A 55492-nucleotide genomic window follows, 5' to 3' on the forward strand; every position below is an offset into this window, starting at 1 on the left:
GGCCTTCGGCTCGTACGGCTTCTGCAAGGCGCACGCCGTCGCCTTCGCGGTGCCGACCTACCAGTCGGCCTGGCTCAAGGCGCACCACCCGGCCGCCTTCTACGCCGGGCTGCTCACCCACGACCCCGGTATGTACCCGAAGCGGCTGCTGCTCGCGGACGCCCGGCGGCGCGGGGTGCCGATCCTGCCGGTGGACGTGAACCGGTCGTCGGTCGCCCACACAATCGAACTGGTGTCCGGTACGTGGGGGGTGCGGCTCGCGCTCTGCGACGTCCACGGCATCAGCGAGGCCGAGAGCGCCCGCATCGAGGCCGGCCGCCCCTACGCCTCACTGCGCGACTTCTGGCAGCGGGCCAGGCCCGGCCGCCCCGTCGCCGAACGGCTCGCCCGGATCGGCGCGCTCGACGCGTTCGGCGGCAACCGGCGCGACCTGCTGCTCCACCTCGCCGAACTCCACGGCACGCGCCACGCCGCGGGTGGCCAACTCCCGCTGGACGGAGGCACCTTGACGGCCGGAGCCGGCCTGCCCGACCTGGACGAGGCGGAACGGCTCAGCGCCGAACTGGGCGTCCTCGGCATGGACACCTCCCGCCATCTGATGGAGGACCACACCGCCTTCCTGCGCGAACTCGGCGTCGTCTCCGCCAAGCGGCTGCGCGCCGCCGAACACGGGCAGACCGTCCTGGTCGCGGGCGCCAAGGCCGCCACCCAGACCCCGCCGATCCGCTCCGGCAAGCGCGTCGTCTTCAGCACCCTCGACGACGGCACCGGCCTGGTCGACCTGGCCTTCTTCGACGACAGCCACGACGCCTGCGCCTACACCGTCTTCCACTCCTGGCTCCTGCTCGTGCGCGGCGTGGTGCAGCGCCGCGGCCCGCGCAGCCTCAGCGTGGTGGGCGCCCGCGCCTGGAACCTCGCCGAACTCGCCGAGCTGCGCCGCGAGGGCGGCCTCGACGCGGTCGCCGCCCGCCTCGCGGCCCCACCCGAACAGACCGACACCTCCGAACGGGCCGACACCTCCGAACAGGCCGGCCCCTCCGAACCGGCTGCCGCGACGGCAGCCGGGCCGTCCACCGACAACGGCCGCCGCATCCACCTGGCCAACGGCTACGAACTGAACCCCTGGGCCGATCTGCGTCCCGCGGGCGAACCGGCCGCCACCGGGCGCAAGTTGTGGCACTCCAGCCCAGGGAGCGCGGGATGATCCTCTGTGCACGGTTCGCCCTCGCGGACGCGGGAGCGGCGCTCCCCCCGCTGATCGCGCTGACCGAGAACCTCACCCCGGTCGTCCAGGCGCTGCCGCCCGACGGGCTCCTCGCCGACCTGGGCGGCGCCGAGAAGTACTTCCGCCAGGACGCGGGACAGCTCGCCGCGGTCCTGCGGGTGCGCGCCCTCGCCCACTTCGGCCTGGAGTGCGCCATCGGGCTCGCGCCCAACCCGATGCTGGCCAGGATGGCGGCCCGGGACGCAGGACCCGGCACGACCCGGACGGTGCGCCCCGACGAGGTGGAGCGCTACCTGGCCACGCTGCCGGTCCGCGCCCTCGACGGCGTAGGCCGCTCGACCGCCCGCACCCTCTGCGCGTACGGACTCGACACGGCGGGGCGCCTCGCCGACGCCCCGCCGGGCACCGTCCAGCGGATCCTCGGCGCGAAGCAGGGCCGCGACCTCCAGGAACGCGCCCGCGGCATCGACCGCGCCCCCGTCGTCCCGAACGCCTCCGCCCGCTCCCTCGCCGCCGAACGGACCTTCCCCCGCGACGAGTTGGACCCGGTACGCCACCGCAGGGCGCTGCTCTCCCTCGCGGAGGAGCTGGGGGTCCGGCTGCGCGGCGCCGACCAGGTGTGCCGCTCCCTCAGCCTCACCGTGCGCTACGCCGACCGGTCCACCACGACCCGCACCCGGAGCCTGCGCGAGCCGTCGGCCCACTCGCCGGCCCTGGCAGGCCTGGCCTACGCCCTCCACACGGCGCTGGGCCTGCAGCGCGCCAGGGTGCGCGGCATCGCGCTGCGGGCCGAGGGGCTCGCGACGGCCGAACTCGCCGCGCACCAGCTCACGTTCGACCCCCGGGACGAACGGGCGCGCCGCATCGAGGCGGTGGCCGACCGCGCCCGCGCCAAGTTCGGCCCCCGCGCCATCGTCCCGGGCTCGCTGTCGGACGCGGCCTGAGCGGCGCCGGCCGCCGCGTCAGGGGGCCAGCCGCTTCCTGACGTCCGCGACCTGCGGCCCGGAGTCGACGGCCGGGACCTTCCAACGGCTCTCGGTCCCCGTGGCGTCCGTGTAGACGAGCGTGCCGCCCGCCCCCGCCTGCGCCGGGGTCAGGTCGAAGGTCTCGGAGCGCAGCTGGGAGGTGCCGGGCCCGATCGCGCCCGCCCCGTCGTATCCGCGGACCGAGACCTTGGACGCCGCGCCGTTGCCCGCGGCGAGGCTCTGCCCGTCGGGGGCGGCCCAACGCCAGCCTCCCTTCGTGCCGTTGGCGGGCTCCTCGTCCGCGGCGTTCGCGGTCAGCGAGGCGTCCTTGGTGGTGATGACGGCGAAGGTGCCGAACCGCGCGGCGATGCCGCCCGCCCGCTCGGCGTAGACGACGGTCGTGGGCGTGATCTCCAGGATGCCGACGAGCTTGGTCCCCACGGTCCGCGACGGCACGCCGAGCGCCAGGGCGCTGTGGTCGTCCCCGGCCCCCGCGCCCGGTGCGGCCGAGCCGTCCCCCGCGGTGTCGGCGGGCGTCGGCGTGGCTGACGCGGCGGACGGCAGGGCCCCCGTGGGCCGGGTCGCGGACGGCTTGTCGCCGGAGCCGCCGCCGGGCCCGCAGGCGGTCAGGGCGAGGCAGGCGGTGGCGGCGGTCGCGGCAGCGGTGAGCAGGATCTTGCGCATGGTTCCCCCCCAAGGCAGGTGACACTCGCCGTGAACGTACCGCGAGGGGGAGGGCACCCAGGGTGAAGTGACCGGACTGCGACGAACGGCGCCCCGCCGTGACACGCCGCGTCGCACGCGCCCCTGCGTACACCGCGCCCTCGGCGTGTCCGGGGCCGACACGACAAGTTTTACTGACGCGTAACTTCACTCCTACGCTACCCGTGCGTAATTTGGCGTGAGCACGCCCCGTACGCACCCCGTACGGCACCTCACTTGTGGTCCGGGCCGCAGGGCGAATCCCCCATCGCAACTCCCTTGAGCCGCAAGGAGATCACCCGATGCTGCCCTGGAACCGTGTGCTCAGACCCCTGTCCGCGCTGCTGCTCGCCGCCGCGGCCGCGCTCGCCCCCGCGACCGCGGCGCACGCCCAGTCCGCGCCGAGCAGTGGCTGGAACAACTACTCGTGCAAGCCGTCCGCCGCCCACCCCCGGCCCGTCGTCCTGGTGCACGGAACCTTCGGCAACGGCACCGACAACTGGCTGGCCCTCGCCCCGTACCTGGTCAACCGCGGGTACTGCGTCTTCTCCCTCGACTACGGCCAGCTTCCCGGCGTGCCGCTGTTCGACGGGCTCGGCCCCATCGACAAGTCCGCGGCCCAACTCGCCACCTTCGTCGACAAGGTGCTCGCCGCCACCGGCACCCCCAAGGCCGATGTGGTCGGCCACTCCCAGGGCGGCATGATGCCGCGCTGGTACCTGAAGTTCCTCGGCGGCGCCGCCAAGGTCAACGCCCTCGTCGGGATCGCCCCCGACAACCACGGCACCACCCTCGACGGCCTCGCCCAGCTGCTGCCGTACTTCCCCGGCGCCGAGGACCTGCTGACGCTCGCCACCCCGGGGCTCGCCGACCAGATCGCCGGCTCGCCCTTCGTCACCCAGCTGAACCAGGGCGGCGACACCGTCCCCGGCGTTCACTACACGGTCATCGCGAGCAAGTACGACGAGGTGGTCACCCCCTACCGCTCGCAGTTCCTGAACGGCCCCGACGTGCACAACGTCCTCATCCAGGACAAGTGCGCGCTCGACCTCTCCGAACACGTGGCGATCGGCCTCACCGACCGCGTCGCCTACCACGAGGTGGCCAACGCGCTCGACCCGGCGCACGCCACCCCCACCACCTGCGCCAGCGTCATCGGCTGACCCGCCGCCGCCCCGCCGCACCCCACGCGAACCGCCCCCTCCCGGCAGCCGGGAGGGGGCGGTTCGGCTGTGCCCTACGGTCAGCGGCCGTGCCGGCCCGCCGTCGCCCTGCGGCGCAGCGTTCCGAACAGTGCCGCCGCACCGACCGCGATCGCGCCCGCGCCGCCGACGGCGAGGTACGGGGTGGTGCTGTCGCCGCCCGTCTCCGCGAGGTTCTGGGTGCCGGTGGTGCCGGTGGTGCCGGTGGTGCCGGTCGTGGCGACCGGAGCGGCCGCCGCGACGCCGTCCGGCTGGGGCTGGTTGGCCGGGGTCTCGGCCCCGCCGGCCGGGGCCGCGCCCGGCTGCGCGCTCGCGGCGTCGGAGCCGTGGTGGTGCTGGACCGTCGACTTGCCGGCGCCGTCCGCGATCTCCTGCTCGGTGGGCGCGGAGGCCGTCGGAGCGGGGGCGCCCGCCGAGCCGCCGCTGTCCTTGCCGAACACCACGTCGGAGCAGGTGTAGAAGGCCTCCGGGCTGTCCGAACGCTGCCAGATCGAGTAGATCAGGTGGCGGCCGGACCGGGCCGGGATCTTCCCGTCGAAGACGTAGTCCCCGCCCTGCATCGGCGGGTCGGTGACCTTCACGAACGGAGTCGCCTCCAGGTCCGACCACTTCAGCGGCTTCGACGGGTCGTAGCCGTCCTTGGTGATGTACAGCTCGAACGAGCCCTTGTGCGGGGCCGTTCCCTTGTAGTGGAAGGTGTGGTTGCCCGCCGACAGCTTGGTGCTCGGCCAGTCCGCGCGCGGCAGATCGAGCCCCTTGTACTTCTCGTTGCCGCCGCTGCACAGCCGGCCGTTCGGGATGAGCTGCTTCGACTTGCCCGCGGCGTTGGCCATGTTCACCGCGGCCCAGTCGTAGAAGGCCTGCGCGCCACTGGCAGCCACGGCCGCCTTGCACGCCGCCGACTTGGGGCTCTCCGGCCCCTCCGCGTAACAGGCCGAGACCCGGCTGACCGGATCCGTCATGGAACCGTGCGCGGCGGCGGGCCCGGCCGCCAGCCCCGTCAGGGCGAGCGGCACGAAGCCGGCCGCGGCGACGAAGGCGGCCCTGCGCCGACGGGGTCCCCGCTGCTCGGACGCGGTGGAGAGCTGGGGGAAGGTCATCGTGACGTACTCCTTCGATGGTGCACGGGCAAGTGGGGGCGTGGGGGTGGTGAACGGCCGGATGTCCCGTCCGGCGATCAGCACGCTAGCCCCAGGAAAACGCGAAATCCCCTGCTGGGAGCGGGGGATGGAGATCCTTATGGTCGAGTTAAGGAGCCACTCAGCACCGATTAAGACCGAGCCCAGCACACCCGTCGCCGCGTCCGGGCGAAGGCCGGTTGTCAGTGGCGTCCGGCACCATCGGGACCATGAACCTGGACATCGACTGGGACGAGGCCGCCGCCACCTTCGACGAGGATCCCGACCACGGGCTGCTCGATCCCCTCGTGCGCGCCGCCTGGGACGAACACCTCGCGGGCTGGCTGCCGGACCGCGCGGGCGACCTCCTCGACCTCGGCTGCGGCACCGGAAGCCTCTCGCTGCTCGCCGCCGGGCGCGGCCACCGCGTCACGGCCGTCGACCTGTCGCCGCGGATGACGGAGCTGGCCCGCGCCAAGCTGGCGGGCACCGGCGCCGAGGTGCTGACCGGTGACGCGGCGAAGCCGCCCGTCGAGGGGCGCGCCTTCGACGTGGTCCTCGCCCGTCACGTGGTGTGGACCCTGCCCGACCCCGAGGCCGCGCTGCGCCACTGGTGGTCACTGCTGCGGCCGGCCGGCCGGCTCGTCCTGGTCGAAGGGGTGTGGGGCGGAGCCGGCATACCCGCCGAGCGCCTCCTGTCCGCGCTCGCCCCGCTGACCGCCGCGGCGCGCTACGAACGGCTCTCCGGTGACCCGCGCCTGTGGGGGCGCGCGGTGGACGACGAGCGGTACGTGGTGGTCGCCGCGGCCGTCGCCGGGTGACGCCTCAGTCGACGAGCGCCGTGAACCGCCCCAGTTTCGCGAGGAGTTCGAGCTCGTCGAGGGCGGCCACGGCGCGCGCCGCCGCCCCGGGGTCGCGCTCGGCGAGACCGCTCGCGGCGAACTCGTCCTCGTCCAGGCGCAGCACGGCCGCCCCGTCGGCCGAGACCCACAGGTCGAGGTCCAGGTCCGTCGAGACCACCTCGCCGTCCCGGACCACCGCGGGCCGGGCGATGTCGCAGTACCAGCCCTTGAGCGCCGCGTCCGCGCCGCGCACCTCCTTCACCGCGTACCACCGGTCGCGCCAGTAGTGCTCGGTGAACACATCGCCCGGCTCGAACCGTACGAAGCCGAAGTCACGCGTGGTCCCGGTCGCCCACGGCGCGCGCACGGTCAGCCGGGTCCCGTCGTCGGACACCACCGACGCCGGGTAACGCAGCTTCGTGCGCCCCGCCTTGACGAGGACGACGTGGAGGGGGGTGCCGGGTTCGGCCGGGCTCGTCGACATGACGGTCACGGTATGCGGGGCCCGCGCGCCGGCGCCTCCCGTTTTCGCGGGCCCCGGCGCGGGGGAGAATCGGGCTGTGACCCTCAAGATCGTGATTGACCAGGGCGCGCCCGACGCGCCGTACGAGCAACTGCGTGCCCAGATCGCCGGGCGGGCCCGTTCCGGAAGGCTGCCGGTCGGCTACAAACTGCCCACGGTCCGCGGCCTAGCCGAGGAACTCGGGCTCGCCACGAACACGGTGGCCAAGGCGTACCGGGCCCTGGAGGCGGACGGAGTCATCGAGACCCGGGGCCGCAACGGGACGTTCGTCGCGGCGGCGGGGGACGCGTCGGCGCGGCTCGCGGCGACCGCCGCGGCCACCTACGCCAGGGAGGCCCACCGCCTCGGCCTCGCCCGGGACGCCGCCCGCGCCACGGTCGAGGACGCGCTGCGGGCGACGTACGGCAAGTAGCCGGGGCTGCCCCGGATCCGGCACTCCGGCCGGGGGCCGGGCGGATCCGGTCCGCAGCCGGAGTGCCGGCTACAGGTAGAGGCCCGCGTCCGACCCGGGGCGCTGGTCCGGCAGGGACGCCGGGGACGTGCCGCGCCGCAGGGCGTACAGCTCGGCCAGGGTGGCGCCCTCGCGCGGCACGCCCTCCTCCGTGCCCAGCCAGCCGACCGCCTCCGTCCGGGTCAGCGCGCCGACCTCGATCCGCGCGAGGCAGCGACCCGGGCGCACCACCGCCGGGTGCAGACGCTCCAGGTCCTCGTTGGTGGTGACGCCCACCAGGACGTTGCGGCCCTGGCCCAGCAGACCGTCGGTCAGATTGAGCAGCCGCGAAAGGGCCTGCCCCGCCGTGTGTTTGGCCTCGCCGCGGATCAGCTCGTCGCAGTCCTCCAGGAGGAGCAGCCGCCAGCGGCCCTTCGTGCTGCCGTCGTCCTCGCCGATCGCGATGTCCATCAGATAGCCGACGTCGTTGAAGAGCCGCTCCGGGTCGAGCACACAGTCCACCTGGCACCAGTCGCGCCAGGACCGGGCCAGGGTGCGCAGCGCCGACGTCTTGCCGGTGCCCGGCGGGCCGTGCAGCAGCAGGAGCCGGCCCGCGATGTCGTCCGGGGTCACCTTCATCAGGCGGTCCAGCGCATCGGCCACCGGCGCCGTGTAGTTGGGCCGCACCTCGTCCCAGGTGCCGGCCGCGATCTGCCGTGTCGTGCGGTGCGGGCCGCGCCGCGGCGACACGTACCAGAAGCCCATCGTGACGTTCTCCGGCTGCGGCTCCGGTTCGTCCTCGGCGCCCTCGGTGGCCTGTTTGAGCACCTGCTCGGCCAGTTCCTCGGTGGTCGCGGTGACCGTCACGTCCGCGCCCCGGTTCCAGCGCGAGACCAGCAGCGTCCAGCCCGCGCCCTCGGCGAGCGTCGCGCTGCGGTCGTCGTCGCGGGCGGACCGCAGCACCTTCGCGGCGGGCGGCAGCAGGCTGACACCCTTTTTGACCCGGTCGATGGACGAGCTGTACGCGTACGGCTGCTCGCCCGTGGCGAAGCGGCCGAGGAACAGTGCGTCGACGACGTCGGACGGCGAGTCGCTGTCGTCCATGGTCAGCCGGATCGGCAGGGCGGCCTCTGGGTTCGGGGACATGCCGCCCATGATCCGGCACCCGGGCCCTCCCCGCACGCGCTTTGTCCCGTTGACGCCCCCTGAGCGTTCCGTACCCGTTCCGGCGAAACCGGCTGGAACGCCAACTACCGCGGATACGCTCGCCGTTGATGGAACGTCACCGTGAAGTCACCGTACGGGGCGACGGCGCATCCGCCCGCCGACCCGGGCACGGCTCCCGGGGCGCATCCGGCCGCCGGCCCGTCGGCGCGCCCCGGCGCCGGCTCTCCCTGGTCCTCGCCGCCCTGGTCCTCGCCGCACTCGCCCTCGCCGGATGCGACAGCGGCGGCCGCACCACCCAGGGGCCCGGCCCCGGTCCCGGCCCGACCGGCCCGAGCAACACCGACCCGGCGCTCGGCTGGGGCTTCACCCACACCCAGTACAGCGCCGACACCGGAGACGACGACGCCGTGGCGCGCGCCCGCGAGCTGCTCTCGGGACGCGGCCTGCCGCAGGACCAGGCGATCATGGGCTGGGGCGCCGGCAACCCCGAACCCTCGCCCGGCACCTACGACTTCTCCGACCTCGACCGGCGCGTCGCCTACATCCGCTCCACCGGCGCCACCCCCGTCATCACCCTGTGCTGCGCGCCCGACTGGATGAAGGGCGGCAAGGCCGGGGCGAGCAGAACGGACTGGAGCGTACGGTCGTTGGAGTCGGCGCCGCTGCCCTCCCACTACAAGGACTTCGCCGAGCTGGCCGCCGCGGTCGCCGAACGCTATCCGGACGTGCGCCACTTCATCGTCTGGAACGAGTTCAAGGGCTTCTTCGACGACACCCGCCGACGCTGGAACTACGAGGGCTACACCCAGCTGTACAACGAGGTCTACGCCGCCCTGAAGAAGGCCGACCCGGCCAACCTCGTCGGCGGGCCCTATCTGACGATGGACAGCTACGGCCCCCAGGACCAGTCGTACGCGTCGTCCCTCAAGGGCCCCTGGGGCTCCGTCGACCAGCGGGTCCTCGACGCCTTCACGTACTGGAACAAGCACAGGAAGGGCGCCGACTTCGTGGTCGTCGACGGCGCCAGCTTCACCCGCACCGACCAGATGCTCCCCGACGCGTTCGCCGCCACCGACAAGCTGACGGCCGTCAGCGACTGGGTGCGCGAGCAGAGCGGGCTGCCCCTGTGGTGGGCGGAGTACTACGTCGAGCCCGACGCGTCGGGGTGGAGCGAGCAGCGGCGCGTCGCGACCCAGGCCGCCGCCCTGGCCGCCCTGGCCCGCGGCGGAACCGGCACCGCCTTCTACTGGAGCCCCGAGCAGCAGGGCGGGCCGTGCCCCGGCTGCCTGTGGAGCCCCACCCAACGCGACGACGGGGGAGCGGAGTTGCCGATGTACGCGCTCATCGCCAGGTTCGCCGCCGCCTTCCCGCCGGGCACCCGGTTCACCACCGTCTCCGTCGCCGCCGACGATGTGCCGAACGTCCGGGTGCTCGCGAACGCCACGACCGTGCTCGTCGTCAACACCCTCGACCGGGAGATCGACGCGAAGGTCGACGGCAGGTCGTTCCCGATGGCGGCCTACGAGGTGCGCTGGCTGACCCGCTGAGGCCCGGGGGAGCGCAGCACCCCGAACAGCTTCACCGCCGCGACCGCCGCGATCACCGACAGGCTCGCGACCTCCGCGATGCCCACGCCGGCCAGGCCGAGCGGGCCCAGCAGCACCGGCGTCGAGCCCAGCACCAGCACGCACAACGCGCCCTGGAGCAGGGCGAGTCCGGCCGTCCGGCTCTGTGCGCGGAGCACCGCGAAGTACAGCTCGATCACCACCCGCAGCAGCGCGGCCGCCACCAGCCAGCGCAGCAGCGCCGTGGCATGGCGGGCGTACCCCGCGCCGAACACCTGGAGGACGTACGGCGCGCAGACGAACAGGAAGGCGCAGATCGGCAGCACGATGGTGACCATCCGGACCAGCGCGGCCCGCGCGTTGCGCCCCAGCCGCCCGGGGTCGTGCGCGCCCTCGACGGTCAGCGATGCGCCCATGTTGATGGCGAGCAGCTCCACGGTGCCGCCGATGGTCGCGGTGATGTAGAAGTACGCGTTGTCGGCCGAGCTGATCTGCGAGGCCACGATCACCGGCACCAGATAGACCACGGCCAGCGCGAAGAGCGACCCCGTGCAGTCCCCGGCGAGGAACCGCCCCATCTGCCGGTAGCCCGGGGGACGGGCGGTGTGCGCGGTCAGCTCCACATGGCGCGGGACCAGCCGCCGGAACACCAGCCACCCCAGCGGCAGCACCGACACCGTGATCGCCGCGACCCACGACACGAACACCCCGCTGGTCGGCAGGGACGCCGCGATCGCCACCAGGAGCAGCAGCTTCACCGCGGAGAACGCGGTGTTGCCGACCGGCACCCAGAACGCGCTGCGCAGCCCCGTGAGCACCCCGTCCTGCAGGGTGAGGAGCGACCAGGCGACCACCGCCCCGATGAACCCGAGCCCGTTGAGGGGCCCGTGCAGAAAGCGGTACGAGGGCCCCCAGAAGTCCAGCGTCTCCACGAAGACCAGCGCGGCCACCGCGACCGCGCACGCGCTCACCGCGTACGTGCGAAGGACGAGACGGCCGGTGGCGGCGCCCGAGACCGGGATGAACCGGGCCATCGCCCCGGTCAGGGTGAGCGCGGTCAGCCCCGCGAGGAACTTCATGGCGGCGATCGCCGCCGAGCCCTGGCCGACCGCGTCGTCGGTGTAGTACCGGGCGGCGACCAGCCAGAACCCGAGGCCGAGCACCGCGCTGATCCCGGTGTTGAGCATCAGGGCGTAGGCGTTGCGGAAGAGGGGGGCGCCCCGGCGCTCGGCGGGGGCCCCTGCGGCGGTGCCGCCCCGGGCGGTGCTCACGTCACTCACGGGTTCCGCTCACCTTCTGGCTCCGGCCTTCTCGTTCCGGTGGTTCGCGTCGCGGACGTCGGTCAGGGGCCGCCGAGTCCGCGCCCGGCCCGGCGGGCGCCGCGGACCAGGGCGTAGCCCTTCGTCAGGACGCGGTCACCGATGAAGGTGCGCGCGATGTCGCGGTCGGTGCCGACGACGAGCCGCTCGAACTCGTCGAGGCCGGTCTCCCGCCGGACCGTCACCCGCTCCAGCGCGTAGGGACCCTGGCGGCGCCGGGCGAGCGCGTTGCCCACGGCGAGCGCCTGGCCGAACCCGGCCGACCGCACGGTGCGCCGCACCCGACGGGTGGAGTAGCCGTACGGGTAGGCGAAGGAGGACGGCGGGCGGCCCAGCTGCTCGGTGAGGATCTCCCTGCACCGCACCGTCTCGGACCAGAGCCGCTCGTCGGGGAGCTGGTCCAGCTGCGGGTGGCTGTGGCTGTGCCCGCCGATCTCGGCCCCGGCCGCGGCGAGCCGGCGCACCTGGTCCCAGTCGAGCATGGTGTCCAGGGCGCCGCCCTCGTCATGGGCGCCCCGCAGCCAGCCCGTCGTGACGAAGAGCGTGGAGGCGAAGCCGTACCGGGCGAGGACCGGCAGGGCGTGGCGGTGCACCCCCTCGTAACCGTCGTCGAAGGTGATCAGGACGGGCCGGCGCGGCAGTGCGCCCGCGGTGCGCCAGGCGTGCGCCAGCTGGGCGGTGGTGACCGGGGTGCGGCCGAGTTCGGCGAGCAGCTCCATCTGGTCCGCGAAGGCATCCGGCGCGACGGAGAGCCCGTACGCGGCCCGCGCGGGGGAGTGCGCCACGGCGTGGTACATGAGGATGGGCACCGGCCCGTTCCGCGTGCTCGTCATGGCGTCCCGCCGTCCTGGGCCGGTCTCGGCCGCCACGTCCGCTCGATGGGGGTGACGGCGAAGGCCGTCCCGCCCCTGCGGGCCCGCAGCGTGCCGAGCACGTAGCCGCCGGCCGCCGCCGCGACGCCGGTCACGATCGCGCCCGCGCGCCCCGCGCCGCCGGCCCGGCCGAGCACCGCGTCCCGTACGCCGCGTGCCACGCCGGCCGGAAGGACCCGGCTGGTGTAGCGCCGCTCCGACTCAAGTCCCTTGCCGGATCCCACACTTCGGGCGACCAGCGCCTTGGAGAGCCCCTCCGCGTACGCCCTGGTTCGGAAGTATCCGAAGCGTTCGCGGGCCTCGGGCACCCGGTGGTGGATCACGGCGCGGTCGTCGATGAGCAGCACGGCGCCGGGCAGCGCCCTGCTCAGACGGATGCACAGCTCGGTCTCCTCGCAGCCGAGCGGGCGCTTGTCGCCGTCGCGGCCGATGCCGGTGGCGAAGCCGCCCGCCGCCTCGAACGCCGCGGTGCGGAAGGACGCGTTGCCACCCAGCACGTTGCGCACCGCGACGCGGCCCGGCGGAAGTCCGCGGTAGGTGCAGCCGACGACCCAGTCGAACTCCTCGGGGAACCAGGCGGGCCGGCGTCCCGAGGCCCAGGCCGGCATCGTGCGCCCGCCGACCGCCATCACCCGCGGGTCGTCGTACCCCTCGGCGAAGCGGCGCAGCCAGTCGCGCTCGGCCACCGCGTCGTCGTCGAGGAACGCCACGAACTCGCCCCGGGCCACGGCGATCGCGGTGTTGCGGCCCGCCGAGAGGCCGCGGGGCCCCGCGTTGGCGAGCACCCGTACCTCTTCCGAGGCCGTGAGCGCCTCGTACTCCCGGGCGAGCCGGTCGCGGAGGCGCTCGTTGTGGTCCACCACGAGGAGGGTCTCCCGGGCGGGCAGGGACTGCGCGCGCACCGAGGAGACCGCCGCGAGGATGTCCTCCCAGCGGTCCTCGGTGTACACGCAGATCACCACGGAGAATTGACGCTCCGTCAAGTCACCTCTCCTCGCCGTGCGTTGAGGAAGACGGCCTGGGTGCGCCGGTGTGCGCGGGGCACGGCCTTCTCCTTGAGGATCACCTTGAGCACGCGGATGCCGTCGTGCACGGCGCTGAGGTTGGAGACGCCGTGGATCCGGTTGTACTCGTAACTCGGCACCTCCTGGACGCGCAGCCCCGCCTTGACGATCCGGATGTTGATCAGGGTCTCGATCTCGAACCCGGAGCAGTCGAGCACGATCGTGTCCAGGCAGCGCTTCCAGAAGGCGTTGTAGCCGTAGCAGAGGTCGGTGTAGCGGGCGCCGAACTTGCGGTTGACGATGCCGCACAGCACCGCGTTGCCGAGCTTGCGGATCGGTGTCATGTCGTCGGTGCCGCCGCCGTTGGCGAAGCGGGAGCCCTTGGCGAAGTCCGCGCCGCCGACCAGGGCCGAGACGTAGCTGACGATCTCCTCGCCGTCGGCCGAGCCGTCCGCGTCGACCATGACGATGATGTCCCCGGTGCAGGCGGCGAAGCCGCTGATCAGGGCGTCTCCCTTGCCCTTGCCGACCTGCTTGACGACCTTGACGTCCGGCCACAGCTCGCGGGCGACGCGCACCGTGTCGTCGGTGGAATTGCCGTCGACCAGGACGACTTCGTGGATCCAATGGGGAAGTGTCCTGAAGACATGAGGAAGATTCTCGGCCTCATTCATCGCCGGGATCACGACGCTCACGGGCGGCGCAATGGCGAGATTCGCCGAAACCGGTCGGTAGGCACTGGATATTCGGCTGTCACTCGCGACGGCCGGTTCGCGGTCCGGAGATTCCGCGATTAATTGATCTTGGCCCGGGACGGCCGGGCGCACGGAAGGAGTCATGATGATTCTCTGTCCCTCTCGTCCGGTGGACCGCCCGCCCCCGGGCGGTCCGGATCAGTTTCCGGTTACGAAAGGGGGGCTCTCACGCCGATCATGACGGCATGGCACACCGCATTATTCGGGTGAGCTGGCTTGCTGGCCGCGCGGCCCGCGCTCCGGTCCGCGCAAGGCGAAGACCGGCCACGGCACCCCCCTACCGCGCCCCGTTCCGATATCCATCGCGACGCTTGAGCCCTCCCCCAGTGCCGTTTTGCTCGATGGACCGGTGCGGGTGGATGTAGACGGTATTGATGTCTGGGACTGTAGGGCAAGGCCTGAAGCCGAGCCTTACTTTTCTGTGATTTGCGCCGGACTTTCCCGATCGGGTTCCGCGCGATTCACCCCCGTTCCCCGCGGGGTGCCGACCAGGAACCCGTGCAGGAAAAGGAGAAGGCTGATCACGCCCACGGCCGTGACGCCGTTGCGCACCGACCACAGGTGCAGACCCGCCATGCTTTCGGCGGTCAGGAGATCAATGACGACCGCCCCCGACAAGGACGCCGCCGTTCGCGCGAGCGGTTCCAGCCGGCGCAGCAGGAACGCGCCGGCCTCGGCGGGCGCGGCCAGCAGGTAGAAGAGCGCGAGCGGGGCGCGCAGCGCGGAGTCCGGATCGAAGAGGACCAGGACCGCGCCGGTGGCCGAAACGGCGAGCGCCGCTCCCGCGAGGACGGGCAGCAGGTCGGCGCCGAAGGGCGCACTCCCTGCCGATCTGTCACTGATGGTCTGCATTGGCGACGGTTCCCCCCGATGCGCCGGATGCGAGGCTTCAATGTGGCGCAGTCCGGTCGGTCCCGTCAAGACGACGATTGGCGCCCGGTGAACGGAGGTTGACGGACCGTCAGTGGAGTGTGGTGCTCCGGTGAAGGATTACTCGCGAGTTGCTGACGGATCGCCGGATAAGCGCAGATGTCCGCTCGACGTTCTTGGCATGGACACTTCCCGCGACACGTACCGGCTGGTACCACTGCCGTGGCGGAAAACCCGCTACAAGGAGGTTCCATGAAACTGTCCCGAATCGCGGCATATGCATGGGCGCTCGTGCTGGCTGTCGCGCTTTCCCTCACCGGGGCCGGCGTGGCGGCCGCGGCAACCCAGGCGGCCGGATCCCACTACGTGGCCCTCGGCGACTCGTACTCATCCGGTGTCGGCTCCGGGAGTTACGACAGTTCGAGCGGCAGCTGCAAGCGCTCCACCAAGGCCTACCCGGCCCTGTGGGCGGCGGCGCATTCACCCGCCTCGTTCAACTTCACCGCTTGCTCGGGCGCTCGTACGGGTGATGTGACGGCGAGCCAGCTCGGCCCGCTCAGCTCCACCACGGACCTCGTCTCGATCACCATCGGAGGCAACGACGCCGGCTTCTCGGACGTCATGACCAACTGCGTCCTGTACTCGGAGTCCACCTGTCTCGGCAAGGTGGCGGCGGCCCGCGCCTACGTCGACTCGACCCTGCCGGGCCTGCTCGACTCGGTCTACTCGGCGATCAGATCCAAGGCCCCCAACGCCCACGTCGTCGTCATCGGCTACCCGCACTTCTACAAGATCGGCGGCAGTTGCATCGCCGGTCTCAGTGAGAACTCCCGCTCGGCGATCAACGGGGCCGCCGACGAGCTCAACTCGGTGACCGCCAAGCGCGCCGCCGACCACGGCTTCAGCTTCGGCGACGTCGTGGGGGGCTTCACCAACCACGAGATCTGCTCCAGCAGCCCCTGGCTCAACAGCGTCGTGTGGACCAACATCGGCGAGTCCTACCACCCCACCGCGGCCGGCCAGTCGGGCGCGTACCTGCCCGCCTTCACCCGCGCGGCCTGATCCCGCACCCCACCCGGGGCGCGCGGGGTTCCGCGCGCCCCGGACACGCTCAGTCGACGGGCGGGGACGAAGCGCCCGTCGGCGTCGGCGACGAGGAGGGCCCGCCCGTCGGGGTCTCCTCGTCGCACGTCACGGAGTACGCCACCGCGTCGGACGAGCCCTTCGCCGGTGCGCGCACCTCCACATGGACCTCGTTGGAACCGCTGTGCGCCGGCGACTCGGTGTGCGCCACCTGACGGGTACGCGGCCCGTCCGCGGCGAAGGAGAGCGTCTTCCACTCCGGGTCGGACGAGCGGCCGTCCCGGGTGACCCAGCGGTACTCCACCCGCGCCGGTGTGCGCCCCACGGTGAACGCCACGACCATCTCGGGCGCCGACACCACGGGCGCCGGGCACGCGCCCCGGTAACTCCCGCGCACCACCTGGATGGTGAGCTCCACCGACTGGGTGGGCGGCGAGGAGGCGGAGGGACTGCCCGTCACGCCGCTCGCGGAAGGCGAGGGGGTGGGCAGGCCGCTCCTCGCGGTGCTGGGGGCCGCCCCGGGCGCCGAGGAGGAGTGCGGCACCGACGGCGCGGGCGACACCGAAGCCGAACTTCCCTTGACCGCGCCGGAGTTGCCGCGCAGCAGGAGCCAGACCAGCAGGCCCAGCACGAGCAGCAGCACCAGGGCCCCGGCCAGCAGGACCGCCCCGGTGTGCCGCGCTCCCTCACCGTCCCGGTCCGTCGCGCCGGTGGCACCGGCCGGCGGCGGCGCGGAGTGCGGTAGCACCGACGTCGGGGGCAGGGGGCCGGCCGCCCCGGCCACCACCGTTGTCGCCTCGGACCGGCCCGTCGGTGTGCCGCCCGAGGCCACGAGCCGCAACTGGTGCTCGGCCTCCTCGGACGGCAGCCGCTCCGCCGGCTCCTTGCGCAGCAGCCCCTCGATCACCGGCGCCAGGGCCCCGGCCCGCAGGGGCGGCGGCAACGCGTCGTCGACCACCGCCCGCAGCGTCGACAGCGGGGTGTCCTGGCGGAACGGGGAGTGGTCCTCCACCGCCGCGTACAGCAGCACCCCGAGCGACCAGAGGTCCGAGGCGGGACCGGGCGTCCGCCCCAACGCCCTTTCCGGCGCGAGGAATTCGGGCGACCCGACGACCTCGCCCGTCATCGTGAGCGTCTGGCTGCCCGCCACCGTCGCGATGCCGAAGTCGGTCAGGACCACCCGGCCGTCGTTGGCGAGCAGCACGTTCGCGGGCTTCACGTCGCGGTGCACCACCCCGACGTCGTGCGCGGCCCGCAGCGCGGCGAGCACCTCGGCGCCGATGCGCGCGGCGCGCTGCGGGGTCAGCGGTCCCTCGGCATCCAGCACGTCGGACAGGGCGAGTCCGCGCACCAGCTCCATGACGATCCACGGCCGGCCGTCCTCGTTCGCCACGTCGTACACCGTCACCACGTTGCGGTGCGAGATCCGCGCCGCGGCCCAGGCCTCGCGTTCGAGCCGCGCGTACAGCCGCCGCACCTCGGGGGTGTCGAGGCCGGCCGGCGGCGCCCTGACCTCCTTGACGGCGACCTCGCGCTCCAGGACCTCGTCGCGCGCCCGCCACACCTCGCCCATGCCGCCCCGGCCGAGCGGGGAGAGGAGCCGGTAGCGTCCCGCGATCAACCGCCGCTCACTGCCCGGCACTTCGCTCACTGGCGAGCCCCCCATCCCCGGCGGAGAAACCCTTTCACGTTAACCGAGGGCCGCACGGTTGCCGCCCCCTTGAACGGCATTGCACACTCAGTACGAACACGGGCCGCGACGGAGCGTGAAGGGCAGTCGGCGAACTGTCCAACTCGCCCTGGAATCAGATGTATTCGGAGCGTCATCGTCAACCCGCACCCCCTCCAGGTGAATCGCGCCACCGGGATACACGCGTGTGAACCCGGGGCGATAGGGTTACCCTGCCCGGGGCCGGGTGCCCTCGTACGGGTGGGGAGTGACATGGAACAGATAACAGTGCGCAGCAGGGCGCGAGTGCCTGCGATCACCTGCGGAAGCGGCGCGACCAGCTCGCGGCTCGACCGCCACCTCTCGGTGCTCGGCGGTCCGGCCGTCCCGCAGCGCGAGGCGGCCGAGGCGACCTTGCTGATGCGGGAGCTGACCTCGCGTGACATTGCGCACACCCGCAGGAGCAAGACCGCTCGCGTCTCGCTCTTCGCGCCACTGCGGCGGCTGCGCCGCTCGCTCTTCGGCAGCCGCGGCTGAACCCACCCCCGACACCAGGCGCACCGCGTTCAGACGATCACGCCGTCCCGCCGCAACCCGGCCATCTGCCCGTCCGTCATTCCCAGGGCCCGCAGGGTTGCACGGGTGTGCTCGCCGAGCGCGGGAACCGCACCCATCCGAGCCTCCTGACTGCCGCCCAGATTGATGGGCGGCAGCAGCGCCCGCAACGGCCCCACCGATGAATCGACCTCCCGCCAGCGGCCGCGCGCCGCGAGCTGCGGATGCGCGGCGACCTCGGCGACCGTGTTGAGCTTCGCGCACGCGATCCCGGCGGCCTCCAGCCGCTCCACCGCCTCGGCCGCCGTCAGGCCGGCCAGCGCCCCCGCCACGACCTCGTCCGTCCTGGCCCGGTGCGCGACCCGCGCCGCATTGGTCGCGAAGGCCTCGTCCTGCGCCAACTCGACGCGGTCAAGCACCAGTTCGGCGAGGCGCCGCCACTCGCGGTCGTTCTGGACCGAGAGCAGCACCTGTCCGCCGTCGGCCGTGGCATAGGCGTCGTACGGCGCGATCACGGCGTGCGCGAGCCCGGTGCGCGCCGGTTCGGTGCCCCCGTGCATCACATGGTGCAGGGGATGGCCGAGCCACTCGGCGAGCGCCTCCAGCATCGAGATCTCCACCGGCCCGCCGCGCCCCGTGGTGCCACGCCGCACCAGGGCCGCGAGGACGCCCGAGAAGGCGTACATGGCGGCCGCGATGTCGGCGGCCGGGATTCCGGCCTTGACGGGCCGCTCGGGCGTCCCGGTGACCGACACCAGGCCCGCCTCGCACTGCACCAGCATGTCGTAGGCCCGCTTGTGCGCGTACGGGCCCTCGGCGCCGTACCCCGAGATGTCGACCGCCACGAGCCGCGGATGGGCGGCGCACAGGGTGGCCGCGTCCAGGCCGAGCCGGGTGGCCGCGCCCTGTGCCAGGTTCTGCACGAACACATCGGCGTCCGCGACGAGTTGGCGCAGAATGTCCAGCCCGCGCGGGTCCTTGAGGTCGAGGGCCACCGACTCCTTGCCGCGGTTGCACCACACGAAGTGCGAGGCGAGGCCGCGGGCCGCGGTGTCGTAGCCGCGGGCGAAGTCGCCGCCGTCGGTCCGCTCGATCTTGATGACGCGCGCGCCGAGATCGGCGAGCTGCCGCGTCGCGAACGGCGCGGACACGGCCTGTTCGACGGCGACGACGGTGATGCCTTCGAGGGGCAGCGGTTGAGTGCTCATGACAGCCGTACCTATCGCGCGGGGGCGGCTCCTGTCACCCCGTGGCCATCGGTCGGAGCGGCCGGAACACCCGGGAAATCTCACGATGTGAGACGTCGGGAGGGTGTGGCCATGAGGTGTCATGGCCACTGACCGCCAGCCCGGAGCGTTGATCACCCCCTGCCCGGCCGACACCATGGGGGCGTACCTCGCATCCGCACACCGCCCACACGTTCGGGGGAACATCATGGAGAAGGCACTGCGCGTACGGATATGCACCGCCGCCGCAACCCTGGCGCTGGCCGCGGGAGTCGTCGCCGCCGGCCACGCCGTCGCCGCCCCGCCGTCGTCGCCCACCGCGCAGCACGCGGTGGCCGACGGGCCGTCCGCCGCAGTGGTCATCGGCGGGGACGACAACGGGTGGTGGTAGCCGCTCCCGACGCGGCACCGGACGTCAACGTCGGCCTCGTCGGCTTCGGCGTGGCGGGCCGTCAGCACGCCGAGGCCCTGGCCGGCGCGAGCGGCTTCCGGGTCGCCGCCGTGGTCGAGGCCAACGCGGGCCTGACGACCGGCGCGCTGCGGCGGCTCCCCTCGTGGGAGGTGCTGCTCGCCGATCCGGGCATCAACCTGGTGGGCCTCTGCCTGCCGCCCGGCGGCAGGGCGGACCTCGCCCTGGAGGCACTGAAGGCCGGCAAGGCCGTCCTCCTGGAGGCGCCTCCCGCCCTCTGCGAGCGGGAGGTCGACCTGATGGTGGCCACGGCCGAGCAGGTCGGCAGACCCATCGGCGTCATGCTCCAGCACCGGCACCGGCTGCCCGAAGCCGTCCGCGCTGCCGACTGGTCCGCGCCCTCGGTGACCGCGACGCTCGAAGTGTCCCGCTTCCGGCCGCCGGCCCACTTCCACCGGACCGGCTGGCGCTCGGACCCGACGTCCGCCCTGGGCGGCGCCGCGGCCCACCTCGCCGTGCACTACGTGGACCTCGCCTGCCAACTCCTCGGCGACCCCTCGGGGGTGTGGACCGCCCCGCTGCGCGAAGTGCGCCGGGGCATCGACACCCGCGTCACCGGCGTCGTCGAGTTCGCCAGCGGAGCCACCCTCTCGTTCACCGCGACCTCCGAGGCCGCGGCCTCCTCCGAACGCCTGCGGGTGCTCGGCCCCGACCACAGTCTGGCGGTCGACAACGGAACCGTCAGCGCGCGGATCGGTGACGCCGAGGACGTCTGGCCCACCCTGCGCGGCCCCTCGCTGCGGCGGCTCGTCTACCAGGACATGGCCGAGGCCATGAGGTCGGGAGGCAGGCCGCGCCACAGCGATCTGGACGGCGCGCGCGCGGTGACCCGGATCCTGCGGACCCTGCGCGCGTGAACCCGTACGTGCCCGGCACCCCGAACAGTTCACCCTGCGAGGTTTCGTTGTTCGAGATCGGTCTCATCCACAACCACCCGCTCATCGAGTGGGCCGTCGGCCAAGCCCTCGCGGGGGCACCGGACATGCGCGTCCACGTCCTGGGCGCCGCCGGTACCGGGCCCGACGGGCCGGGCGCGCTCCCCGACCACCTGGACGTCCTGGTCATGGACCGGCCGCCCGGCCGGTCGCCGCTCACCGAAGCCGCCGCCGACCGTGCGGTGTGCGTCCTGCTCATGTCCGCCACCGGCGCCGACGCCGGGCACCCCGGCGTCAGCGGCTGCCTGTCCGAGCGGTCCGACCCGGTGGCCCTGGCCGCCGCCGTCCGGGCCGCGGCCGTCCGCTCACGAGCGGCGGCCGACCGCTCGCGCCGGGCCCGGACACGGCCCGCGCGCCCCGCCGACGACATGACGCTGCTGTCCGCCCGCGAACACCAGGTGCTGCGCCTGCTGGCCCGGGGCCTCACGCACGACCAGACCGCGCGCCGGCTCGGCATCAGCTGTCACACCGTGGACACCTACGTCAAACGGGTGCGCGGCAAACTCGGCGTCGGCACCAAGGCGGAGCTGGTCAGAGCCGCGATGGCGTACGGCTGCGACTGACACCGGCCGGGGCCGTCACGGCGGCCGGGGCCCGCGCCGTCCGGCCGGGGCCCGCCGTCACGCTGCCCCGGCCGCCGAACGCAGCCGCTCCGCGCGGTCGGTGCGCTCCCAGGTGAAGTCGGGGAGCTCACGGCCGAAGTGGCCGTACGCGGCGGTCTGGGCGTAGATCGGCCGCAGCAGGTCCAGGTCCCTGATGAGGGCGGCGGGCCGCAGGTCGAACACCTCCGTCACCGCGTCCTGGATCCGTGCGACGGGCACGCTCTGCGTGCCGAAGGTCTCCACGAACAGACCGACCGGCTCCGCCGCGCCGATCGCGTAGGCGACCTGCACCTCGGCCCGCCGCGCCAGGCCCGCCGCCACGATGTTCTTCGCCACCCAGCGCATCGCGTAGGCGGCCGAACGGTCCACCTTCGAGGGGTCCTTGCCGGAGAACGCGCCGCCGCCGTGCCGGGCCATGCCGCCGTACGTGTCAATGATGATCTTGCGTCCGGTGAGGCCGGCATCGCCCATCGGGCCGCCGATCTCGAAGCGTCCCGTCGGGTTCACGAGCAGCCGGTAGCCCTCGGTGTCGAGGGAGAGCGAGGCCAGCTCGGGCTCCACCACACACGCGTGGATGTCCGGGACGAGCACCGAGTCGAGGTCGACCTCGGGGGCGTGTTGCGCGGACACCACCACGGTGTCGAGGCGGACCGGCCGGTCGCCGTCGTACTCGATCGTCACCTGGGTCTTGCCGTCCGGACGCAGGTAGGGGAGCGTGCCGTCCTTGCGCACGGCGGCAAGGCGCCGGGCCAGCCGGTGCGCCAGCATGATCGGCAGCGGCATCAGCTCCGGCGTCTCGTCGCAGGCGTAGCCGAACATCAACCCCTGGTCGCCCGCGCCCTGTCGGCCCAGATCGTCCACGGCCGCGGCGCCCGGGTCCGCCCCGGCCGCGGTGCGCGACTCGTAGGCGCTGTCGACCCCCTGGGCGATGTCCGACGACTGCGCCCCGATGGACACGGTCACCCCGCAGGAGGCACCGTCGAACCCCTGGAGGGAGCTGTCGTAACCGATCTCCAGGATCCGGTCCCGGACGAGGGAGGCGATCGGCGCGAAGGCGGCGGTCGTCACCTCGCCCGCGACATGCACGAGGCCGGTGGTGACGAGGGTCTCCACGGCGACGCGCGAGGACGGGTCCTCCTTGAGCAGGGCGTCGAGAATGGTGTCGCTGATCTGGTCGGCCACCTTGTCGGGGTGCCCTTCGGTGACGGATTCCGAAGTGAACAGGCGTCTGGACACGGATCTCCTCTGGAGGCGCGGTCGATGGGTCGGCGTACGGGGCGGCCGGCGGCGCCCCGGGTCAGGAGCCGGCGCGGGCGGCGGGCGGCGGGTCGCCCTGCCACACGTCGCCACGGACGAGGAGTTCGCCGGGAACGGCCCGGCGTACCACGAGGTAGACCTCGTCGGCCGGTACGGACAGGAGCGCGCTCAACTCGTCCCGCAGCAACCGGAGCAGCCCCTCCACGGCCTCGCGCGGGTACGTCTCCTTGCAGGTGACGTAGCCGATGGGCGCGTGCGGTCCGGCGGATCCGGGCTGCCACTCGGGGCGGTGCGCCGCGTCGGCGTCGAGCCGCTGCCACAGCAGCCAGCAGTGCTCCGCCGGGATGGACAGCAGTCCGGTGACCGCCTCGGCGAGCCGGGCCAGGGCCGGGCGGCCGGGGCTGGGATCGGGCGACATGAGGGTGATGACGGGCATGGGCGGGAGACCTCTCGGTGACGGATGTCGGGGGAGGGCGGCCGTACTCAGCCGGCGAGCGCGGCCAGGAGCAGCGAGCGGTCGATCTTGCCGTTGGCGGTGACGGGCAGCCGCTCCATCCGCTGGACCACGTCGGGCACGGCGTGCGGAGGCAGTACGCGCCCGAGCGAGCGGCGCACCGCCTCGGGCGGGCCGGGCTCCTCGCCGTCGGCGGTGTAGAAGAGCGCGAGCCGGTCGTAGGTGCCCAGTTCGCCGGGGACCGGCACGGCCGCACAGCCCGCGATGCCGGGCAGCGCGGAGGCGTGCGCCTCGATCTCCTCCGGCTCGATGCGGTGCCCGCGGATCTTGACCTGCCGGTCGGTGCGTCCGGTGAAGTGCAGGACCCCGTCGGCGTCCCGGAACCCGCGGTCCCCGGTCCGGTAGTAGCGCAACTGCCGTCCCTCTACGGGGTGTTCGGGGAAGCGGGCCGCCGTCAGGTCGGGGTCGCCGAGATATCCGTGGGCCAGGCCGGTCCCGGCGAGGCACAGTTCGCCGGCCGTGCCCGGCGCGCAGGCGAAGCCGTCGGGGTCGAGGACATGCACCTCGGTCCCGGGGACCTCGCGCCCGATGGGGACCCCGTACGGCCGCTCGCAGTCCCCGGGTGTGATCGGGTGGACGGTGGCGAAGACACAACTCTCCACCGGGCCGTAGCCGTTGAGCAGCCGTATGTCCGGGTGCCGGGTGAGGAACCGGGCGACGTGCGCGGTGGAGAGCCGCTCGCCGCCGATGAACAGCCGCCGCAGACCCGCGAAGCACTCCACGTCGATCTCGGTGAACAGGTTGAACAGGGAGGCGGTGAGCCAAGCCGTGTCCACCCGGTCGGCGTCGATCAGGCGCCGCAGGGTGTCGGGGAGCAGATAGTCCTCGGGCGCGGTGACGCAGGTGCCGCCGGTGGTGAGCATGCCCCACAGCTCCAGCGAGAACGCGTCCCAGGGCGCGGGGGCCGCCTGCATCATGGCGGTGCCCGGTCCGAAGGCGAGCGGGCCGTCCGGCGCGAAGAGGCGCGTGGTGGCCGCGTGCGGGGACACCACGCCCTTGGGGGCGCCGCTGGTGCCCGAGGTGAAGAAGACGGCGGCGGGAGTGGAGTCCGGCCCGTCGTACGCCGTGAAGGCGCCCGGCCGCCCGGCTGCCCGCCCGCCGGCCGGGGCCGCGCCGGCCGCCGCGTCGAGGGCCGGGGGATGCCACACCGGACCGGCGCCGGGCGGCCGCGGCGCATCGGTCACCAGGACCGGGGCGGCCAGCTGCCGCAGCACCCCCTCGATCCGGGCGCCGGGCCAGCGCGGGTCCAGGGCCGCGTACCCGGCACCGCACTTGAGGACCGCGAGCAGTGACACGTACAGGCCGGCCGAGCGCGGCAGCAGCACCGGCACCAGGGTGCCCGGACCCACCCCCGTACGGGACAACTCTTCGGCCCAGGCGTCGGCGAGGGCGTCGAGGGCCCCGTACGAGAGGCGCGTGGCGCCGTCCACCACCGCGACCGCGTCGGGCGTCAGGCGCGCCTGGCGTTCGACGGCCCGATGAATGAGCCCAATTCCCACGGAACATCCCTCCGATGCGTCGGGATGATTAACCTAGGCCTCCGGGAGGCCCCTCACACCTGTCGCCGTGTCCCCGGTTCTGGGGACAGCGGACGACATTGACGCCCGACCTCCCGGCGGGGAAATTGGTGGAGGCCCGGCGAAGGACGCCCCTTCGGGATGCGCAACGCCGGGCCGTCGTACCGCATTCGGCCTTCCGGCCGCTTCCCCTGGGGGTTTATTCGATGAGCGCTCTCGATCCGGCGGCGGGCCCGCTGCCCGAGCCGGCCCTCGCGGCGGCCTCCGTCGGTGTCGAACTCCTCGACCACGACGCCGTGCCGGGCCGCACGGGAGCGGGCGGAGCACCGGGCGACCTGCTCCTGCTGCACGGATTCGGCGGTGACAAGACGCAGTTGCGTCCGGTCGGTGACGCGCTGTGCGGCGCGGGCTCCGTCGCCGTCTACCCCTCGCTGCGGGCCCACGGCGACAGCCCCAAGCCCGCGTGGGGCTACTCGGCCCTGGACTTCTCGGCCGACCTGCACCGGTTCGCGGACGTCCTGCCGGACGAGCTCCACCTGGTCGGATACTCCTACGGCGGTCTCGTGGCGGCGGTCTCCGCGATCACCTGGGGCGCGTCCCGGGTGCGCAGCCTGGTCGTCGTCGACCAGTCCTTCGACCCCCACCCCGACTGGCACGTGGCGGACGAGTGGGCCGAGGGGAGCCTGCTGCGCTGGCACTACGACTTCAGCCACCTCCCGGATCTGCTCGAACGGCTCGGCATCCCCGTGCTCGTCCTCGCCGCCGAGGGGAGCCCCAACATCCCGGCCGGCGAACGCGAGCGCCTCTCCCGTCGCGACAGCGCCCACTTCTCCCTCGCATTCATCGAGGGCACGCACGCCGACTGCCATCGCAATACCGACGAGATCACCTCCGCCATGCGTGCTTTCTATCTGCATCATTTCGGCGGGACGAACGAAAAGGAAAGCGCCGCATGAAAGCCGGATTCATCGAGCGGGGGCCCGGTCGCACCCTGCTCCTGGGAACACTTGCCAATTCGCTCGGAAACGGCGTGTTCCTGACGGTTTCGGCGCTCTATTTCACCCGGATCGCGGGCTTCTCGGCCGCCGAACTCGGCCTCGGGCTGAGCATCGCGGGCGTCGCCGGACTCTTCGCGGGTGTCCCGTTCGGGCACCTCGCGGACCGCAGGGGCGCCCGCGGCACCTCCGCGCTGCTCCTCGTGCTCGCGGGCCTCGCCACCGCCGCGTACCTCACCACCGACTCGTTCCCGCTGTTCGTCGTGATCGCCTTCTTCTACGCGATGTTCGAGCGCGGCGCCCACGCCGCACGGCAGGCGCTGATACCGGCGGTGCTCAGCGGCGAGAGCCTGGTCCGCGTCCGCGCCAAGATCCGCGTGGTCACCAACGTCGGTGTGTCGGCGGGTGCGGGTCTCGGCGGCCTCGCCCTCCTGTGGGACACGAGCACGGCGTACCACCTCACCTTCGCGCTCAACGCGGTCAGCTTCGTGGTGTGCGGGCTGCTCTTCCTGCGGCTGCCCGCCGTTCCCCCCGCCGCGGAGCGCGCCCCCGGCGAGCCCCGGCTCGCGGTGCTCCACGACCGCCCGTACGCGCTGCTCGCCCTGATCAACATGGTGATGCTGCTGCACATCCCCATCCTTGAAGTCGTGCTGCCGCTCTGGATCTCCCTGCACACCGGCGCGCCCCGCTCGCTGACCGCGGCCCTGCTGCTGCTCAACACCCTTGCCGTGGTGGGGCTCCAGGTGCGGCTCACCAAGAAGATCGACGCCCTGGAACCGGCGGTCCGCGCCTTCCGCACGGCGGGTGTGGTGCTCCTCGCCTCCTGCACGGCCTTCGCCGTGTCGGCCGGGCGCGGCGCCGTGACGGCGACGGCGGTCCTGGTCGTGGCCGCCGCCCTGCACGTGTACGGCGAGATGGTGCAGTCCGCGGGCTCGTGGCTGATCGGCTACGAACTCGCCCCCAAGGACCGACAGGGCCAGTACCAGGGCCTGTTCAACACGGGGATCGCGGCGGTCCAGATGTTCGGCCCCGTCTCGCTGACCCTGCTCCTGATCGACTGGGGCACCCCCGGGTGGCTGGTGCTCGGCGCGGTGTTCCTCGCCGGCGGGCTGCTGATGGCCCCCGCCGTCCGCTGGGCGCAGCGACGCGGCGCCGCCGCGGCCGAAGGCACCGACCCGACCGCACTCACCGCCACCGCCTGACCCGCCGAAGCCGCCCGCCCCCTACGCACCGAGCCGCCACCACGCACCACCGAGCCACGCCCGAGCACCGAGCCGCCACCACGCACCACCGAGCCACGCCCGAGCACCGAGCCGCCACCCACGCACCACCCGCCCTCGCGCCCGGCCGCCACCCACGACCCGGGCCGCCACCCGCACGGAGCCCCACCCACGCGAAGTACCGCCACCCATGCCCAGAGCCGCCACCTACGAACAGCGCCGCACGGTCGTTCCGGCCCGCGCGGTGCATGGGGGAAATCCATGGTCCACAGCGATGTCGCCACCACCACGCCGGTGCCAGCGGGCACCGGGAGAGACGGCGTGGAGCTCCAACTGTGCGACGTATGGCGCAAGTTGCTCGGCCGCGCCGACGTCGGGATCCACGACGACTTCTTCTCGCTGGGCGGCCACTCGCTGCTCGCGATCCGCCTCACCGTGGAGGTGCGCCGGCTCTTCCACGTCGACCTCACCGCCGCGGACCTGCTCGCCGCGGCCACCGTGGCGGAGCTCGCCGAGATCATCCGCCGCGGCTCGGCGGGCGGCACCGGCCAGCTGGTGCGGATCCAGGCCGGTTCCGGCGGCAGCCCCGTCTACGCCCTGCCGCCGGTCTCCGGCACCGTGCTCCTCTACCCGCCCATCGCCCGCGCGATGGGGACCGACCAGCCCTTCTGGGCCGTGCAGTCGGTCGGCCTGCTGCCCGGCGAGACGCCCCTCGCCTCGCTGGAGGAGATCTCCGAGGCCTTCATCGAGCAGCTGCGCGCAGTCCACCCCGAGGGCGCCGAGTGGAACCTGATCGGATACTCGATGGGCGGTCTCCTCGCCTACGAGACCGCGCGCCGGCTGAAGGAGCGCGGCGAGCGGGTCGGGCTCGTCGGGCTGCTCGACACCCGGATCGTCGTGGAGGCGGGCGCCGACCCCGACTTCGCCCTGCGCGCCCTGCTCTGGCGCGGGCTCAAGCTGGAGGTGGACGTCGACTGGCTCCGCTCGCTCACCCCGCAGGAGCGGGCGAAGGAGCTGGTCGAGCGGGCCGTCGCCGCCGGGACCATGCCGGCCGACTTCGACGCGGACCGGCTGCGCCGCATGATCGACATGTACCAGTTCAATCTGGACGCCCTCGCCTCGTACCGGATCAAGCCCTATGACGGCACCGTCACCGTCTTCCGTGTGATGGACCGCTCCCTTGAGGACGGCACGCTCCCGGAGGACCTGGGCTGGGGCGAGGTCGCCGCCCGCGCCGTCGTGTGCGACGTGCCCGGCGACCACTTCACGATGGTCGAACCCGGCCAGGTCGAGGTCCTCGGCCGGCGCCTCAGGGACCACATCGCCCTCGGCGACGCGCCCGGCGCACCGCTCGTCTGACGCCCCCACAGGAGGAAACCGCCCCATGCCGCAGGAGCAGAAGGCCGACGCGATCCCCGACTCCTACCTCGTCCGCCCCATCGGTACCGTCTGCTCGCCCCGCAGCGTGCCGAGCCACGACCACTGGGGCGCGGTGAGCGCGCTCATCGAGCTGGACCCCACCCAGCTGGAGCCCGACGCGGTGGCCGGCCTCGACCTCTTCTCCCACCTGGAAGTCGTCTTCCGCTTCCACCTGGTGCCCGAATCGGCCACCGTCACCGGATCGTGCCACCCGCGGGGCCGGACCGACCTGCCGCGCCTGGGCATCCTCGCCCAGCGCCTCAAGGAGCGTCCCAACCGGCTCGGTGTGTCCCGCTGCGAACTGGCCGGTGTCGACGGCCTCACCCTCCACGTACGGGGCCTCGACGCGCTGGACGGCACCCCCGTCCTCGACGTCAAGCCCTACCAGCAGATCTTCCAGCCGGAACCGGAAGCAGTGCGCGAGCCGACCTGGCTCCGGGCGGCGATGTCCGCCTACTACTTCTGACCGCTTCCGCCCCTGCCAGGCCACGAGCCGCCCGCGGACGTCCACAGCAAGGAGTACTCCCTTGTCCAGCCTGTCCAGCCTGCCCAGCCTCTCCAGCCAGTCGAGTCCCGCCACCGCCACCGGCGCCGCCCCCGTCGACCTCGAACTGAACCTCGGACGCCTGCTCGACCGCAATCCGCAGCTCCAGATCCCCCGCGACGAGTACAACATCAACGTCACCTCGAACGAGGGCGACCGGCTCGACAGCGACGAACTCGCCGCGCAGTACGGCACGTTCCCCGGCGCGGACCATCCGGCCCACCTCTACTTCCACCTGCCGCTGTGCAACTACATCTGCCACTTCTGCAACTACGTCAAGCGGCTGGTGCCCCGGGGCAAGGAGGACCCGTCGCTGCGTCTGTGGTCCGACCTCCTCATCGAGGAGTCGCGCCGCTACCTGGAGCGCTTCGACTGGATACCCCGGGCCCGCATCGAGTCGTTCTACATCGGCGGAGGCACCGCCGCGCTGCTCCTGAACAGCCCCGAGTACATCGAGCCGCTGGTGCGCCACGTCCGGGAGAACTACGACCTGGCCGCGGGCGTCGAGTTCAACATCGAGGGCAACCCCGAGAACTTCCAGCGCCACCACCTGGAGACCGCGCAGGAGCTGGGCTTCAACCGGTTCAGCCTCGGCGTCCAGTCGCTCCAGGACGAGGTCAACGACTTCACCAAGCGCCGCCACTCCGCGGCCCAGTCCATCGAGGCCGTCGAGAACCTGCTGGCCACCGGGCGCCCCTTCAACGTCGACATGATGTTCGGGCTGCCCTACCAGACCCCGGAATCCGTACGCCACGACATGACGGTCCTCACCGACCTCGGCGTACCGACCATCACCATCTACCGGCTGCGCAACGCGGACCGCGAGGAGATGGGCATCGGCAACCGGGCGGTCTGGAACAACCCCGCGGTACGCGAACGCCTCATCAGCGAGGGCCGCTTCCCCGACCTCGACTCGACGTACGCGATGCGCCAGGAAGCCGTCGAGGTCCTGCTCGACAAGGGCTACTACCCGAGCCCGTGCGGCTGGTGGAGCCGCCCCGGCACCTACGAGGGCGGAAACATCCCGCAGACCTCGAAGAACAAGTGGGAGCACTACAACACCATGATCGCGTACGGTCCCGGCGCCTACGGCTGGCTCACCGGCGACCAGGAGGAGTTCCTCCAGACGCACAACATCACCGACATCGGCAAGTACGTCTCCTTCATGCAGAAGAACGAGGGGCTGCCCCTCAACTTCGGCCGCCGGCTCTCCGGGCACAAGGCCATCGGCACCGCGCTCGGCTTCAACTTCAAGGCCAACCAGCCCATCGTCCTCGACCGCTACCGCGACCGGTTCGGCGCCGACCTGATGGAGATGGAGCCCTTCGCCTCCGCGTTCACGGAGCTCATCGAGCGCGGCCTGGTCGAGATGGTCGGCGGTGGCACCGCCCTGAAGCCCACGCTGGACGGCGAAGCCCTGCACGAGGAGATCATCTTCCACTACTTCCACCAGCGCATCGGCCTGTCCGACGCCCCCGTCTGTCGGCGGTGACCGTGCACTACGCAACCACCCCGGCCGCCCCCGCGCCCGTGTCCCTCACGTCGGCCCGGCGGGCCGAGGCCGCCTTCGCCCGGCTGCACGGCGCGGACGCCGCGCTGCTGCTCCCCAGCAACGTCACGGCCACCACGGCCGTCCTGCTGGCCCTGAGCAATCCGGGCGGCCACATCGTCGTCTCCGACCAGACCTGCGATCCGCTGCGCGCGGCCCTGACCGCCGAACTCACCGGATCCAGACGCACGGTCACCTTCGTCGACTGCACCGAGCCGGACGCGGTCGTCGCGGCCGTGCGGCCCGCCACCCAGGTGGTGTACACCCCGTCCCTGAGCGATCCGCTGATGCGCCTGGCCCCGCTCGGCGAACTCGCCACCTACGCGCAGATGAACGACCTGCTGCTCGTCGTGGACAACACCGCGTTGTCGCCCGCCGAGGTGCGGCCCCTGGAGAGCGGCGCGGTCGTCGTCATCGAGGACGCCTCGCCCTGCCTCGACGAGTGGGGCGACGTCAGCGCCGCGTTCGTCACCGGCGCCGGCCGCCATCTGGCGCCCGTCCGCGAACAGGCCGCGCGCTTCGGCGGCCAGGTGGACCCCTGGGCGGCCCACCTCCTGGAACGGTCCCTGTCCACGCTGGGCCTGCGCCTCGCGGCCCGCCGGCACCACGCGGAGCGGGTCGCCGACGCACTCCGCGGACACCGTGCCGTACGCACCGTGCACCGGCCGACGTTCGACGAAGCCCCCTGGGCCCTGGAGACCCACGACGGTTTCGGCGGACTGCTCGCCTTCGAGGTCGCGCCCGACGTCCGCGACCTCGGGGCCGTGCTCGACGCGTGCGCCGCCGACGACGCGGCGACGGGCAGCACGCTGGCTCTGCCCGCCCTCACCACCCACGCCCACCTGAGCGAGCGGGTGCGCCAAGAGGCCGGAATATCACGGCAGTTGGTGCGCGTGTCGGTGGGCACCCAGGACCCGGGTCCGCTGATCCGCGGTCTGCTCAGGGCCCTCGACACGGCCGCCGGGCCCCGGCCCCCGAGTGGAGGAGAGCGATGCTGAACGGGGTCGACCTCGCCGCCCGCGAGGCGCTGGCCGAGCAGATCCGGGAGGACTCCTGGGAGGCTCAGCTGAGCATCGGCGTACAGGCCCGCCCCGGGCCCGGCGGACGGTGCCGGGTGGACACCGAGCCCATGCGCCTGGGATCGAGCCGCGTCGCCCGGTCCTTCACCCTCCACCAGGGGCAGGACACCGGCAACGGATCAAAACCAGCTCCCTCCGGGGCGGGGGAGTGCCTCGACCCGGTCGGCTCGGTCCTCGTCGGCCTCGGCGCCTGCGTCGCCGACAACGTCGTGGCCCGGCTGACCGCGGAGGGCTGCCATCTCACCTTCCTCGAGGTGGTGCCGGCCGTGGAGCCCGCCGACGCGGGGGACGGCACCCGGCTGTCCTACGGCGTACGCATCGAGGGCGAGGTCTCCGCCGAGCAGGCCCGCCGCGCGGTGCTGGCGGCGGGCGAGCGGGGCAGCGGCCACCGCACCCTTGAGGACCCCAACGAGATCCGCGTCGTGGTCCAGACCGAGCAGGACGTGCACCTCACGGCCCGACCGGCCGCACCCCGTGCGACGACGGCCCGGCGCCGCGCCGCGCGGGTGGCCTGGGAGGTGGGCGCCCATGTGATCGCCGAAGTGGACGGCGTACGGGCCGAGTCGGACCAGCCCAAGCAGCTGTTCGGCGCCGACATCGCGCCCAGCGCACAGGAGTACTTCCTGTCCGCGCTGGCGGGCGAGGCGCTGCGGTTCGCGGCCGGTGCGGACGGCGCCGGGCCGCCTCCCGCCGCCGACGACGCCGGGGGCCCCGGGCCCCAGGACGCCGTCCACGCATCGGGCCGCATCGACCTGCGCGGCCCGTACTCCACCCAGGACGCGCCGGCCGGTCTGCGCAACATCCTCGTCCAGCTGCTGCCCGCCGACCCGTCCGCCAAGGACGACGACGGCGGCCCGGCCGAGGCCGTGCGCGGCTGGCTCGCCGAGGGGGAGGCCCTCCGTCTGATCAGGGACGCGCACCCGATCCGGGTGGACGTGGTCCTGAACGGAACACCGATCGCGACCGGCCCCGAAGGGGCCGTCGCCGCTACCGCACCGCACGACACGAAGGAGCAGCACAGTGCCCCGTGAATGGGACGCCAAAACGTACGACTCGCTTCCCCTGCCGCACCAGCAGTGGGGCAAGCGCACCCTGGGCCGTCTCAACCTGCGGGGGACCGAGACCGTCCTGGACGCCGGGTGCGGCACGGGACGGGACACCGCGTCGCTGCTCGACCTGGTGCCCGAGGGCCGGGTGATCGGCGTCGACGGCTCCAGCCGGATGCTGGACCAGCTACGGACCAAGCTCGCCGGCCGGCTCGACCGCCTCGACGTCATCGAGGCCGACCTCACCAGGCCGCTGGAGCTCGGCACCCAGGTCGACGCCGTCTCCAGCGTGGCCACGTTCCACTGGATCACCGACCACGCGGCGCTCTTCGCCAACCTGGCCCGGTCCCTGCGCTCCGGCGGCCAGTTCGTGGCGGAGTGCGGCGGCGAGGGCAACGTCGCGCGGATCAACGCGGCCGTCGACGAGGTGCTCGGAGCGACCCAGGGCGAGAAGGTCTGGTACTTCGCCGGAGTGGACGAGACCACCGAGCGGCTGGAGGCGGCCGGCTTCACCGACATCGAGGTCACCCTGCTGCCCGACCCGGCCCGGCTGGAACCCGGCGAGCAGCTGTGGAGCTACCTCGCGACGGTGGTGCTCGGCTCGCACCTGGACCGGCTGCCCGACTCCGACCACGAGGACTTCGTCCACGCCGTCGCCGACCGGCTCCCGGAGCCGGTCGTGGACTACGTCCGGCTCAACATCACCGCCCGCCGGGCCTGAGCCACGGAGCAGCCCCGGGCGCGGCCGTCCCCGCGCCCGGGGCCCCGCCCGAGCCCGCCCCCTTCCGTGCGCTTCGACCGGAGGCCGACCCATGGGCCAGGACCAATCACGCCGGGTGCTGCCCGGAACCGCCGCGACGCCCCTGCTCCTGCTCGTCCACGACCGGGGCTCCGCCGCGCCCCTGCGGGTCCTCGCGGCGGCCCGCGGCCTGTGCCGGGTCGTGCTGCTCTGCGAGCCGGACGACCCGGAGCTGGCGGCCGGGCTGCGCATGGTGGCGGGGCACGCCGAGATCGTGGACATCACCGGCCTCGACGACGCGGCGGTGTGCCGTCTCGCCGCCGGTCTCACCCCGGCCGGTGTGGTCACCTTCAGCGAACGGCGGCTGCACCTGACGGCGTCGGTGGCCGCCGCGTGCCGCCTGCCGTTCCACCGCCCCGACACCGTGGAAGCCCTCACCGACAAGTTCCGGCAGCGACAGGTCCTCGCGGACAGCGGGGTGCAGCACACCCGCTGCGCGCTGGTACGCGACCCGGCCGGCCTGGCCGGCGCGCTCGCCCTCGTCGGCCTGCCGGCCGTGCTCAAGCCGAGGTCCGGAGCGGGCAGCGTCGACACCTGCCTGGTCAGGTCGGAGGGCGAGTGCCGGACCCGGCTCGCCGAGTTCACCGAAGGCCACGGCCCGGCCGGGCGCCGGGACTTCGTCCTGGAGGAGTACCTGCCCGGCGACCCCGCACCGGCGGGACCCGGCGTCGGCGACTACGTGTCCGTGGAGTCCGTGCTGATCGACGGCGCCCCGCGGACCGTCGCCGTCACCGGCAAACCCCCGCTCGTGCCGCCGTTCCGCGAGACCGGGCACATCCTGCCCGCCCCGCTGGCCCCCGCCCTCGCGGCGGACGTCGTCGCCCTGGAGCAGCGGGCGGTCCGCGCGCTCGGGGTGCGGCACGGGGTGACCCACACCGAGATCAAGCTGACCCCCCACGGGCCGAGGATCATCGAGGTCAACGGACGCCTCGGCGGTCACGTGGCCGAGATCGTGCAGCGCGCCCTCGGCTACGACCTGGTGGCGGCGGCCCTGCGGTGCGCGCTGGGCCTGCCCGTCGCCGAGCCACCGGGCGGGACCGGCGGACCGGAGCCGGGCCGGCCCGGCCGGGTCGCCTTCCAGTACATGCTGGTCCCGCCGGCCGGCGCCCTGGGCTCGGTCCGCCCCGCGGCGCTCGTCGAGGAGCTGGCCGGGCTCCCCGGCGTGGACCTCGTCGACGTGCCGGGGGCCGACGGACGGCCCGCCCACTGGCGCGCGGGCACGGCGGGGGCGCTGGGCGTCGTGTACGGGTCCGCCGACGACCACACCGCGCTGCGGGCCCTGCTGGCTCAACTCCGGCTCACACTGGCCGACTTCTGGCCGAAAGCCTCCGCCGGATCCGTATGACAACCCCGCCGGGCACCTCCGCACCCGGCGTACGGTGGACCATGATCGCTCCCTCCTTGTGAAAGGCGCAGCACATGTCAGAGAGCAGCACCCGGGCCGAGGTCGTATCCGACCCGGTCGGTCAGGTGGTCGGCGGCCGGGCCGAGGTCCGCGACGACGAGTGGGGCGAGGTGTCCGCCGTCATCCGCCTCGACGAGAAGCAGTTCGGCCCCGAAGCCCTCGCCGGCCTCGACTCCTTCTCCCACGTCGAGATCGTCTACCACTTCGACCGTGTGCCCCTCGCGAAGGTGGAGACCGGGGCGCGGCACCCGCGCGGCAACACCGACTGGCCGCTGGTCGGCATCTTCGCCCAGCGCGGCAAGAACCGGCCCAACCGGCTCGGGGTCTCCCGCTGCCGCCTCGTGCGCGTCGACGGCCTCGATGTCCACGTCCAGGGTCTGGACGCGGTCGACGGGACGCCCGTCCTCGACATCAAGCCCTACATGGCGGAGTTCGGCCCCCGCGAGGCCACCACGCAGCCGGACTGGGCGACCGAGATCATGCGCGAGTACTACTGACAAGGCGACCGACGGCCGGCCTGCGGCCTGGGCCTTCGTCCGCAACGACGCAGGCCCGGCCGCGCGCCGGGCCGTACGGTCTTCACGAAATTCTCGCTCGCGCAGCCGAATGGCCCCTGCGTAGGATTGCGGACATCCCGCTGGAGGGCGACCCCCACAAGGCCGGGACGAGGGGGATCCGCATGCGCGCCAACGTTGACCGAAGCCGGCTGGACCGCACGGTGTACGGGCTGATCCACCGCAATCCCGGCTGGGGCACGGAAGAGGTCTCCTCCGGTGCGGACTGCTCGCCCGCCGAGGTGGAAGAGGCCTGCGACCGGCTGCTCGCCACCGGCCTCCTCAGCCCCGCGCCCACCGCCCGGTGCGGATTCGCGACCGTCGAGCCGGAAGCCGCCCTCACCCGCCTGTTCACCTCCGAGGAACGACAGGCCGCCGCCCACGCCGAACGGATGGCGCGGATCAGATCCGACATAGCCGCCCTCACCGTGCACTTCGCGGACCTGCGCAACGAACGGCGCGCCCCGGTCGAGGTGGAGACCCTGGCCACGCCCGCCCTGGTCAATTCCTTCCTGGAGGACGCGGGCAGCATGGTGCGCAGCCGCATGAGGTCGATGCACCCGGGCGGGCCGCCGCCCGAGGACGTCATCGACGAGATGCTGCTCCGCGACAAGGAGATGGCGGGCCGCAACATCGAGGTCGAGGTCCTCTACCAGCGCCGCGCCGCCGAAGTCCCGTACGTGGCCGCCTACTTGATGGACGCGGCCCGCCGGGGCCGGGAGGCCCGCACCGCGGAGTTCCTGCCCATCCGCATGATCCTCTTCGACGACGACCTCGCGGTCCTCCCGATCAACCCCGCCGACAGCAGCGAGGGCGCGCTCGCCGTCCACGGCCGCGCCCTGATGGCCACGCTGCACGCCTTCTACGACCACTGCTGGCACAACGCCACGCTCCCGCGCCGGCCCCAGGAGGGCCGGGCCAGCCGGCCGGCCCTCGACAGCCAGGAGCTGATCGTGGTGCGCCTGCTGGCCGACGGCGTCAAGGACGAGGTGATCGCCCGCCATCTGGGCGTCTCCTCGCGCACCCTCAGCCGTCTCATCTCGGGCCTCCTGGAGCGCCTCGGTGTCCAGACCCGCTTCCAGGCCGCGCTGCGGATCGCGGAGCTCGACCTTCTGGCGTGACCTCGGCGGGCCGGTGGGGGGGAACGGATTTCCGGCTCGGGCCCCGGGCCGTGCAGGATGGCCCCATGACCGAGATCCGCACCCCCCGCCTCCTGCTGCGCCGCTGGACCGACGACGACCTCGTCCCCATGGCGGAGATCAACGCCGACCCGGAGGTCATGCGCTGGATCGGCGACGGTTCGGTCCGTGACCTGGAGCAGACCGCCGAGAACATCGAGCGGTGGGAGGAGGAGTGGGACGACGAAGGCTTCGGGCTCTTCGCCGTCGAGCTCCTCGGCTCCGGCGAGATGATCGGCTTCACCGGTCTCTCCGTGCCGCACTTCCTGCCCGAGGCCGAGCACGAGGTGGAGATCGGCTGGCGGCTCGGCCGCCCGTTCTGGGGCCAGGGCTACGCCTCCGAGGCGGCCCACGCCGCGCTGGAGTTCGCGCTCCAGGACCGTGGCCTCGGACGCGTCATCAGCATCTCCCGGGTGGGCAACGACGCTTCCGAGAACGTGATGCGCAAGCTCGGCATGAAGCAGGAGCGCGAGACGGTCCACCCGGCGTTCGGGCACGCCCTGAACATCCACTCCATCGACCTGAGCGAGTACGCGGCCTGACCGGGCGGGGGGCCGCGCGCCGGGTCAGATGAGGGCGAACTGACCCCCGGGCCCCTCCTCGTGGTGATCCAGTACGGACGCCGGGCGCCGCGCGCCGTCCGGCACGGGCAGGACACCGGCGGCCCGGAGCTCGCCGCGCGTCGTCGGCGCGGTGACGGCGTCGGCCAACTCCGCGCGCTGTGCGTCGAGTTCGCCGAGCAGGGCGAGCACGGTGATCAGTTCGAGCAGGTCCGACGTCCACTCCTGGGGCCACCCCGCCGGGCCGACCGCGGCGAGCGTGCCCGCTCGGGCGGGCTCGGTGCGCCGCTGGAACCACCATGCGAGGACCCGCACCCCGCCGGCCCGGAACTCCCAGGCCGTGGCCGGGACCGGCGAGATCCGGCCCTCCTCGCCCACGTGCAGGACCTCCTCCGCCGCGTCGTACCGCAGCTCCCGCGGCCGGGCCGGCAGCGCGGCCCGTACATACGGCCGGCGCCCTCCGGGCAGCCGCGGCCTGTCGCCCCCGCGCGCCCCGCGCGTCATGAGTGCGGTCATCCGCCGGCCCAGCGCGACCCCGGTGGACCAGAGGCCGGGGTCGCGCGGCAACGGCACCGCGCACCCCTGGGGGCCGGGCCGGGCAGCCGCCACCGTCCAGGCGAGCACATCGGGCGCGGTGACATCGCTCCCGTACGCCGTGGAGAGGAAGGCGGCCAGACCGGGCGCGAGGTTCGGTTCGAGACCGCCGGGGCGGCGGTACAGCGGGCGGATGCGGCCGGGGCGCCCGGCGGGGGAGCGGCCGTCGGGCAGCACCGCCGAGACGGACGGCGCGTCCTTCGCCCCGGCCGGCACGTACGCCTGCTCCACCACGAAGAGCTGCCGCTCGTCCGCCACCCGCCACAGCTCCGGCCGCGCGGCGTCGATGAGGCGCTGGTCCGGTATCAGCCACTGCTCGTCGAAGGGACCGCACCGGACGCGCACCGGGTCGGGGCAGGCGCCGTGCTCGCGCGCGAGCGGCCCGGTGGCGCCCGCGCGGCCGGGCAGCGCCGCGACCGAGGAGGAGAGCACCCGGGAGCGGGACGGCTCGAACAGCCGCTCCCGCTCGGCCCCTTCGGATCGTACGAGCCGGTCCCAGCGGGCGCGCAGGGTCCGCTCGTCCGGCGCCACCACCCAGTCGCGGCCCAGCCGGAGCGGGGCCACCGACCAGGGCATCAGGTCGTCGAGGAGAGGCAGGTCATCGCTCACGCCCAGCATGCTAGTGAGAACCGTCAGCGGGCCTCGACCGTCATCGAGAACGAGAAGCGGTCGCCGCGGTAGTGGATCCGGGCGACATCGACGACCCGGCCCTTCCCGTCGTAGGTGACCCCCGTGTAGTGCAGGATCGGTGAGAGCAGCGGGACTTGGAGCAGCTCGGCGGTGACCGGGTCGGCGAGGCGGGCCTCCACGGTGTCCGTGATGCGCGCGATGTCCACCCCGACCGCGTCCCGCAGCACCTTGGTCATCGGCCAGCGCGTGAGGTCGGCGAGGTCGATCGCGGCGGCCACCTCCGGGCGGACCGCGTTCCAGGCCCAGTTGGTCGGTTCGCCGCTCTCCTCGTCGCAGCGCAGCCGACGGTAGGTGACGACCTCCGCGCACCCGGGGAAGTGCTCCGCGAGGTCGCCCGGCACCGGTTCCGTGCCGTGGCCGAGGATCGTGGTGCGCTCGCCCGACTGCTGGGCCACGATCGCGTCGATCGAGCCGAGCAGCCGGACCGGGGAGGCCCGGCGGGCGGCCGGCTCGATGAACGTGCCCCGCCGCCGGTGCCTGCTGATCAGGCCCTCCTCCTCCAGCTCCTTGAGCGCCTGGCGCATCGTGAGCACGCTCACCCCGTAGTGCGCCGCCAGCTGCTCCTCGGTGGGCAGGCGCAGCGATGCGTCGGGGGAGCGCCCCAGTATCGAGGCGCGCAGCGACTGGGACACCTGGTACCAGAGCGGGAGCTTCCGGTTCAGGAGCAGCGAGTCGGGCGCGAAGGAGGAGGTCACAGGGACTCCGTATCAGGTGGTGCTCAGGAGCGGAAGTGGCGCTGAAGACCCTGCCACACGTCGTCGTAGCCCTGCTGGAGGTGGTCGGCGGCGGCCGCCTGCCCGGTGGCGGTGACCGGCCAGCGCGTCTCGAACATGAAGGCGAGGCCGTCGTCGATCTTCTGCGGCTTCAGCTCGGCGGCGCTCGCCCGGTCGAAGGTCTCCCGGTCGGGGCCGTGCGCCGACATCATGTTGTGCAGCGAGCCGCCGCCGGGCACGAAGCCCTCCGCTTTGGCGTCGTAGGCACCCTCGATCAGGCCCATGTACTCGCTCATCACGTTGCGGTGGAAGTAGGGCGGCCGGAAGGTGTCCTCGCCGACCAGCCAGCGCGGCGCGAACACCACGAAGTCGACGCCGGCCAGGCCCGGGGTGTCGGACGGCGAGGTGAGCACCGTGAAGATCGACGGGTCGGGGTGGTCGTAGCTGATGGAGCCGATCACGTTGAAGGTGTGCAGGTCGTAGACGTACGGCGTGTGGCTGCCGTGCCAGGCGACCACGTCGAGCGGCGAGTGGTCGTAGGTCGCGGTCCAGAGGTTGCCGCAGAACTTGTTGACCACCTCGACGGGGCCCTCGACGTCCTCGTACGCGGCGAGCGGGGCCCGGAAGTCCCGTGCGTTGGCGAGGCCGTTGGCGCCGATCGGGCCGAGCTCGGGCAGCTCGAAGGGGCGGCCGTAGTTCTCGCAGACGTAGCCGCGGGCGCTCGCGTCGAGCAGCTCGACGCGGAAGCGCACCCCGCGCGGGATCAGCGCGACCTCGCCGGGGCGGGCCGCGAGCAGGCCCAGCTCGGTGCGGAGCAGCAGCCCGCCGCGCTCGGGGACGATCAGGAGCTCGCCGTCCGCGTCGCTGAACACCCGTGACTCCATGGAGGAGTTGGCGTGGTAGAGGTGCACGGCCATGCCGGTGCGCTGCGTCACGTCGCCGTTGCCGCCGAGCGTCCACAGACCGGCCAGCCAGTCGGTGCCGGCCGGGGGCTCGGGCAGCGGGTTCCAGCGCAGCCGGTTGGGGTCGGGCACGGACTCGCTGAAGGGCGCGGTGCGGATGCGGCCGTTGTCGGCGCGGGTGAACGGCGGGTGCGCCGCGGATGGCCGGATCCGGTAGAGCCAGGAGCGGTGGTTGGTGGCACGCGGCTCGGTGAAGGCGGAGCCGCTCAACTGCTCCGCGTAGAGGCCGAGGGGGGCGCGCTGGGGGGCGTTGCGGCCGTGCGGAAGAGCGCCGGGGACCGCTTCCGAGCTGTGCTCATTGCCGAAACCACGAGAGTAGCCGAGGCCCTCCGCGATCTTCCCCGCCTGCTCGCCGGTCGATGTCGTCATCGTGCGCTCTCCTGCTCCCGTGCCGGAATCCTATGCTCAACCGTAGGATTACGATGCGGTCGCGTCAACGGGAAAACCGGCCGCTCGGGGGATGATGGGCGCGTGTCTCCTGCTCCTGACCTCCACGCCAACCTTCGCCGCGCGCCCGTGCAACAACGCAGCGCCGAGCGGCTGTCCCGGATACTCGACGCCTGCGCCGAGCTCCTCGACGAAACCGGTTACGAAGACCTCTCCACGCGCGCCGTGGCCCAGCGGGCGGGCGTGCCCATCGGCTCGGTCTACCGCTTCTTCGGCAACAAGCGCGCCATGGCCGAGGCGCTCGCCGCCCGCAACCTCGACCGCTACGCCGGAATGATCAACGCCCGCCTCGAAACGATCGAAGCGGCCGACTGGCGGGGCGCCGTCGACGCGGTCCTGGACGAGTACCTCGTCCTGAAGCAGACCGTTCCCGGGTTCAACCTGGTCGACTTCGGCGGCCCCGTGCCGGTCCCCGATCCGGACGCCGACGCCAACCACCTCCTGGCCGCCCGCCTGGCCGAGCTGCTGCCGGCCCAGTTCGGCCGCACCCTCGACGCGGACCTGCGCCGCACCATCCTGGTCGCGGTCGAGGCGGCCGACGCCACCCTGCGTCTGGCCTTCCGCACGGACCCGCAGGGCGACCCGGGCATCGTCGCCGAGACCCGCCAGCTCCTGCACGCCTACCTCGCCCGCACCCTGGACTGACCCCGCACGGGGCCTCCCGCACATGCCTACCGGTCGGTATGCTCCGAGGGCTCGCGCGCCGTCGCCCCGGGAGGACGCACCATGTCCCGCACCGCCCTGCGTATCTGTCCGCTCTGCGAAGCCACCTGCGGGCTGAGCCTCACCGTCGAGGGAGACAGGGTCACCGGCGCCCGCGGCGACGCGGACGACGTGTTCAGCCAGGGGTTCATCTGCCCCAAGGGAGCCTCCTTCGGGGAGATCGACGCCGACCCCGACCGGCTGACCGGACCGCTCGTGCGCCGGGACGGCGTGCTGCGCGAGGCCGGCTGGGCCGAGGCCTTCGACCTGATCGCGGCCCGCGTCCGCCCGGTGATCGAGCGGTACGGGCCGAACGCGGTCGGCGTGGTCCTCGGCAACCCGAACGTCCACACCATGGCCGGCGCCCTCTACCCGCCCGCCCTGCTCGGCGCGGTGCGCACCCGCAACCTGTTCACCGCGAGCACCCTCGACCAGATGCCCAAGCACGTCTCCAGCGGGCTCCTGTTCGGCGACCCGTTCGCCATCCCCGTACCCGACCTCGACCGCGCCGGCCATCTGCTGCTCCTCGGCGCCAACCCGCTGGAGTCCAACGGCAGCCTCTGCACCGCCCCCGACTTCGCCGGAAGACTGCGGGCCCTGCGCCGCCGCGGCGGCACCCTCACCGTCGTCGACCCGCGCCGCACCCGCACCGCCAAGCTCGCCGACCGGCACGTGGCGATCCGGCCCGGCACCGACGCGCTGCTGCTCGCCTCGATCGCCCAGGTGCTCTGCGCGGAGAAGCTCACCGCGCCCGGCGACCTCGAAGCACTTACCGAGGGCCTCGACGAAGTGGCGGACGCCGTACGGGAGTTCACGCCCGAGGCGGTCGGCCCCCGGTGCGACGTGGCACCGGACACCATCCGGGCCATCGCCCGCGAACTCGCCGCAGCGCCGACCGCCGCCGTCTACGGCCGCATCGGCAGCTGCACCGTCGAGCACGGCACCCTGGCCAGCTGGCTCGTCGACGTACTGAACGTGCTGACCGGCAACCTCGACCGCCCCGGCGGCGCGCTCTTCCCGCTCTCCGCCACCGACCGCGCGCCCGGCCCCGCCGCCCCCGGCAAGGGGTTCGCGCTCGGGCGCTGGCACAGCCGCGTCGGCCACCACCCCGAGGTGAAGTCCGAACTGCCGCTCGCCGCGCTCGCCGAGGAGATCGAGACCCCGGGCGAGGGGCGGATCCGGGTGCTCATCGCCTCCGCCGCCAACCCGGTGCTCTCCGCGCCCGACGGCGACCGGCTCGACCGCGCGCTCGGCGGGCTCGACTTCATGGTCAGCATCGACCCGTACCTCAACGAGACGTCGCTGCACGCCGATGTCGTCCTGCCCCCGCCGCCGCCCTCGCAGAGCGCCCACTTCGATTTCGCGTTCAACGGCTTCGCCGTCCGCAACCAGGTCCGCTACACCCGGCCCGCGGTGCCGCTCGCCGAAGGGCGCATGGACGAGTGCGAGATCCACGCGCGCCTGGTGCTCGCGGTGGGCGGGATGCACGGCGCCGACCCGGACGCCGTCGACACGATGATCGTCGAGCGCACCCTGGCCAAGGCCGTCGCCGACCCCCACGCGCCGGTGCACGGCCGGGACGCCGCGTCCCTCGCCGCTCGGCTCACCGGCCGCAGCGGCCCCGAGCGGCGCCTCGACCTCATGCTCAGACTCGGCCCGTACGGCGACGGCTTCGGCGCGGACCCGGACGGCCTGACCCTGGACCGCGTCCTCGCCCACCCCCACGGCATCGACCTGGGGCCGCTCCGGCCCCGCCTCGCGCAGGTGCTCAGGACCCGCAGCGGCCGGATCGAACTCCTCCCCGCCCCCATCGCCGCCGATCTGCCCCGGCTGCGCGCCGCCCTCGACGAGCGGCCCGACGCGCTCGTCCTGGTCGGCCGGCGCCATCTGCGCTCCAACAACAGCTGGCTGCACAACATCCCCGCCCTGAGCGGCGGCTCCAACCGCTGCACCCTGCAGATCCACCCCGAGGACGCGGCCCGGCACGGCCTCGCCGACGGCGCCGACGTACGGATCACGGCGGACGGGGGCGCGGTGGTGGCGCCGGTGGAGATCACCGACAGCGTCCGCGAGGGCGTCGTCAGCCTGCCGCACGGCTGGGGACACAGCCGGGCCGGCAGCCGGCTCGCGGTCGCCGCGGGGCGCCCCGGCGTCAACGTCAACCAGCTCCTGGACGGCTCACGGCTCGACCCCCTGTCGGGGACCTCCGTGCTCAACGGATTCCCCGTCGCTCTCACACCCCTGCCGTGACCTGGAGTTTTGCTCGTATTGCTCAGGTGTCAACGTCTTGTTAAGGAGGGAAACGGCCACCTAGCGTCATCCGGACCGCCAGCCCCTGGTGGGAGTTCAAGGGTGAACGTTAGGTGTCCTCCATGCTGACCATCCTCGGCTTCGCCATGATCGCGACCTTCCTGGTCCTGATCATGCTGAAGAAGATGTCGCCGATCGCGGCGCTGGTTCTGATCCCCGCTCTCTTCTGAGTCTTCGTCGGCAAGGGAGCCCATCTCGGCGACTACGTCATCAAGGGCGTCGGCTCGCTCGCGCCGACCGCCGCGATGCTCATGTTCGCGATCATCTACTTCGGCGTGATGATCGACGTCGGCCTCTTCGACCCGATCGTGCGAGGCATCCTGCGCTTCTGCAAGGCCGACCCGATGCGGGTGGTGGTCGGCACCGCGCTGCTCGCCGCGATCGTCTCGCTCGACGGCGACGGCTCCACCACCTTCATGATCACCGTCTCGGCGATGTATCCGCTCTACAAGCGGCTCGGGATGAGCCTCGTCGTGATGACCGGAGTCGCCGCGATCGCCAACGGCGTGATGAACACCCTGCCCTGGGGCGGCCCGACCGCCCGCGCGGCGACCGCGCTCAAGGTGGACGCCTCCGACATCTTCGTGCCGATGATCCCCGCCCTCGCCGTCGGCCTGGTCGCCGTCCTCGTCCTCTCGTACGTCCTCGGCCTGCGCGAGCGCAGGCGCGTCGGCTACCTCTCGCTCGACAAGGTCCTGGAGCCGGAGACCGAGACGGTGCTCGTGGGCGCCGGGGGCTCCGGCGGGACCCCGCGCACGGCGGGCGGCGGCGGGACCCCGCGCACGGCGGACGGCGGCGGGACCCCGCGCACGGCGGGCGGCGGCGAGGCCCCACGCGCCCCGGGCGGCGGCGCCGGAACGGACGGGCCCGAGGGCGACGACGACTTCCAGGGGCTCGACTCCGCACGCGAGACCCTGCGGCCCAAGCTGTACTGGTTCAACGCGCTGCCCACCGTCGCCCTGCTCACCTCCATGATCATGGAGTGGCTGCCGATCCCGGTGCTCTTCCTCATCGGCGCCGCCCTCGCCCTGACCGTGAACTTCCCGCACATCCCGGCCCAGAAGGCCCGCATCGCGGCCCACGCCGACAATGTCGTCAACGTCTCCGGCATGGTCTTCGCGGCCGCCGTCTTCACGGGTGTGCTGGGCGGCACCGGCATGGTCAAGCACATGGCCGACTGGCTGGTCGGTGTGGTGCCGGACAGCATGGGCTCGCACATGGGCCTGGTCACCGGTGTGCTCAGCCTGCCGCTCACGTACTTCATGTCGAACGACGGCTTCTACTTCGGCGTCGTGCCGGTGCTGGCCGAGGCGGGCGCCGCCCACGGCGTCTCCTCCCTGGAGATCGCCCGCGCCTCGCTGGCCGGTCAGGCCCTGCACATGTCGAGCCCCCTGGTCCCCGCCGTGTACGTCCTGGTCGGGATGGCCAAGGTGGAGTTCGGCGACCACACCCGCTTCACCGTGAAGTGGGCCGCCCTGACCTGTCTCGTGGTGCTGGGATCGGGCATCCTGTTCGGCATCATCTGACCGCTTGCACGGTCCGGTCCCGCCGGCCGCCCCTGGCGCCCAAAAACTAACAGCGCTAGTTTGAGCGGCGGAGGACACCGGTTCCGCTCGGGAGGATTGTGATGAAGGCCCACGACGGCATGTACATCGACGGCGCGTGGCGAGCCGCGGCGGGCCGGGACGGCATCGCGGTGGTGAACCCGGTCGACGAACAGGTCATCGCCGAGGTCCCGGCCGGCAACGCCGAGGACATCGACGCGGCGGTACGCGCCGCACGCGCCGCCCTGCCCGCCTGGGCCGCGACCGCGCCGGCCGAGCGCGCGGCGAAGCTGACGGCGCTCCGCGACCGGCTGGCCGCCCGCAAGGACGAGATCGCCGAGACCATCGCCGCCGAACTGGGCGCCCCGCTGCCGTTCGCCCAGGCCGTCCAGGCGGGCCTGCCGATCGCGGTCGCCGGTACCTACGCCGAGCTCGCGGCCACGTACGCCTTCGAGGAGAAGGTGGGCAACTCCACGGTCTACCAGGAGCCGGTCGGCGTCGTCGGCGCGATCACGCCCTGGAACTATCCGCTGCACCAGATCGTCAACAAGGTGGCACCCGCGCTGGCGGCGGGCTGCACGGTCGTCCTCAAGCCCGCCGAGGACACGCCCCTGACCGCGCAGCTCTTCGCCGAGGCGGTGCACGAAGCAGGCCTGCCCGCCGGTGTGTTCAACCTCGTCACCGGCCTCGGGCCGGTCGCCGGCCAGGCGCTCGCCGAGCACGAAGGCGTCGACCTCGTCTCCTTCACCGGCTCCACCGCGGTCGGCAAGCGGATCGGCGCGACCGCCGGCGCCGCGGTCAAGCGCGTCGCCCTCGAACTGGGCGGCAAGTCCGCCAACGTCATCCTGCCCTCGGCCGACCTCGCGAAGGCGGTCAACGTCGGCGTCGCCAACGTCATGAGCAACTCCGGCCAGACGTGCAGCGCCTGGACGCGGATGCTGGTCCACGCCGGCCAGTACGACGAGGCCGTCGAGCTGGCCACCGCCGCCGCGGCCAAGTACACGGTCGGCGACCGCGTCGGCCCGCTCGTCAACGCCAAGCAGCGCGAGCGCGTGCGCGGCTACATCGACACCGGGGTGGGGGAGGGCGCCCGCATCGTCGCCGGCGGCCCGGACGCGCCGCTGGAGCGGGGCTACTACGTGGCGCCGACGGTCTTCGCGGACGTCACGCCCGAGATGACGATCGCCCAGGAGGAGATCTTCGGCCCCGTCGTCTCGCTCATCAAGTACGAGGACGAGGACGACGCCCTGCGGATCGCCAACGGCACGGTGTACGGGCTGGCCGGCGCGGTCTGGGCGGGCGACGAGGCGGAGGCCGTCGCCTTCGCCCGCCGCATGGACACCGGCCAGGTCGACATCAACGGCGGCCGCTTCAACCCCCTTGCCCCGTTCGGCGGTTACAAGCAGTCGGGGGTCGGCCGCGAACTCGGTGTGCACGGCCTGACCGAGTACCTCCAGACGAAGTCGTTGCAGTTCTGAGCCGTCCGCTTGCCACCGCTTTTCCACCGCTCGCCCAGGAGTCAAGCCCACCATGGTCCGTGCCGCCGTACTGCCCGCCGTCGGTGCTCCGCTGGAGATCACCGACATCGAACTCCCCGCGCCCGGCCCCGGCCAGGTGCGGGTCCGCCTGGCCGCCGCCGGGGTCTGCCACTCCGACCTCTCCCTCACCAACGGCACCATGGGGGTCCCGGTGCCGGCCGTCCTCGGCCACGAGGGCGCGGGAACGGTCGTCGCCGTCGGCGAGGGCGTCACCTCCGTCGCGCCCGGCGCCGAGGTCGTCCTCAACTGGGCCCCGTCCTGCGGCAGTTGTCACCCCTGCACGCTCGGTGAGGTGTGGCTCTGCGTCAACGCGCTGAACGGCGCGGCCTCGGTGTACGCGCGCACCGCCGACGGGACGGAGCTCCACCCGGGCCTGAACGTCGCCGCGTTCGCCGAGGAGACCGTCGTGGCGGAGAACTGCGTGATCCCGCTCCCCGCCGGCATTCCCCTCACCGAGGCGGCCCTGCTGGGCTGCGCGGTGCTCACGGGGTACGGCGCGGTCCACCACTCGGCGCGGGTGCGGCAGGGCGAGACGGTCGCGGTGTTCGGCGCGGGCGGGGTGGGCCTGGCCACGCTCCAGGCCGCGCGGATCGCGGGCGCGGGCCAGATCATCGCGGTCGACGTCTCCCCGGACAAGGAGGAGCTGGCCCGCAAGGCCGGCGCCACCGACTTCGTCGTGGCGTCCGACACCACGGCCAAGGACATCCGCCGGCTCACCGGCGGTCAGGGCACCGACGTGGCCGTCGAATGCGTGGGCCGCGCGGTGACCATCCGTACGGCGTGGGAGTCGACCCGGCGCGGCGGCCGCACGACGGTCGTCGGCATCGGGGGCAAGGACCAGCAGGTCACCTTCAACGCCCTGGAGATCTTCCACTGGGGCCGCACCCTGGCGGGCTGCGTCTACGGCAACAGCGACCCGGCGAAGGACATCCCGACCCTGGCCGCCCACATCCGGGCGGGCCGCCTGGACCTCGCCACCCTGGTCTCCGACCACATCCCCCTGGAATCCATCCCGGCGGCCTTCGACAACATGCTCGCCGGCAAGGGCGGCAGGGCGCTGGTGGTCTTCTAGCCCCGCGGATCGGGGAGCCCGGCACCGATAGGGGCGCGGGGAACTGCGCGCCCAGCCAGGGACGGCCCGCAGCCGGGCAACGGCACGTCACCCAACCTCAGTTGACCCGCTCCGCCGCCCCGCCGGAGGCGCCCGCCGCCTCGCCCGACGGCGGGGGCACCGGGGCGGGCCCCGGTACGGGAGCGGCCCCGCGCACCCGGGCCCGCGAGCGCGAAACCCCCACCCCCGCAAGGCACACCGCGCCGCCCACCAGCGTCAGCGCCCCCGGCACCTCATCGAGCACCGCCCACGACATCAGCACGACCAGCGCGGGCACCACGTACGTGGTCGCCCCCATCCGGCTCGCCGGGGTACGGGCCAGCGCATACGCCCACGTGGTGAAGGCGAGCGCGGTGGGGAACACGCCGAGGTACACCATGTTGAGCGTCGCCGAGGCGGGGGCGCGCCCCGCTTCCGACACCAGCTGACCGCTGAACGGCAGACAGGCCACCGCCCCCACCAGGCAGCTGAAGAAGGTGACTTGGAGCGGGCTGCCGTGGCGCAGCGCCGGCTTCTGCAGCACGACCCCCGCCGCGTACGTCGCCGCGGCGAACAGGCACAGCACCACGCCGAGTACGGACGCGTGCCCGTCGCCCGACATCGAGAGCCCGACCGCGACCGCGCCGACGAACGAGACCGCCATGCCGGCGATCAGCCGCGGCGGCAGCGCCTCGCCGAGGAAGCGCGAGGCGAGCAGCGCCATGAGGATGGGGCCGATGTTCACGATCATCGCGGCGGTACCCGCATCGACCTGCTGCTCACCCCAGTTGAGGGCCACCATGTAGCAGGCGAACCACAGCACGCCGCAGGCCACGATGCCCGGCCAGGCGGCCCGCGGCGGCAGCCCCTCGCGGCGTATGAGGAGCAGGATGCCGAGCACGACGGTTCCGGCGAGCAGCCGGCCCAGGGCGAGCGCGCCGGGGGAGTAGGCGGCTCCGGCGCTGCGGATGGACACGAAGGCAGAGGCCCACAGCACCACGGAGACACCCGCGGCGACGAGGGCGAGCCGAGCGGAACGGTGCTCGGAGGGAGAGTTCGTCATGCGAGGACAGTAGGCACAGGACGCCTCCGGCCTCCCGCAATTTCATCCGGGCCCCGGACCCGGAGCGCCGTGCCCCCGGCCGGCACGAGGCCCGTCAGCCCCCGAGCGCCTCGTACTGCAGCGCGAGCCCGTCAAGCAGCGCACGGAGCCCCGTCTCGAAGGCGCCCTCGTCGATCTCCTCCTGCCGCTCGGCGAGGAGGTGCGCCTGCCCGAGGTGCGGGTAGGCCGCCGGGTCGTACGCCGCCTCGTCGTCCACGAAACCCCGCGCGAAGGAGCCGAGCGCCGAGCCCATGATGAAGTACCGCATCAGCGCGCCGATGCGGGTCGCCTGGGCGGGCGGCCAGCCCGCCGCGACCATCGCGCCGAACACGGCGTCCGCGAGCCGGAGCCCCGCGGGGCGGCGGCCGGGGCCCTGCGCCAGCACCGGAACGATGTGGGGGTGCCGGGTCAGGACCGCGCGGTAGGCGACGGCCCAGTCGTGCAGCGCGGAGCGCCAGTCGCGGCCGTCGCCCTCGTCGAACATCGCGAGGTCGACCTGGGCGGACGTGGCGTCGGCGACCGCCTCCAGGATCTCGTCCTTGGTGCGGAAGTGGTTGTAGAGCGAGGGCCCGCTGACCCCCAGCTCGGCGGCGAGCCGGCGGGTCGACACGGCCGCGAGGCCCTCCGCGTCCACGAGCGCGCTCGCCGCCGCGACGATGCGGTCGGTGCTCAGGAGGGGCTTGCGCGGTCGGGCCATGCGGCACATAGTAGGCCTGCCAACCGAAAACTAGCAGTGGTAATTAAATTTGGGGTGCAGGGACATGAACCTGGAGCTGAGCGAGGAACAGGAAGCCGTCCGCCGGCTCGCCAAGGAGTTCGTCGACCGCGAGATCACCCCGCACGTCGTCGACTGGGACCGCTCCGAGAACGTCGACAAGGCGGTCGTGAAGAAGCTCGGCGCGCTCGGCTTCCTCGGCCTCACCATCGACGAGGAGTACGGCGGCTCCGGCGGCGACCACCTCGCCTACTGCCTGGTCACCGAGGAGCTCGGCCGGGGCGACTCCTCGGTCCGCGGCATCGTCTCGGTCTCGCTCGGCCTCGTCGCCAAGACGATCGCGTCCTGGGGGGACGAGGGGCAGAAGCGCGCGTGGCTGCCGCGGCTCACCTCCGGTGAGGCCATCGGCTGCTTCGGCCTCACCGAACCCGGCACCGGCTCCGACGCGGGCAATCTGACGACCAGGGCGGTCCGCGACGGCGACGACTACGTCATCGACGGCGCCAAGATGTTCATCACCAACGGCACCTGGGCCGACGTGGTGCTGCTCTTCGCCCGTACCAATGACACCCCGGGTCACCGCGGCGTCTCCGCCTTCCTCGTCCCCACCGACACGCCGGGCCTCACCCGCCGCACCATCCACGGCAAGCTCGGCCTGCGCGGCCAGGCCACCGCCGAGCTGGCCCTCGATGGCGTACGGGTCCCGGCGAGCGCCCTCCTCGGTCCCGAGGGCAAGGGCTTCTCCCTTGCGATGTCCGCGCTCGCCAAGGGCCGGATGTCGGTCGCCGCCGGCTGCGTCGGCATCGCCCAGGCCGCCCTGGACGCGGCCGTCCGGTACGCCGGTGAGCGCGAGCAGTTCGGCAAGCCGATCGCGCACTACCAGCTCGTACAGGAACTGATCAGCGACATCTCCGTCGATGTCGACGCGGCCCGGCTGCTCACCTGGCGGGTCGCCGATCTCGTCGACCGGGGCCAGGAGTTCGCGACCGCCGCCTCCAAGGCGAAGCTGTTCGCGTCCGAGGCCGCCGTGCGCGCCGCCAACAACGCCCTCCAGGTCTTCGGCGGCTACGGCTACATCGACGAGTACCCGGTGGGGAAGCTGCTGCGCGACGCCCGCGTGATGACCCTGTACGAGGGCACCAGCCAGATCCAGAAGCTGATCATCGGCCGTGCCGAGACCGGGGTCTCGGCCTTCTGAACCTCCGGCCCGGCGTCTGAGTACGGAGTGAGTACGAGAGCGGATGTGGCACGTGCCACATCCGCTCGATGCTGTCTGCCATGAGTGAGACACAGGTCAAGCAGCAGAACACCGGGGCCTACTACGGTCAGGCCGTCGCCGCCTTCGCCATCGCGCTCGGCGCCACCGCGGTCGGCATCCTCCGCCTCCAGGCCGACGCCTGGGTGCGCGCCTTTCTCGCCATGGCGGTCCTCTACCTCGTGACGTCCGCCTTCACCCTGGCCAAGGTGGTCAGGGACCGGCAGGAGGCCGGCCAGATCGTCAGCCGCGTCGACCAGGCCCGGCTGGAGAAGCTCCTCGCCGAGCACGACCCGTTCCAGAAGCTCTAAGCGCTTGCTCACCCTCGGGGTATGGTGTTCGTCCTGCTGAACGAAGCGCGGACGGACGAGAGGGGCGAGCGATGGGCATGGCTGACGTGACTGACGAGACGGCCGGCGGCGAGGAGAAGCCCTGGGGCGAGGTCACGCCCGAGGCCGCCAGGAGGCTGCTCGTCGCCGCCGTCGAGGCCTTCGCCGAGCGCGGCTACCACGCCACCACGACCCGGGACATCGCGGGCCGGGCCGGCATGAGCCCGGCCGCGCTCTACATCCACTACAAGACCAAGGAAGAGCTGCTCCACCGGATCAGCCGGATCGGCCACGACAAGGCCCTGGAGATCCTCCAGTCCGCGGCCGACGGCGAGGGCGGCGCCGCCGACCGGCTCGCCGCGGCGGTGCGCTCCTTCGTCCGCTGGCACGCGGGTCACCACATGACGGCCCGCGTGGTCCAGTACGAACTCGACGCGCTCGGCGCCGAGCACCGCGCCGAGATCGTGGAGCTGCGCAGGCAGAGCGACGCCGCGGTGCGCCGCATCCTCAACGAGGGTGTGGCGGCGGGCGAGTTCGACGTGCCGGACGTGCCGGGCACCACGCTCGCCGTGCTCTCGCTCTGCATCGACGTGGCCCGCTGGTTCAACACCGAGGGCCGCCGCACGCCCGACGAGGTCGGCGCGCTCTACGCCGGCCTCGTGCTGCGCATGGTGGGCGTCCAGAGGTGATGCGGCCGGGCCCGGCCCGCCGCGAGCGGGGCGGGCCGGGCCCGGGACGGTCACGACCGCCCGGCGGGACCGCTCAGAAGAAGTAGCGCGAGACCGACTCCGCCACGCACACCGGCTTGTCGCCGCCCTCGCGCTCCACGGTGACCTTCGCGGTGACCTGGACGCCGCCGCCCGCCGCCACGACCTCCGCCAGCTCGGCCGTGGCGCGCAGCCGTGAGCCGACCGGTACGGGCGCGGGGAAACGGACCTTGTTGGTGCCGTAGTTGATGCCCATCTTCATGCCCTCGACGCGCAGCACCTGCGGGACCAGCGTCGGCAGCAGGGAGAGCGTGAGGTAGCCGTGCGCGATCGTCGTCCCGAACGGTCCGGAGGCGGCCCGCTCCGGGGCGACGTGGATCCACTGGTGGTCGCCCGTGGCGTCGGCGAACAGGTCGATCCGCTTCTGGTCGATCTCCAGCCAGTCGCTGTGCCCGAGCTGCTCGCCGACACCGGCCTCCAGCTCTTCGGCGGACGTGAAGATCCTCGGCTCTGCCATGTCCCTGGTCCCTGCCTCTCGCGACGCTCTCGCGGTCATGTCCAAGCGCTTGCTCAGCTAGCTCAGCATGGTTGGGGCCGCCGGTCCTGTCAACGACGTACGGGGCGGGAGGGCAGCGGGCGGGCGGTGGGCGGCGGGGGTGCGGCCAGTAGGGTTCGAGGGGTGCCGCAGATTCCAGAGAAGGTCCACGAGCTCACGGTCGGGCAGCTGTCCGCGCGCAGCGGGGCAGCCGTCTCCGCGCTGCACTTCTACGAGTCCAAGGGCCTCATCAGCAGCCGCCGCACCGCGGGCAACCAGCGCCGCTACGGCAGGGACACCCTGCGCCGCGTCGCCTTCGTGCGGGCCGCGCAGCGCGTGGGGATCCCGCTGGCCACGATCCGGGACGCGCTGGCCGAGCTGCCCGAGGAGCGCACCCCCACACGGCAGGACTGGGCGCGGCTCTCCGAGACCTGGCGCTCCGAACTCGACCGCCGCATAGAGCAGTTGGGCCGTCTGCGCGATCACCTCACGGACTGCATCGGCTGCGGCTGCCTCTCCCTGGACAACTGCGTCCTGTCCAACCCGGACGACGTGTTCGGCACCGGCCTCACCGGCTCCCGCCTCCTGGCCGAGCGCAGGACCTGACGGACCCCGCCGAGGCGCCGGGCCGCCGGAGCAGCGCCGCCGTCACCAACTCGGCGTTGGAACGGGCGGGTCGGCCGTCCGGCAGCACCAGGACGTCCTCCAGGCCGATCCGGGTGTCGAGCCCCAGCCGTCGTGCCAGACGCAGCACCGGCCAGGCGCCGTCGTCCTCGCCGTGCAGGAGCACGGGCCGGCCGTGTGCGGTGCCCAGATCGGCGAGGAGGGCACGGGCCGCGGCCTCGGCGGTTCCCGTCGCCGCCCCGGTCACCTCGGCGAGCACGCGCAGCACCCTCGGCGCGCGGGGCGAGGCCAGGAAGCGGCGGGCGCCGTCCGTGCCGGACCAGATGCCCGCCTCGACGCCCACGCCGCGGTCGAGCAGCGCCGCCGCCACCTCCTCCGCACCGTCCTCGTGCCAGTTGACCGAGGCGTGGTCGGGCAGCACCGTCCAGGACCGTACGCGCTCCACCCGCCGGGCCGGGTCCGGCTCGGCCCAGGCGCCCGTGGTCACCCCCACCGGAGCCCGCACCGCCGCCCGTATCGCCTCAAGGGCCGGGCCCACCACGCGAGGAGAGAGCGAATCGCTTCCGCAGGGCGTCTTGGGATGGACATGGATCTCGGCGGCTCCGGCGGCCACGGCTGCCGCCGCCGACTCGGCGAGGGCGGCCGGGGACAGCGGAACCGCCGGGCCGTCCGCCGCGTTCCGCGCGCCGTTCAGACAGACCTGGACCATCGCTCCGGCGGGCCGCACGGGGGAGAGCCGGCCCGCTGGAGCGCGCCTCACGCCACCGATGCCAGTACTCCGCGCCGCGCCGCCTTGGCCCGCGCCAGGGCCTCGCAGGTCAGCACCGGCTGCGGCACCAGGATTCCGCACCCCGAGCAGACCGGTCCGAACCAGGGCTCGTGGTCGAGGTCCTGGCTCCACACCAGACGGCTCTCGTCGCACACCGGGCAGTGGGTGCCGGGCTCGGCCCGCAGCGCCGAGATCATGCGGCCGAGCACCTCGGCCAGCGGTTCGTCGGGATGGGTCCCGGGGTCGTCGCACCACGCCACCCCGAAGCCGCCCCAGGTGCGCCGGTGCCAGTCGTCGAAGGAGCCCGGCCGGCGCAGCCCGGCGTGCTTCTCGCGCTTCCTGCGCTGGGCGAACTCCACTTCGTAGGCGAGCCAGACGGCCCGTGCCGCCTCCAGCTCGTCGAGCGCGGCCACCAGCCGCGCCGGATCGGGCGCCCGGTCCTCGGGCCCGATCCGGTGCCTGCCGCACAGATGGTCCCAGGTCGCCCGGTGCCCGTAAGGGGCGAACCGCTCCAGACACTTGCGCAGCGAGTACCGCCGCAGTGCGAGATCGTTGCGCGGGTCTCGCACCTGTCTTGCCAGACTGCGGAAACCAGCCATGGCCCTGCCACCTCCGTCGCTCGTACTTCGGCGTCGAGGAATGGACGTACCCGAAGGCGATCCGGCTCCATCGAATTTCCGATGACGTCCATTACGGGGGTTTCGCCTACCCTGTCCCAAGGGTTGGAATCGGTTTCTCACGAACTCCTCAGAACGTGGCCCATATGCAGCGGTCGCCCCGCCGACCTGCTGGAACGGCCGAAGTGCCAGGCGGAAGCCGGGCCACGGGAAGATCTCCGGGCCGTACGGGACCAGACCCCGGGCACAACCGGAATCCCTTCAACCGGTGTGTCAACCAGGGGAACTCGGGCACCAGGGACGCGTCCGGTATTCCTCCGCCCCACGGGACCGCGCCGCGGCCCGGAATGCGTACGCGCGCCGGCGGAGGCCGAAAGGGCACACCCTCCGCAGGGCTTCCGTCGTGATCGCGAGGACGATCGGGCGGGCATGTGCGGGCGTGTGGGGATTCGGAGAAGGTGACGCATGTTCACCTTACGCGGCGTCGTACTCCTGAGTAGCCTCCCGCGCATCGGCCCCCACTAGGAGCGCGCATGCGACGACGCACCGCAAGGCTCAGAACCGACCGCCAACCATCCCGTGCAGCCAGGGGACTTCGGCGCCTGACGGGCAGTACCGGACGGGGCAGGGCCGCCGCCTGCGCCGCCACCGTCACCGCCCTCTGCGCCGCCCTGCTCGGCCCCGTGGTGCCGGCCGGCGCCGCCGAGCCCACCGACGGCGACCACTGCCAGGGGCAGTGCTCCGACATCCTGCCGCCCGGCGCCAACGGCAACGCCACCCTCGCCGAGATCCTCGCCAACAAGGTGTTCGGGACCCACCCCGCCCACAGCGACGACGAACTCGGCAAGTACGACGCCCTGGTGGCGGGCCAGTCCTCGCTCACCGACGACAAGCTCAACACCTTCTTCAACGACGCCTCCTTCGGCGTCCCGAACGGGCAGGCCCAGTCGGCCACTTCGCCCCGCCCCGACGTCGCCATCACGCGCGACAAGGCGACCGGCGTCCCGCACATCAAGGGCACCACCCGGTACGGGACCGAGTACGGCGCGGGCTACGCGGCCGGGCAGGACCGGCTCTGGCTCATGGACCTCTTCCGCCACATCGGGCGCGGCGAGCTGACGTCCTTCGCGGGCGGCGCCCTCGCCAACCAGGGCCTTGAGCAGGAGTTCTGGCCGCAGGCCCCGTACACCGAAGCCGATCTCCAGGCGCAGGTCGACCGCATCCGCACCGCCAACGGCGCCCGCGGCGAACAGGCCATGGCCGACGCACAGGCGTACGTGGACGGCATCAACGCCTACGCCAAGCAGTCCAAGGACGGCCGCTACTTCCCCGGCGAGTACGTCCTCACCGGCAAGATCGACGCCATCACCAACGTGGGGGAGATCCAGCCCTTCAAGCTCACCGACCTGATCGCGCTCGCCTCCGTGGTGGGCGGCCTCTTCGGCGGCGGCGGGGGCGGCGAGGTGCAGGCCGCGCTCTCGCTCCAGGCCGCGCAGGCCAAGTACGGCCTGGCCG

General features: G+C 73.0%; 52 protein-coding genes and 3 pseudogenes (2 of these 55 only partly in view). 33 read left to right on the forward strand and 22 right to left on the reverse strand.

The annotated features are described in order from the left end of the window. Together OOJ98_RS08480 and OOJ98_RS08485 are read left to right on the forward strand one after the other, a co-directional pair. On the forward strand, nucleotides 1-1204 hold the final stretch of the coding sequence (locus OOJ98_RS08480) for a DNA polymerase III subunit alpha (RefSeq protein ID WP_267054006.1). Its footprint begins 2285 nt before the window's first position; only the last 1204 of its 3489 coding nucleotides appear in the window; the start codon falls outside the window, past its left edge; its stop codon occupies nucleotides 1202-1204. After that, nucleotides 1201-2169, forward strand: a complete 969-nt coding sequence (locus OOJ98_RS08485; RefSeq protein ID WP_267054007.1) for a hypothetical protein — start codon at nucleotides 1201-1203, stop codon at nucleotides 2167-2169. The genes OOJ98_RS08480 and OOJ98_RS08485 overlap by 4 nt, the downstream gene beginning before the upstream one ends. A gap of 18 nt (nucleotides 2170-2187) precedes the next feature. On the opposite strand, the gene OOJ98_RS08490 is transcribed toward OOJ98_RS08485, so the two are convergent. Then, nucleotides 2188-2874: a hypothetical protein gene (locus OOJ98_RS08490; RefSeq protein ID WP_267054008.1), complete on the reverse strand. Its 687-nt coding sequence runs from the start codon at nucleotides 2872-2874 to the stop codon at nucleotides 2188-2190. A gap of 320 nt (nucleotides 2875-3194) precedes the next feature. Here OOJ98_RS08490 and OOJ98_RS08495 point away from each other — a divergent pair, with 320 nt between their 5' ends. Further along, nucleotides 3195-4055, forward strand: a complete 861-nt coding sequence (locus OOJ98_RS08495; RefSeq protein ID WP_267054009.1) for a triacylglycerol lipase — start codon at nucleotides 3195-3197, stop codon at nucleotides 4053-4055. A gap of 80 nt (nucleotides 4056-4135) precedes the next feature. Here the strand turns inward: OOJ98_RS08495 and OOJ98_RS08500 are convergent, their stop codons facing one another. Continuing rightward, complete coding sequence (locus OOJ98_RS08500) at nucleotides 4136-5194, reverse strand: lytic polysaccharide monooxygenase (RefSeq protein ID WP_267054010.1); 1059 nt, start codon at nucleotides 5192-5194, stop codon at nucleotides 4136-4138. 248 nt (nucleotides 5195-5442) lie between these two features. On the opposite strand from OOJ98_RS08500, the pseudogene OOJ98_RS08505 reads away from it, so the two are divergent. Continuing rightward, nucleotides 5443-6021: pseudogene (locus tag OOJ98_RS08505) on the forward strand (class I SAM-dependent methyltransferase); the annotation flags it as partial. 16 nt (nucleotides 6022-6037) lie between these two features. Here OOJ98_RS08505 and OOJ98_RS08510 read toward each other — a convergent pair. Beyond that, the gene (locus OOJ98_RS08510; RefSeq protein ID WP_267054011.1) at nucleotides 6038-6538 is read right to left on the reverse strand and encodes a DUF402 domain-containing protein; all 501 of its coding nucleotides are present in this window, start codon (nucleotides 6536-6538) and stop codon (nucleotides 6038-6040) included. Between the two features lie 76 nt (nucleotides 6539-6614). On the opposite strand from OOJ98_RS08510, the gene OOJ98_RS08515 reads away from it, so the two are divergent. Further along, a complete protein-coding gene (locus OOJ98_RS08515; protein ID WP_267054012.1) occupies nucleotides 6615-6989 on the forward strand; it encodes a GntR family transcriptional regulator in 375 nt (124 codons plus the stop codon). Nucleotides 6990-7058: 69 nt separating this feature from the next. Here OOJ98_RS08515 and OOJ98_RS08520 read toward each other — a convergent pair whose 3' ends face one another. After that, nucleotides 7059-8153 carry a DUF5925 domain-containing protein gene (locus OOJ98_RS08520; RefSeq protein ID WP_267054013.1) on the reverse strand — a complete coding sequence of 365 codons (1095 nt, stop codon included), beginning with the start codon at nucleotides 8151-8153 and terminating at the stop codon, nucleotides 7059-7061. Between the two features lie 128 nt (nucleotides 8154-8281). Here OOJ98_RS08520 and OOJ98_RS08525 point away from each other — a divergent pair, with 128 nt between their 5' ends. After that, nucleotides 8282-9721, forward strand: coding sequence for a xylan 1,4-beta-xylosidase (locus OOJ98_RS08525; RefSeq protein ID WP_267054014.1), 1440 nt, complete (start codon nucleotides 8282-8284; stop codon nucleotides 9719-9721). Nucleotides 9722-9729: 8 nt separating this feature from the next. Here the strand turns inward: OOJ98_RS08525 and OOJ98_RS08530 are convergent. The 5 genes and pseudogenes from OOJ98_RS08530 to OOJ98_RS08550 all read right to left on the reverse strand — a co-directional run. Beyond that, nucleotides 9730-10926, reverse strand: a pseudogene (locus OOJ98_RS08530) (lipopolysaccharide biosynthesis protein); the annotation flags it as partial. A gap of 155 nt (nucleotides 10927-11081) precedes the next feature. Next, the gene (locus tag OOJ98_RS08535; RefSeq protein ID WP_267054015.1) at nucleotides 11082-11891 is read right to left on the reverse strand and encodes a polysaccharide deacetylase family protein; all 810 of its coding nucleotides are present in this window, start codon (nucleotides 11889-11891) and stop codon (nucleotides 11082-11084) included. After that, nucleotides 11888-12913: a glycosyltransferase family 2 protein gene (locus tag OOJ98_RS08540; protein ID WP_267054016.1), complete on the reverse strand. Its 1026-nt coding sequence runs from the start codon at nucleotides 12911-12913 to the stop codon at nucleotides 11888-11890. The genes OOJ98_RS08535 and OOJ98_RS08540 overlap by 4 nt, the downstream gene beginning before the upstream one ends. Further along, nucleotides 12910-13773 carry a glycosyltransferase family 2 protein gene (locus OOJ98_RS08545; RefSeq protein WP_267054017.1) on the reverse strand — a complete coding sequence of 288 codons (864 nt, stop codon included), beginning with the start codon at nucleotides 13771-13773 and terminating at the stop codon, nucleotides 12910-12912. Before OOJ98_RS08545 ends, OOJ98_RS08540 begins: the two co-directional genes overlap by 4 nt. A 327-nt stretch (nucleotides 13774-14100) precedes the next feature. Further along, on the reverse strand, nucleotides 14101-14610 hold the full coding sequence (locus OOJ98_RS08550) for a hypothetical protein (protein ID WP_267054018.1): 510 nt from the start codon (nucleotides 14608-14610) through the stop codon (nucleotides 14101-14103). Nucleotides 14611-14811: 201 nt separating this feature from the next. Between OOJ98_RS08550 and OOJ98_RS08555 the strand changes: the two genes are divergently transcribed. After that, nucleotides 14812-15621: an SGNH/GDSL hydrolase family protein gene (locus OOJ98_RS08555; protein WP_267054019.1), complete on the forward strand. Its 810-nt coding sequence runs from the start codon at nucleotides 14812-14814 to the stop codon at nucleotides 15619-15621. Nucleotides 15622-15670: 49 nt separating this feature from the next. On the opposite strand, the gene OOJ98_RS08560 is transcribed toward OOJ98_RS08555, so the two are convergent. Continuing rightward, nucleotides 15671-17308, reverse strand: a complete 1638-nt coding sequence (locus tag OOJ98_RS08560) for a serine/threonine-protein kinase (RefSeq protein WP_267054020.1) — start codon at nucleotides 17306-17308, stop codon at nucleotides 15671-15673. 276 nt (nucleotides 17309-17584) lie between these two features. On the opposite strand from OOJ98_RS08560, the gene OOJ98_RS08565 reads away from it, so the two are divergent. Continuing rightward, nucleotides 17585-17848 carry a hypothetical protein gene (locus tag OOJ98_RS08565; RefSeq protein ID WP_267054021.1) on the forward strand — a complete coding sequence of 88 codons (264 nt, stop codon included), beginning with the start codon at nucleotides 17585-17587 and terminating at the stop codon, nucleotides 17846-17848. A gap of 29 nt (nucleotides 17849-17877) precedes the next feature. Here OOJ98_RS08565 and OOJ98_RS08570 read toward each other — a convergent pair whose 3' ends face one another. Continuing rightward, nucleotides 17878-19074, reverse strand: a complete 1197-nt coding sequence (locus tag OOJ98_RS08570) for a CaiB/BaiF CoA-transferase family protein (RefSeq protein ID WP_267054022.1) — start codon at nucleotides 19072-19074, stop codon at nucleotides 17878-17880. Nucleotides 19075-19300: 226 nt separating this feature from the next. On the opposite strand from OOJ98_RS08570, the gene OOJ98_RS08575 reads away from it, so the two are divergent. From OOJ98_RS08575 to OOJ98_RS08585, 3 genes are read left to right on the forward strand one after another with little or no spacing between them, the layout of a single operon-like run. After that, nucleotides 19301-19483 carry a hypothetical protein gene (locus OOJ98_RS08575; RefSeq protein ID WP_267054023.1) on the forward strand — a complete coding sequence of 61 codons (183 nt, stop codon included), beginning with the start codon at nucleotides 19301-19303 and terminating at the stop codon, nucleotides 19481-19483. Further along, nucleotides 19474-20418 (forward strand): Gfo/Idh/MocA family protein, encoded by a 945-nt coding sequence (locus OOJ98_RS08580; RefSeq protein WP_267054024.1) that lies wholly within the window; start codon nucleotides 19474-19476, stop codon nucleotides 20416-20418. Before OOJ98_RS08575 ends, OOJ98_RS08580 begins: the two co-directional genes overlap by 10 nt. Continuing rightward, a complete protein-coding gene (locus OOJ98_RS08585) occupies nucleotides 20415-21059 on the forward strand; it encodes a LuxR C-terminal-related transcriptional regulator (RefSeq protein ID WP_267054025.1) in 645 nt (214 codons plus the stop codon). Before OOJ98_RS08580 ends, OOJ98_RS08585 begins: the two co-directional genes overlap by 4 nt. Nucleotides 21060-21116: 57 nt before the next feature. Here the strand turns inward: OOJ98_RS08585 and metK are convergent, their stop codons facing one another. The 3 genes from metK to OOJ98_RS08600 all read right to left on the reverse strand — a co-directional run bounded on the left by metK (nucleotide 21117) and on the right by OOJ98_RS08600 (nucleotide 24368). Further along, entirely contained in the window at nucleotides 21117-22334 is a 1218-nt protein-coding gene (gene metK, locus OOJ98_RS08590) for a methionine adenosyltransferase (RefSeq protein WP_267054026.1), read from the reverse strand. Nucleotides 22335-22395: 61 nt separating this feature from the next. Continuing rightward, nucleotides 22396-22791 carry a hypothetical protein gene (locus tag OOJ98_RS08595; protein ID WP_267054027.1) on the reverse strand — a complete coding sequence of 132 codons (396 nt, stop codon included), beginning with the start codon at nucleotides 22789-22791 and terminating at the stop codon, nucleotides 22396-22398. A 47-nt stretch (nucleotides 22792-22838) separates the two neighbouring features. Continuing rightward, nucleotides 22839-24368 carry an amino acid adenylation domain-containing protein gene (locus OOJ98_RS08600; RefSeq protein ID WP_267054028.1) on the reverse strand — a complete coding sequence of 510 codons (1530 nt, stop codon included), beginning with the start codon at nucleotides 24366-24368 and terminating at the stop codon, nucleotides 22839-22841. Nucleotides 24369-24592: 224 nt separating this feature from the next. Here OOJ98_RS08600 and OOJ98_RS08605 point away from each other — a divergent pair, with 224 nt between their 5' ends. From OOJ98_RS08605 to OOJ98_RS08660, 12 genes are all read left to right on the forward strand, one after another. Continuing rightward, complete coding sequence (locus OOJ98_RS08605) at nucleotides 24593-25342, forward strand: alpha/beta fold hydrolase (protein ID WP_267054029.1); 750 nt, start codon at nucleotides 24593-24595, stop codon at nucleotides 25340-25342. Next, nucleotides 25339-26583, forward strand: coding sequence for an MFS transporter (locus OOJ98_RS08610; protein WP_267054030.1), 1245 nt, complete (start codon nucleotides 25339-25341; stop codon nucleotides 26581-26583). Before OOJ98_RS08605 ends, OOJ98_RS08610 begins: the two co-directional genes overlap by 4 nt. A gap of 279 nt (nucleotides 26584-26862) precedes the next feature. Further along, a complete protein-coding gene (locus tag OOJ98_RS08615; protein ID WP_267054031.1) occupies nucleotides 26863-27960 on the forward strand; it encodes a non-ribosomal peptide synthetase in 1098 nt (365 codons plus the stop codon). Between the two features lie 25 nt (nucleotides 27961-27985). Next, nucleotides 27986-28486 carry an SAM-dependent methyltransferase gene (locus tag OOJ98_RS08620; RefSeq protein ID WP_267054032.1) on the forward strand — a complete coding sequence of 167 codons (501 nt, stop codon included), beginning with the start codon at nucleotides 27986-27988 and terminating at the stop codon, nucleotides 28484-28486. Nucleotides 28487-28547: 61 nt separating this feature from the next. Next, the gene (locus OOJ98_RS08625; RefSeq protein ID WP_267054033.1) at nucleotides 28548-30056 is read left to right on the forward strand and encodes a radical SAM protein; all 1509 of its coding nucleotides are present in this window, start codon (nucleotides 28548-28550) and stop codon (nucleotides 30054-30056) included. Nucleotides 30057-30058: 2 nt separating this feature from the next. Beyond that, nucleotides 30059-31111 carry a PLP-dependent transferase gene (locus OOJ98_RS08630; RefSeq protein WP_267054034.1) on the forward strand — a complete coding sequence of 351 codons (1053 nt, stop codon included), beginning with the start codon at nucleotides 30059-30061 and terminating at the stop codon, nucleotides 31109-31111. Further along, nucleotides 31105-32223, forward strand: a complete 1119-nt coding sequence (locus OOJ98_RS08635) for an OsmC family protein (protein WP_267054035.1) — start codon at nucleotides 31105-31107, stop codon at nucleotides 32221-32223. The genes OOJ98_RS08630 and OOJ98_RS08635 overlap by 7 nt, the downstream gene beginning before the upstream one ends. Further along, complete coding sequence (locus OOJ98_RS08640) at nucleotides 32213-32959, forward strand: trans-aconitate 2-methyltransferase (RefSeq protein ID WP_267054036.1); 747 nt, start codon at nucleotides 32213-32215, stop codon at nucleotides 32957-32959. Before OOJ98_RS08635 ends, OOJ98_RS08640 begins: the two co-directional genes overlap by 11 nt. Nucleotides 32960-33050: 91 nt before the next feature. Next, nucleotides 33051-34382, forward strand: coding sequence for an acetyl-CoA carboxylase biotin carboxylase subunit family protein (locus tag OOJ98_RS08645; protein WP_267054037.1), 1332 nt, complete (start codon nucleotides 33051-33053; stop codon nucleotides 34380-34382). Nucleotides 34383-34456: 74 nt separating this feature from the next. Beyond that, nucleotides 34457-34939, forward strand: coding sequence for an SAM-dependent methyltransferase (locus OOJ98_RS08650; RefSeq protein WP_267054038.1), 483 nt, complete (start codon nucleotides 34457-34459; stop codon nucleotides 34937-34939). Nucleotides 34940-35121: 182 nt separating this feature from the next. After that, nucleotides 35122-36117, forward strand: a complete 996-nt coding sequence (locus OOJ98_RS08655; RefSeq protein WP_267054039.1) for a helix-turn-helix transcriptional regulator — start codon at nucleotides 35122-35124, stop codon at nucleotides 36115-36117. A gap of 65 nt (nucleotides 36118-36182) precedes the next feature. Continuing rightward, nucleotides 36183-36716 (forward strand): GNAT family N-acetyltransferase, encoded by a 534-nt coding sequence (locus OOJ98_RS08660; protein ID WP_267054040.1) that lies wholly within the window; start codon nucleotides 36183-36185, stop codon nucleotides 36714-36716. A 24-nt stretch (nucleotides 36717-36740) separates the two neighbouring features. Here OOJ98_RS08660 and OOJ98_RS08665 read toward each other — a convergent pair whose 3' ends face one another. Genes OOJ98_RS08665 through hmgA form a run of 3 tightly spaced genes read right to left on the reverse strand, consistent with a single transcriptional unit; the run spans nucleotide 36741 to nucleotide 40062 of the window. Continuing rightward, entirely contained in the window at nucleotides 36741-37946 is a 1206-nt protein-coding gene (locus OOJ98_RS08665) for a type ISP restriction/modification enzyme (RefSeq protein ID WP_267054041.1), read from the reverse strand. A 14-nt stretch (nucleotides 37947-37960) separates the two neighbouring features. After that, nucleotides 37961-38713, reverse strand: coding sequence for a GntR family transcriptional regulator (locus tag OOJ98_RS08670; RefSeq protein WP_267054042.1), 753 nt, complete (start codon nucleotides 38711-38713; stop codon nucleotides 37961-37963). Nucleotides 38714-38736: 23 nt separating this feature from the next. Continuing rightward, on the reverse strand, nucleotides 38737-40062 hold the full coding sequence (gene hmgA / locus OOJ98_RS08675) for a homogentisate 1,2-dioxygenase (protein WP_267054043.1): 1326 nt from the start codon (nucleotides 40060-40062) through the stop codon (nucleotides 38737-38739). 102 nt (nucleotides 40063-40164) lie between these two features. Here hmgA and OOJ98_RS08680 point away from each other — a divergent pair, with 102 nt between their 5' ends. The 5 genes and pseudogenes from OOJ98_RS08680 (at nucleotide 40165) to OOJ98_RS08700 (ending at nucleotide 47306) form a co-directional block, all read left to right on the forward strand. Beyond that, nucleotides 40165-40785: a TetR/AcrR family transcriptional regulator gene (locus OOJ98_RS08680; protein ID WP_267054044.1), complete on the forward strand. Its 621-nt coding sequence runs from the start codon at nucleotides 40165-40167 to the stop codon at nucleotides 40783-40785. Between the two features lie 81 nt (nucleotides 40786-40866). Then, on the forward strand, nucleotides 40867-43092 hold the full coding sequence (locus OOJ98_RS08685; RefSeq protein ID WP_267054045.1) for a molybdopterin-dependent oxidoreductase: 2226 nt from the start codon (nucleotides 40867-40869) through the stop codon (nucleotides 43090-43092). 122 nt (nucleotides 43093-43214) lie between these two features. Then, nucleotides 43215-44678 (forward strand): annotated as a pseudogene (locus OOJ98_RS08690) (citrate:proton symporter). A 101-nt stretch (nucleotides 44679-44779) separates the two neighbouring features. Next, nucleotides 44780-46174, forward strand: coding sequence for an aldehyde dehydrogenase family protein (locus tag OOJ98_RS08695; RefSeq protein ID WP_267054046.1), 1395 nt, complete (start codon nucleotides 44780-44782; stop codon nucleotides 46172-46174). 52 nt (nucleotides 46175-46226) lie between these two features. Continuing rightward, nucleotides 46227-47306: a Zn-dependent alcohol dehydrogenase gene (locus tag OOJ98_RS08700; protein ID WP_267054047.1), complete on the forward strand. Its 1080-nt coding sequence runs from the start codon at nucleotides 46227-46229 to the stop codon at nucleotides 47304-47306. Nucleotides 47307-47403: 97 nt separating this feature from the next. Here the strand turns inward: OOJ98_RS08700 and OOJ98_RS08705 are convergent, their stop codons facing one another. After that, the gene (locus tag OOJ98_RS08705) at nucleotides 47404-48387 is read right to left on the reverse strand and encodes a DMT family transporter (protein WP_267054048.1); all 984 of its coding nucleotides are present in this window, start codon (nucleotides 48385-48387) and stop codon (nucleotides 47404-47406) included. Nucleotides 48388-48481: 94 nt separating this feature from the next. Then, nucleotides 48482-49123, reverse strand: coding sequence for a TetR/AcrR family transcriptional regulator (locus OOJ98_RS08710; protein ID WP_267054049.1), 642 nt, complete (start codon nucleotides 49121-49123; stop codon nucleotides 48482-48484). 64 nt (nucleotides 49124-49187) lie between these two features. Here OOJ98_RS08710 and OOJ98_RS08715 point away from each other — a divergent pair, with 64 nt between their 5' ends. From OOJ98_RS08715 to OOJ98_RS08725, 3 genes are all read left to right on the forward strand, one after another. Beyond that, nucleotides 49188-50339 (forward strand): acyl-CoA dehydrogenase family protein, encoded by a 1152-nt coding sequence (locus OOJ98_RS08715; protein WP_267054050.1) that lies wholly within the window; start codon nucleotides 49188-49190, stop codon nucleotides 50337-50339. A gap of 80 nt (nucleotides 50340-50419) precedes the next feature. Continuing rightward, nucleotides 50420-50707: a YiaA/YiaB family inner membrane protein gene (locus tag OOJ98_RS08720; RefSeq protein WP_267054051.1), complete on the forward strand. Its 288-nt coding sequence runs from the start codon at nucleotides 50420-50422 to the stop codon at nucleotides 50705-50707. 77 nt (nucleotides 50708-50784) lie between these two features. Next, nucleotides 50785-51414, forward strand: a complete 630-nt coding sequence (locus tag OOJ98_RS08725; RefSeq protein WP_267054052.1) for a TetR/AcrR family transcriptional regulator — start codon at nucleotides 50785-50787, stop codon at nucleotides 51412-51414. A 73-nt stretch (nucleotides 51415-51487) separates the two neighbouring features. Here the strand turns inward: OOJ98_RS08725 and OOJ98_RS08730 are convergent, their stop codons facing one another. After that, nucleotides 51488-51949 carry a MaoC family dehydratase gene (locus OOJ98_RS08730; protein WP_267054053.1) on the reverse strand — a complete coding sequence of 154 codons (462 nt, stop codon included), beginning with the start codon at nucleotides 51947-51949 and terminating at the stop codon, nucleotides 51488-51490. Nucleotides 51950-52111: 162 nt separating this feature from the next. On the opposite strand from OOJ98_RS08730, the gene soxR reads away from it, so the two are divergent. Continuing rightward, the gene (soxR, locus tag OOJ98_RS08735; RefSeq protein ID WP_267054054.1) at nucleotides 52112-52573 is read left to right on the forward strand and encodes a redox-sensitive transcriptional activator SoxR; all 462 of its coding nucleotides are present in this window, start codon (nucleotides 52112-52114) and stop codon (nucleotides 52571-52573) included. Here soxR and OOJ98_RS08740 read toward each other — a convergent pair. Continuing rightward, nucleotides 52536-53300, reverse strand: a complete 765-nt coding sequence (locus OOJ98_RS08740) for a 3-keto-5-aminohexanoate cleavage protein (protein ID WP_267055566.1) — start codon at nucleotides 53298-53300, stop codon at nucleotides 52536-52538. The genes soxR and OOJ98_RS08740 overlap by 38 nt on opposite strands. Before the next feature lie 47 nt (nucleotides 53301-53347). After that, nucleotides 53348-53959, reverse strand: a complete 612-nt coding sequence (locus OOJ98_RS08745; protein ID WP_267054055.1) for a hypothetical protein — start codon at nucleotides 53957-53959, stop codon at nucleotides 53348-53350. A 551-nt stretch (nucleotides 53960-54510) separates the two neighbouring features. Here OOJ98_RS08745 and OOJ98_RS08750 point away from each other — a divergent pair. Then, a protein-coding gene (locus OOJ98_RS08750) for a penicillin acylase family protein (RefSeq protein ID WP_267054056.1) crosses the window boundary here: on the forward strand, nucleotides 54511-55492 show its 5' portion. Its footprint extends 1868 nt past the window's final position; 982 of the gene's 2850 nt are visible here — the first part of the coding sequence; the start codon lies at nucleotides 54511-54513; the stop codon falls past the right edge of the window.

Source organism: Streptomyces sp. NBC_00083 (assembly GCF_026343295.1).
Classification (GTDB): Bacteria; Actinomycetota; Actinomycetes; order Streptomycetales; family Streptomycetaceae; genus Streptomyces.

Excerpts from the sequence above, each read along its gene's own strand:
- OOJ98_RS08525 (WP_267054014.1), top strand. The coding sequence starts at position 8,282 with ATGGAACGTCACCGTGAAGTCACCGTACGGGGCGACGGCGCATCCGCC.
- OOJ98_RS08740 (WP_267055566.1), bottom strand. The coding sequence starts at position 53,300 with ATGGTCCAGGTCTGTCTGAACGGCGCGCGGAACGCGGCGGACGGCCCG.
- OOJ98_RS08645 (WP_267054037.1), top strand. The coding sequence starts at position 33,051 with ATGGGCCAGGACCAATCACGCCGGGTGCTGCCCGGAACCGCCGCGACG.
- OOJ98_RS08685 (WP_267054045.1), top strand. The coding sequence starts at position 40,867 with ATGTCCCGCACCGCCCTGCGTATCTGTCCGCTCTGCGAAGCCACCTGC.
- OOJ98_RS08665 (WP_267054041.1), bottom strand. The coding sequence starts at position 37,946 with ATGCTGGGCGTGAGCGATGACCTGCCTCTCCTCGACGACCTGATGCCC.
- OOJ98_RS08570 (WP_267054022.1), bottom strand. The coding sequence starts at position 19,074 with ATGAGCACTCAACCGCTGCCCCTCGAAGGCATCACCGTCGTCGCCGTC.
- OOJ98_RS08490 (WP_267054008.1), bottom strand. The coding sequence starts at position 2,874 with ATGCGCAAGATCCTGCTCACCGCTGCCGCGACCGCCGCCACCGCCTGC.
- OOJ98_RS08660 (WP_267054040.1), top strand. The coding sequence starts at position 36,183 with ATGACCGAGATCCGCACCCCCCGCCTCCTGCTGCGCCGCTGGACCGAC.
- OOJ98_RS08715 (WP_267054050.1), top strand. The coding sequence starts at position 49,188 with ATGAACCTGGAGCTGAGCGAGGAACAGGAAGCCGTCCGCCGGCTCGCC.
- OOJ98_RS08560 (WP_267054020.1), bottom strand. The coding sequence starts at position 17,308 with ATGGGGGGCTCGCCAGTGAGCGAAGTGCCGGGCAGTGAGCGGCGGTTG.
- OOJ98_RS08725 (WP_267054052.1), top strand. The coding sequence starts at position 50,785 with ATGGCTGACGTGACTGACGAGACGGCCGGCGGCGAGGAGAAGCCCTGG.
- OOJ98_RS08615 (WP_267054031.1), top strand. The coding sequence starts at position 26,863 with ATGGTCCACAGCGATGTCGCCACCACCACGCCGGTGCCAGCGGGCACC.
- OOJ98_RS08520 (WP_267054013.1), bottom strand. The coding sequence starts at position 8,153 with ATGTCCCCGAACCCAGAGGCCGCCCTGCCGATCCGGCTGACCATGGAC.
- OOJ98_RS08700 (WP_267054047.1), top strand. The coding sequence starts at position 46,227 with ATGGTCCGTGCCGCCGTACTGCCCGCCGTCGGTGCTCCGCTGGAGATC.
- OOJ98_RS08635 (WP_267054035.1), top strand. The coding sequence starts at position 31,105 with ATGCTGAACGGGGTCGACCTCGCCGCCCGCGAGGCGCTGGCCGAGCAG.
- OOJ98_RS08720 (WP_267054051.1), top strand. The coding sequence starts at position 50,420 with ATGAGTGAGACACAGGTCAAGCAGCAGAACACCGGGGCCTACTACGGT.
- OOJ98_RS08705 (WP_267054048.1), bottom strand. The coding sequence starts at position 48,387 with ATGACGAACTCTCCCTCCGAGCACCGTTCCGCTCGGCTCGCCCTCGTC.
- OOJ98_RS08595 (WP_267054027.1), bottom strand. The coding sequence starts at position 22,791 with ATGCCCGTCATCACCCTCATGTCGCCCGATCCCAGCCCCGGCCGCCCG.
- OOJ98_RS08510 (WP_267054011.1), bottom strand. The coding sequence starts at position 6,538 with ATGTCGACGAGCCCGGCCGAACCCGGCACCCCCCTCCACGTCGTCCTC.
- OOJ98_RS08730 (WP_267054053.1), bottom strand. The coding sequence starts at position 51,949 with ATGGCAGAGCCGAGGATCTTCACGTCCGCCGAAGAGCTGGAGGCCGGT.
- OOJ98_RS08605 (WP_267054029.1), top strand. The coding sequence starts at position 24,593 with ATGAGCGCTCTCGATCCGGCGGCGGGCCCGCTGCCCGAGCCGGCCCTC.
- OOJ98_RS08485 (WP_267054007.1), top strand. The coding sequence starts at position 1,201 with ATGATCCTCTGTGCACGGTTCGCCCTCGCGGACGCGGGAGCGGCGCTC.
- OOJ98_RS08710 (WP_267054049.1), bottom strand. The coding sequence starts at position 49,123 with ATGGCCCGACCGCGCAAGCCCCTCCTGAGCACCGACCGCATCGTCGCG.
- OOJ98_RS08500 (WP_267054010.1), bottom strand. The coding sequence starts at position 5,194 with ATGACCTTCCCCCAGCTCTCCACCGCGTCCGAGCAGCGGGGACCCCGT.
- OOJ98_RS08535 (WP_267054015.1), bottom strand. The coding sequence starts at position 11,891 with ATGACGAGCACGCGGAACGGGCCGGTGCCCATCCTCATGTACCACGCC.
- hmgA (WP_267054043.1), bottom strand. The coding sequence starts at position 40,062 with ATGACGACATCGACCGGCGAGCAGGCGGGGAAGATCGCGGAGGGCCTC.
- OOJ98_RS08545 (WP_267054017.1), bottom strand. The coding sequence starts at position 13,773 with ATGACTCCTTCCGTGCGCCCGGCCGTCCCGGGCCAAGATCAATTAATC.
- OOJ98_RS08620 (WP_267054032.1), top strand. The coding sequence starts at position 27,986 with ATGCCGCAGGAGCAGAAGGCCGACGCGATCCCCGACTCCTACCTCGTC.
- OOJ98_RS08745 (WP_267054055.1), bottom strand. The coding sequence starts at position 53,959 with ATGGCTGGTTTCCGCAGTCTGGCAAGACAGGTGCGAGACCCGCGCAAC.
- OOJ98_RS08650 (WP_267054038.1), top strand. The coding sequence starts at position 34,457 with ATGTCAGAGAGCAGCACCCGGGCCGAGGTCGTATCCGACCCGGTCGGT.
- OOJ98_RS08555 (WP_267054019.1), top strand. The coding sequence starts at position 14,812 with ATGAAACTGTCCCGAATCGCGGCATATGCATGGGCGCTCGTGCTGGCT.
- OOJ98_RS08610 (WP_267054030.1), top strand. The coding sequence starts at position 25,339 with ATGAAAGCCGGATTCATCGAGCGGGGGCCCGGTCGCACCCTGCTCCTG.
- OOJ98_RS08495 (WP_267054009.1), top strand. The coding sequence starts at position 3,195 with ATGCTGCCCTGGAACCGTGTGCTCAGACCCCTGTCCGCGCTGCTGCTC.
- OOJ98_RS08655 (WP_267054039.1), top strand. The coding sequence starts at position 35,122 with ATGCGCGCCAACGTTGACCGAAGCCGGCTGGACCGCACGGTGTACGGG.
- OOJ98_RS08565 (WP_267054021.1), top strand. The coding sequence starts at position 17,585 with ATGGAACAGATAACAGTGCGCAGCAGGGCGCGAGTGCCTGCGATCACC.
- OOJ98_RS08695 (WP_267054046.1), top strand. The coding sequence starts at position 44,780 with ATGAAGGCCCACGACGGCATGTACATCGACGGCGCGTGGCGAGCCGCG.
- OOJ98_RS08575 (WP_267054023.1), top strand. The coding sequence starts at position 19,301 with ATGGAGAAGGCACTGCGCGTACGGATATGCACCGCCGCCGCAACCCTG.